We start from the raw sequence: 52487 nt of genomic DNA, 5'->3' as shown, positions 1-52487 counted from the left end.
CATCAGCTGTAAATTTAGCCATAGAAAAACTGCACCTCCAATTGTTAGACTGTGTCTAACAATTGGGGTGCAGTTCATAAATTCCTTACTCTTTTTTGCTTCTATAGTGTGAATCATTGACTGTCTTTCGTATTTAATTGTCGTTCTTTTTTAATTCTTATAGATCTTAGTAAGATCCCAATTCCAAGAAATATAATAGTAGCAACGACTCCGCTAATAGGGTTTAACCAAAGATCACTACTGTTAGTAAGTGCAATGATCCCTGTTATTGTAACTAAAACAGTAGGAACGGCATCTTCAATTGCATGCATGATAACGCATGGCCATACTGACTTTGTAAGTCTATATATTTCAACATACATAATAGACCAAGAAACCATAAGTATGCAACCGGATAAAAGCATATTTAACCTTGAAATAGATTCGAAATATTCATTTGGTAAAAAAACTAAATAATAAGTGGCATGCCAAAGAGCCCAAACTAAACCAGAAATAATATAAATAAACCAATCGTTTAACTTTAGTTCAATGAGCTTAGGAGTTAAATAACCGCGCCATGAAAACTCTTCAAAAATATTTTTAATAAAGTTACCAATAGTAGACATGAATATAAGTGACAATAACGAATATATTTCAAAACTAGTTATGTTTGCTACTCCAAAAATAAGTGCTAAACTTATCGTTATTACTGTAACGAACGGGTAAATTAGTATCGCAACGAAGTACCATTTAAAGTTTGCCTTCAAATTTAGTTTTATACCAAAATCATTCCAATCTCGGCTAATAACTCTAAGGAAAATACATGAGAGGAAAGGTAATATTAACCACAGCCCCATGCCTAAAGAGTTTCCTTCAGGCTGATCTGTTAGAAAAGAGTCTAGAATTACGCCAATCCAGCCACTTGCCAATACAATGAACACAAAAATAAGTAAATGTAACTTAAGGGGTTTTCTTTTGGTAGCAGTCATTTTGAATAGACTCCTTTACTTTTATTTTTGTTTTTGTGATTTTAGTTATTTTATAAATGAAATAATAGATATCTAGAAAAGAAGCTGGAGAGTATGTAAGGGGAACTTAGTTAGATAGTATAAAGTCCTTTTAATCAATAGAAAATAGCAGCTTTTGTATAAATCACTTTATTATATGTGTAGTTGTATGGTTTAGATGTTATATATTCTTATAATGTAAAAATATCATTTGAATTTCAATATTAGAAAGGTGAAAAGTAAGTTTTTTCAGAAAAAATAAATTAAGTCCTTGACTTTATAAATGGATTTTTAATACAATTATATTTCGACTGAAAATTTAGAACGGACAGGAGGGAATCATCATATGAACAACATTTTTGAAGAAGAGTTACAAAGAATGAAAGATACATTACGTACGATGGATGATCAATTAGAACAGCTCGAAAACATTCCGGTTTATTATGGCGATGATTTTAAAGAACAAATTCTTGAAAGTATGAGGGAGTCTAATAGACAAAATTTACGTATTGGTGTACAAGAGCCGTACTTTGGAAGATTAGATTTTCGAGAGGATGGTAAGGAAGATGTTATGCCGATTTACATCGGTAAAGTAGGTGTTTCAGATAAAGATACGATGAAACCAATTGTAATTGATTGGCGGGCACCTGTCGCAAGTATGTTTTATTCATTTACCGGCGGTGATGAATTAGCGTTTTATCAATCACCAGACGGATTAGTAGAAGGTGATGTTTATTTAAAGCGAAACATCTCTATTCGAAAAAGAGAATTAGAACGTGTTGTTGATACATATGTGAAAGGAAATGAAGATGTCTCGCATGCCGATGATTTTCTTCTATATCGATTAGGTGAGAATAAAGATAATAAACTAAAAGATATTGTTTCGACGATACAATCGGAGCAAAATGATATTATTCGTGCGGAAAGAAACTTACCACTACTTATTCAAGGGGTTGCAGGAAGCGGTAAAACAACGATCGCTTTACATCGTCTTGCTTTTTTAATTTATGAATATCGTGAGCAATTAGAAGCGGAGAGAATGATTGTTTTTGCTCCGAATAGTCTGTTTTTAGATTATATTTCGAGTGTACTTCCTGAATTAGGTGTCGGGAATATTAGTCAAACAACATTTCCAGACTGGGCATTACGTACGTTAGATGATTCGGTGAAACTGAAGCAGACGGAAGAAAAATTGAAAGAAGCATTTTCTATTAATCGTGATGAAAGAAAGATTATGCTTGGTAAATTGAAAGGTACGCTAGAATTTAAGTCCTTTATTGAAGAGCAAATGGTTCAATTTGAAAAAGAACTAGTGCCAACAAGTAATTTTGAGGCATGGGATAAAGCTGTTATTCCAGTGGAAGATATAAAAAAATGGATGCAAGTTGAGTATAAACATTATCCATTAAAGAAAAGAAGAGAACGTTTAGTTGGCCGAATGAAGCGCTGGATTGAAATTGAACTAAAAAAGTATGGGGAAACAAACGAGAAGAAATTATTAAAAAAAGAAGCGACAAAGAGATTGAACAACTATCTGAAGTTTTGGCCGAAAATGAGCTCGCTTTCAATATATAGTTCAATATTGAAAAGCAAAGAAATACTCGAAGTATTACCCGAGGAACTTGTGAAAGAAACGGAGAAGAGTTGTCGTAAAAAAGAAGTGTATGTAGAAGATTTACCCGCTTTAATTTACATACATCATCGCATAACAGGTATTGAAATCGGGCAGAAATTTCATCACGTCGTTATTGATGAAGCGCAAGATTTCTCACCATTTCAAGTTTATGTATTAAAAGAAATTACACTAGGTAACTCTTTCACTATATTAGGTGATTTATCTCAAGCAATTTATGATTATCAAGGGATTGAAGATTGGAGTGCTTTTAAGGAAGTATTCCAAGAAACAGGTTATTATGAACTGACGAGAAGTTATCGCTCTACAAAAGAAATTATAGAATTTGCGAACGGAATAATTAAAAATGCAGAGATTCCAGTAGGGCTTGCAATGCCAGTTTTCCGTAGTGGTGAAGAAGTGAAAATAATTCATACAGAAGAACAGTTTACTGAAATTGTAAAGACATTAAAACATCTACAAAGTGAAGATGTGAAAACAATTGCGGTAATAGGAAGAACAGACGGTGAGTGCCGCGATATATATGAGAAATTAACAAATGCAGGATTGGCTGTAAACTTCATTGAAGCAGATCAAAGTAAATATGAAGGTGGTATTTCAGTAGTACCTGTATACTTAGCGAAAGGGTTAGAATTTGATGCTGTTCTACTCATTGATGTCGATGCAGAACATTATAAAAATACGAAACATGATGCAAAGTTATTATATGTTGGATGTACAAGGTCGCTTCATGATTTATGGATTTTCCATAGCGGGGAAGCATCTCCGTTAATTAAGAAATAAAAATTCAAGAGGCTTTTCTAGTAATGAATAGGAAAGCCTCTTAGTTTATCACGCTTTAATGGGCAGTAAGACCCCCACCTCAAAATGCAGCGAAAGCAAAGAAGTTAGGTGGGGCGCGGGCTGCCCATTAAAGCCCGATTGGTGAGGGCTGATTAAAGTTTCACTTTATAAATATATAGGAGACATGATAATGATTACAAAAGTAATAACAAAGAGAAATTGGGAAATCGCAAAGATAAATGGAGAGATTAATGAAGTTTCACTAAAAGAAGAGGGATTTATTCATTGTTCATTTTTAGAACAAGCTTTAAACGTTGCGGAAAAATATTTCATTCATGAAGAAGATGTTTTATTACTGACAATTGATCCATCCTTAGTGAAAGCAGAAATAAAATATGAACTTGCTTCTAACGGCCAAGAATATCCGCATGTTTACGGAGCAATTAATATAGATGCAATTATAGATGTTGTTCCATTTCCTAAGGAAAAAGGGGAATTTATATTACCAGAGTAAGCATTTTGAAAGGAAGAAAATCATGATAAGGGACGCAACGGAAAAAGATGTAACATACATTTTAGATATTTATAATGATGCCATACTAAATACCACAGCTGTATATGCATATAAACCTGTAACCTTTAAAAATAGAATAGATTGGTATGAACAGAAAAAGGCTGATGGTTATCCGATTTTTGTATACGAACTAGATAATAAAGTAGTAGGATTTGCAACATTCGGTCCGTTTAGAGCTTGGCCCGCCTATAAATATTCAATTGAACATTCTATATACGTTAATAAGGAATATAGAAATAGAGGAATTGGGACATCTTTAATGAAAGAACTGATAGCCATTGCACGGGAAAGAGAGTATATGACTTTAATTGCTGGAATTGATGCGGAAAATGAGAGAAGTATTACTTTACATGAAAACTATGGATTTGTTCATGCAGGGACGATTAAAAAGGCTGGTTATAAGTTTAATAAATGGCTAGATTTAGCTTTTTATCAATTGGAGCTTAATGGTCCTAAAAATCCTTTAGAAGAATAGAGATTTTTCGTAAACATGTATCTTTTAGGTAGCAAGGAGCAATTCATGCTACCTTTTTCCTTTTGTAATATCCGATTTAATCTACTAAAAAGGGTTTATACATTCTATATTGAATTATTAAAGGTGATAAAACGATATGAAATGAGGAATAAAAATGGAAACTGTCATTCAAAAAATGAAAGAGATACAATCTGATCATGTTGGAATAGCTATTTATTCTACAAAAAGCAATCGTTAGGAATATTCAACGAATTCCCGTTTCTTTATGTTATTGGGGGAAAAGATTTACCTAATCGACGTGAAAATAAAGAGGTAGATGAAGCTTTTGCAGTAGCTTTGAAGTACATATACAAAGAATATAGTGAAAGTATGCTAGGAGTGAGTAATTGAAAAGAAACTTAAAGACATCAACAATCATTATTTTAATTGTAACGATTATTGCTCTTGAAGTGGGTATCGCACTATACGATCACAATTTGTCATTAGATACTATTTATTTTGCAGCGATCCTCATTTGTATTGTATTACTTTTTGGTACACGTGTTTCTGAGAAGAAAGAGAGACGAAGAAAAACAGCTCTTTTATTTTGGCCATCTATTTTACTATCTATCGCTTCTTTTGCAGTTATAAGTTATATAAGAGTAGGCTATGTTTCTGTGCCAGGGATAATTGGTTTTTCATGCTTTATTACTTATGGTGGATTCGTATGTATTAGTATTTTAAAAAGGAAAAGTAAAAATAAAAATAAAAATAAAAGGTAACTTACTAAGTTGAAAGGAAGAAATATATGAAACATATAGAGAATGGTACTCGCGCTGAAGGAGAATACATAAAAAATAAGGTCATTCAATATAACATGTCTATTTTAACAGATGAAGCAAAACAGCCGATGGAACAAGTAAGTTTTGTTCTGAAAGATGAGGCTGGGAAAATCTTTGGCGGGGTAACAGGAACGATGTATTTTTATCATCTCCATATAGATTTTTTATGGGTTGATGATTCAGTTCGTCATGATGGTTATGGTAGTCAACTATTACATAAAATTGAAGACATTGCGAAGGAAAAAGGTTGTAGATTAATATTATTAGATTCATTTAGTTTTCAAGCGCCAGAGTTTTATAAAAAGCATGGTTACCGAGAATATGGTGTTGTTGAAGATCATCCTAAAGGGCATAGTCAACACTTTTTAGAGAAGAGGTTATAGGCATCAGGATGAGTGGCAATCATATAATCGATAGTTTGGAATCCTAATCCTTTTAAATAATTTGCTACTACTTTACCTTTTCCGTTGTTACCACCATCAATAAGGATTGTTTCGCCACTTGGAGATTTAATAAAAGTAGCATCACCTTGTCCTACATCAATATAATGAACTTCTAACTCTCCTTTAGGCTTAGGAAGAGCAGGACGGAAATTCGGTTCTAATACACGAGCTAAAAATGCAGCGAATTGCTCACGAGTTACTTTTACCTCTGGACCAAATGTACCATCAGGCAATCCAGCGGTAATATTATTTTGTGCTAAAATTTTGACATAATTGTAACCCCAGTGATTAGATGGAACATCAGGGAAATTGATGTCTGCACCTGTAGGTTTCAAATTAAAAGTTTTAACTAAAACTACTGCCATTTCTTACAAGTAATTCAAAGTTTAATAGGTAAATATTTTATTAGTTGTTTTGTATTTCCATAAATTTGTTAATTTGAAATGATCTAACTTAATAGAGGAGATAGGAAAGGTATTAGAGAATTGTTTATATTGCAATTGTAAAATCCATATTATAAATTTATAAAATCATTTATAATAATTTATATTATGTTAAATGTGAGAAAGAAAATGTATACGTATAAATTACAAGATGAGAAACCAATCTGTTCAGAAAAATTAAAGAGGCTTTACGATTCTGTCGGTTGGTGGCCAGAAAGAAAAGAAATCGATATTCAAAAAATGTTAAAAAACAGTATAGTAATTGGGGTATGGAAAGAAAATGAGTTAATTGGTTTTGCTAGAGTTGTTTCAGACGGTGTTTTTCGAGCGTACTTAGAAGATGTTGTTGTGCATGAGAGTGTAAGAAATAAAGGTATTGGTGAGAAGATGCTTACAATGTTGCTTGAAGAGATATCTCATATCGATATTGTAAGCCTATTTTGTGGAGAGAAACTTATAAAGTTTTATGGTCAACAGCAACTTCAAGCGACGAACCAAATTGTGATGCATCGTAATCAAATAGTGAAAGAAATATGAGGTGCGAATTAGAATGAAGGTAACAAGAGCATATTGTTTATCGAAAAGAAAAGCGACAGAAGATTCTCCTGATGGTTGGAATGCAACATGTATGAGACTTAATAATAAAATCTTTGCGATATTGAACTATGAAGAAGGCGAAAAAGCGGCAATAACATTAAAATGTGATCCAGAACTTGCGCTAAGATTAAGAGAAGAGTATCCAGAAACAATTATTCCAGGGTACCATATGAATAAAAGACATTGGAATACAGTGTATATACATAAAGATGTGGAACAGGTGCAAATTAATAAGATGATTGATTGGTCGTATGATTTAGTTCTGCAGTCATTTTCAAAGAAAAAGCAGCAAGAGTTATTAGATTAATATGTATAAGGGGTGGGTGTGTTGAAAGACACGATTAAAGATACATATGATAAATTAGCGAGTACATATAAAGAAAATCTAGATGTCGCAAATCCATATAACAGCTATTATGAAAGACCAGCGATGATGGAGATGATTCCAAAGAGATTAGAAGGGAAGAGTGTGCTAGATGCTGGGTGTGCAGCTGGATGGTATACTTCTCAATTTGTAGAAAGTGGAGCAAATGTTACTGCAATTGACGTAAGTTCTGAAATGGTAAAAGCTGCAAAGGAAAGTATGGGTGATAAGGCAACGTTTCTTTGTCATGATTTGCAAGAAATATTACCGTTTGAAGATCATACTTTTGATGTAATTGTAAGTTCGTTAACCCTTCATTATTTAGAAAATTGGAATCAAGTATTTCAGGAGTTTCGTCGCGTACTGAAGCCAGGTGGAGAATTTATATACTCCGTTCATCATCCTTTTATGGATTTTACAAAGTTTACTTGTAAAAATTATTTCGAAAAACAATTATTATTAGATACTTGGGTTAAACCAAACATTACAATTGAAGTTGAATTTTTTAGAAGGTCACTTCAAGACATTATTAATGAAACAACAAATTATTTTGTGTTAGAAAAAATGGTTGAACCGAGGCCCGTTGAAAAGATGAAAGAAGTAAATGAAAAATCTTATCATTATTTAAATACAAATCCACATTTTCTTATTGTTAAAGCAGTTAATAAATAGCTAGTAAAATGATTATATTTTACTAGCTATTTTGCAGTTTTAAATGATGAAATAGGAGTTTTGAAATGAATACGAAACGAAATAGATTACTATACGCAATGTTTACTATTCTTGTTATTATTTTAGGGCTTAGTTCAAGAAAGTTTGCTTTTGCGCTGCCGGCTCTATTAAATGATTATTTAGGTGATGCTTTATGGGCGTTAATGATTTTCATTGGATTTGGATTTTTATTTCCTAAAATAGAAACGAAGAAATTGGCTTTTATTAGTTTAATGTTTTGCTACGGGATTGAAGTGAGCCAATTGTATCATGCTGAATGGATAGATAGTATTCGTGCAACGACTTTAGGTGGACTTGTGTTAGGTTACGGATTTTTGTGGAGTGATTTGGTGGCTTATACAATTGGTGTTGGGGTAGGATTTCTTTTTGAGTTTATATTAACGAAGAATAAGCGATTTTAAATGGGGGTATTTATTATGGGGGATATATTGGAAATTGTGAATTTTTGGTTTGAAGATAAAGATGTCACAGCCATTGAAATAAAAGCAAACGTAACAAAGATTCATTGTAATAATAAATCCTATATTTTAAAGGAAAAGGGATCGATAAAACAGCTATTAGTTGAAATACATGTATTAGAACAGCTTGAGGAAAAAGGGGTTAAAGTACAAAAATTAGTGAAAACGAGTAATAGTAAAAAGTATGTATTTTATAAAGAGAAGTATTATTGTTTGTACGAATATATTGCTGGAAGTGTACTTGAAATAAAAGATACAGAAAATCTGAAGGAGCTAGGAAGTACAATTGGAGAAGGAATAGCTAATTTACATCAAGCACTTAATTCGGTGAATAATAATGAGTTAGTAAAAAGAGATTTGTATACATTGGTATACGAATGGGCGTTATCTAATTTACAAAAGAATGAGCATGTTGATCAGGATGTAGTTCAAAAAATGAATCAAATACATTCAGATTTTAAGGAAAAGGTCCACCCATTACGAAAACAAATCATTCATCGCGATATGCACTTATCGAATGTGATTTTCAAAGATAATGAATTTCAAGGATTTATAGATTTTGAGCTTTTAGAAAGGAATGTTAGAGTATTTGATTTATGTTATTGCTGTACAAGTATTTTGAGTGAGTTACATAGTGATGAGGAATTAAGAGGGAAGTGGCAACATATCATTAGCAAAATCTTTGAAGGATATAATAAGCAAAGTATTTTAACGAGAGAAGAACTACAAGCCATTTGGTACGTTATGCTTTCAATTCAAGTTATCTTTATTACTTATTTTGTTCAGTTACCAGATTTACTAAAGTTAAATGAAGAGATGTTTTTCTGGATTTTTGCTAATAAAGAAACTATTGAAGAATTAATAGAAAGTAGTGTACAAATATGAAAAAAATAATATTAATAGGTTCTGGTGGTTCGGGGAAATCTACATTAGCAAGGCAGTTAGGAAATAAATTAAATATTAAAGTACATCATCTTGATGCGTTATTTTGGAAACCGAATTGGGAAGGGGTACCGAAAGAGGAGCAAAGAACGGTTCAAAATGAATTAGTTAAAGAAGATGAGTGGATTATTGATGGGAATTATGGTGGGACAATGGATATAAGAATGAACGCAGCTGATACAATTATTTTTCTTGATATTCATAGAACAATATGTGCTTATCGTGCTTTTAAAAGAGTTATACAATATCGGAATAAAACAAGACCGGATATGGGCGCGGGATGTAAGGAAAGATTTGATTTGCAATTTTTTAAATGGATATGGGAATATCCTAAGACGAAGCGACCTACAATTTTAAAGAAGTTAAATCAATTGAGTAAGGATAAAGATGTTATTATTTTAAAATCTACAAATGAAGTAAGACTATTTTTAGAGAAGTACAATGCTATAAATGGTTAGATTATAAAAAGAAATAACCTGGGGGTATAGAATTGGATAGATTTATTAGGCTAGTTGATTCTAATATGGTGAAAATTCCAGCAGGAAAAGTAGAATTAAGAGATGATCGAATAAAGAAAGAATGGAAAGTCCAAGTTAATTCGTTTCTTCTTGCAAAGTATGTTGTAACGATGGAATTGTATGATGCGATTACGAATCGTACATCAAATTTATCCAAAGATAAAAACAAACCAGTTGTAAATATCTCATGGAATGATGCCATTATGTTTTGTAATCTACTTTCAAAAAAAGCGGGGTTAAAAGAATATTATTCTATTAATGACGGTGGTCAAATTGTTAGTTGTAATTTAGATTCAAATGGGTACCGATTACCTTCAGAAGCAGAGTGGCAATATGCGTGTAAAGCAGGAACTAATGGATACATATACGGTGAACTGAAAAAGATTGCTTGGTATAATGAAAATTCAAACGGACAAATTCAAGACATCGGTAAAAAAGAACCAAATGCATGGGGACTGTATGATATGTTAGGGAACGTTTGGGAATGGTGCTATGATTTGTATGATGAAAAGGTGTATGGATCATATCGGATTTTTCGAGGTGGTAGTTGGGCTGAGGCAGCTAGAGGTTGCGGTGCGACTTGTCGTCGACGTAGCCATCCTACATTTTATATAGATGACCTTGGGTTTAGGCTCGCTAGGTCCATTTAGAAGAATAATAAGACCTGGGAGCATGGGAAATACCTGTAATCCTAATGACAAAATAGAAAAGATTTAAATTAAGGAGTGTTTAAAGTGGCACGTGTTTTATTCATTAATACTGGATCAGAAGGACATATAAATCCAACGTTGCAAGTTGTAGAAGAATTAGTTTCGCGCGGAGAAGAGGTAGTTTATTTTTCAATAGAAGCTTTCAGAGAACGTATTGAAAAAACAGGGGCTATTGTAAGAACAATTGACGACCAAAGGTTTATAAAAGCATTTCTTTCCGGTGGCCGAAATTATTTGCAGGAAAGAATAAATGGCCTTCTACATACAGCAGATGTTATTATACCAAGTGTTCTTGAACAAATTGAAGGAGAATATTTTGATTATATGATTCATGATTCGATGTTTGGCTGTGGCCGTATAATTGCTCAAATTTTAAAGCTTCCAGCAATAAATTCCTGTACATCTTTTGCACAAGATGAAAAATCATTTAAACAAATGTTAGATCACTTGTCTAAAAGTATCCCAGTGAAAGTTCAGGAGAGGATACATAATGATTTTGAAAGATTAACTAAGGAGGTTGCGGAAAAGTATAGTGTTGAAATAAACTCACCATATGAAGTTTTCTGTAATCCAGCGTCACTTACTATTGTATATACAATAAAAGAGTTCCAGCCTTTTGGAGATATGTTTAATGAAAAATTTAAATTTGTAGGTCCATCCGTCCCTGCACAAGTGAAAAATGAAGACTTTGATTTTACTTCAATTGAAGAAAAAAGCCCGATTTACATTTCGCTAGGCACTGTTTTTAATGAAGCGCTTGATTTTTATAAACTTTGTATGAAGGCGTTCGAGAATAGCGAGCATACTATTGTGATGTCTATTGGTAATAAAACGAACATAAGTGATTTAGGTGAAATTCCTAAAAACTTCATTGTGAAAAACTATGTACCACAAACGAAACTACTTGCATATACAAAGTTGTTTATTACACATGGTGGAATGAACAGTACACATGAAGGGCTATATAACGGGATTCCACTCATTGTAATTCCGCAAAGTGCAGATCAGCCAGTAATCGCAAAGCAAGTAGAGAATCTAGGAGTTGGGATTAAGTTATCTATGAAAGAATTAACTGTAGAACAACTACGTGAAAGTGTAGAACTTGTATTAAATAATCCATCATATAAAGAAGCTGCATTGCATTTGAAGGAGTCTTTCCGTAAATCTGGTGGCTATAAGGAAGCTACTAATGAGATTTTTACATTTATAGGTCAGTAATAAATGGAATATTATACATTAGAAGAGTGTCTATATGAAATGATATAGACACTTTTCTGTTATATGAAGCGGAGAATCAATTGTTTTGAAAGATTAAATATCTTGTTTTATAAATTCTAGCCATAGTTTTACATGTTAGTAATGCTTTCACAGTTTCTGCACAACTTCTGCACATACTTTGTTAATTTTTATGTCATGATATATTCGTTAAGTGAAATATTTCACATAAAAAGAAATATATTTTCACTGCGGTGTATGTATAAGTAACATATACATCGTTACAAGATTGTCTCTTGTTATTCTTTTACATCGAAGCCCACATTACACTACGAATTATAACAAGAAGGGGACAGGAACATGAAGAATCAATTTTTAAAACAACTACAAAACATGAAAATGAACAAAAAAAGTCTAGGAGCTGTTGCATTAACAGCTGGAATTATTGGCACGACACTTATTCCTCAAAACGCATACGCGCACGGTTTTGTTGAAAAGCCTGGCAGCCGATCTGCTTTATGTAGTCCAACCTATGATGCACTGAATGTAAATTGCGGAAGTGTTATGTATGAACCGCAAAGCTTAGAAGCACCAAAAGGATTCCCACAAGGTGGCCCAGTTGATGGACAAATCGCTTCTGCAGGTGGTAAGTTTGGTGGTATTTTAGATCAACAAACAGCCGATCGTTGGTTTAAAAATACAATTACAGGCGGGGAAAATACATTTACGTGGAAATATACAGCGCCTCACTTAACGAGCAAATGGCATTACTATATTACAAAAAAAGGATGGAATCCAAATAAAGCGCTCACAAGAGCAGATTTTGAACCAATTGGAACTGTACAACATGATGGGTCTGCAGCCTCAAATCATTTAACTCACAAAATCAATGTACCTACTGATCGTAGTGGATATCATGTGATTTTAGCAGTATGGGATGTAGCCGATACAGCAAATGCATTCTATAATGTTATTGATGTTAATCTCATCAATGACGTAAAACCAGATACAGAGGCTCCAAGTATTCCAAATGGAATTAAGGCCCAAAAAGTAACAGAGAATAGTATAGAACTAGCTTGGAACAATTCTACGGATAATGTAGGGGTAAAAGGATATCAAATCTTCCGTAACGGAGAGATGATTGACACAGTACCGGGCACTCATTATATTGATAAAAAATTACAACCAAGCACGGAATATTCTTATACTGTAAAAGCGATTGACGCGGCTGGAAATGCTTCGAAAGAAAGTGCAAAGCTTACAGTAAAAACGGCAGTTGAGGCTCCCGATACAGAAGCACCAACACAACCAAAAGGATTACATAGTATGGGAACAACATCGTCAAGTGTGGATCTAATGTGGAGTCCTTCTGACGATAACATTGGTGTGGACCATTACGATATTTATAGAGAAGAAGAAGGATCAATGAAAAAGATTGCAACATCTAATACAACTTCTTATATGGATAAAAATTTACTTCCTAATACTACTTATAAATATGTAGTGAAAGCTGTTGATGTAGCTGGAAATGAATCTGTACAGAGTGATATATTCGTAATCACCACAAAAACTGAAAGCGCTTCATATGAAGAGTGGGATGCAAAGAAAGCATATGAAAAGGGAGATAGAGTTCTACACGAGGGAAAAGTATATGAAGCAGTCCAGAGTTATAAAGGAAATGGGGATCCAAACTGGATTTATGCTTTATCATTATGGAAAACAGTGTAAGCTTTACTAAGGTATGAACTAAGAGATAATGGGCTTTGATGCAAAAGGACATCTTGAGAATTCATTTTTCTATTAATAAAAAAGGGTAGTATATGAATACATAATGTAGTTTCATATACTGCCCTTTTTATTATGATAACATTTTCGTCATAAGTATATGCGGAATGCCATCTTCCATAAATATATCAGAAGAAGTTTGATAGTCTAATTTTTTATAAAATCCTTCAGCTTGTGTTTGACCGTGTAGCTTCACTTTTGTAACTTGTTTGCTACGAGCAATTTCTTCTAACGCTTGAATAATTACTTTTCCTAATCCATATTTGCGATAGTCTTTTAAAATACAAATACGTTCTAGTTTACCAGTGCCATCAACAAATCGTATGCGACCTGTACCAACGGGAAGCTCATTATAATAAACTAAAATATGTTTACATGTCTCACCAATTTCATCGAATGTATCGAATTCGTCTTCAAGAGGGACATTTTGTTCTTTTACAAATACTTCTTTTCGAATGTAGAAGGCAGTTTCTAAATCTGTAAGTTCTGTTATGAGTTTGGAGTGCAATTTGTTCAGCCCTTTCTAGTGTAATGTACTTTTATTTTCATAGTATATCATAATGATACGTAGTAAAGAGAAATATAAAAAGCTGACTGTAAGAGTCAGCATCCATTATAATTCCTGTATCCCGTTGTTTGTTCCAATAATCGCCTTACTAGTCATATTAACAAACAATCCGGTTTCAACTACACCAGTAATCATTTTTAAATGATTGTGTAAATTGGCAGGATTCGTTATGTTATGAGGGAATACACAATCAATAATCATGTTATTATTATCGGTTATAAATGTTTCATTATTTTTTAAGCGTAACGTTGTTTGACAACCTAAAGATTGAATTTTACTTTCGGTTTGTTTCCATGAAAAAGGTATGATTTCAACAGGTAATGGAAAAGTACCTAAATGCGTTACAAGTTTTGATTCATCAGCAATAATAAGTAGTTCTTTAGAGGAGGAGGCAACGATTTTTTCACGAAGTAATGCGCCACCGCCTCCTTTTATAAGGTGTAAATTTGAATCAATTTCATCCGCTCCATCAATTGTAAGATTAAGACTTTGTATGTCGTTTAATGAAATTAGTGGGATATTTAGCTGCTGTGCCAATGCTTCCGTTTCCTTTGATGTCGGGACGGCTTGAAATGATAGTCCTTCTTTTACACGTTCACCTAATTTTTCTATCGTCCAGTATACGGTAGAACCTGTACCAAGCCCAATCTTCATTCCATCTTTTACGAAAGTTGCAGCATATTCACCAGCGAGTTGTTTTAAATTCATCGATTTACTCCGCCGGGCGTGGTCCAGCATCAAGACCTGAATTTTCAACTGTAAGTACCGGACGAACTACTATATCCTTATGTACACGCATTTGACAAGATAATCGTAAATGATCTTCAATCCCTTTTTCTGTAATCGCATTTTTTTCATTTGCATTCGCTTCACAAAAATCACCTGCTATAATTTCTACTCTACAAGTTGTGCAACGTGCTTTTCCGCCGCAACGATGGAGTATGTTTACACCGTTGTCTTCAATTGCTAATACTAATTTTGTGCCTTCTTGTACATCAAAAGTTCCCGTACCTTCAATTGTTAATTTTGGCAAATTTGTTCCTCCTCACGTAAAATGGTACATAACATATTTATGACCGCGAATTATTGAACATAAACATAATTTTTTTATATGCCCCGTAACTTTTTTATTTGTTGAATCGTTAATTAAGTAAGCGCTGAAAAGGAGTGGTTATTTTGTGCACAAAAGTTACTCATATTTTAAAGAATCATATCGATATGAATCATTCAAATATAAATTTTTTAATTGAGCAATATGGAGAGTTAAAAAGATACTGTACTTTTTTAACGAAAAACAAATGGGATGGGGAAGATCTCGCCCAAGAAACAGTGTGTAGAGTACTTCAAAAATATAGAAATAAAGATATTTGTATGGCACTCGTCTATAAAATAGCAAGAAATCGTTGGTTAGATCAGATGAAATCTAAGTCTGTTCATGAAAAAATAAGAGAACAAATCACTTTTGAAGAGCCACAAGAGAATATTGCAGATTTGCATGAAATGGTAGGGAAAGTATTATCTTCATTAAATGTACAGCAATCCACGATTTTATTATTAAAGGATGTTTTTCAATATAGTATCGCTGATATTGCTAAAGTATGTTCCGTATCGGAAGGGGCAGTAAAAGCTTCTTTGTTTCGGAGTAGAAATAGGTTGAAAACTGTAAGTGAAGAAGGGATTGAGATAGTTGAATTCACAGATGATATGGAAGTTGTAGTGACGTCTATTCGAGAGGAGAGACCGGAATTATTAACGAAACTGCTTCCGACAATAGATTTTACTAAGTTACCATCTAAACAGCCAGTCTTATTATTTAATGTGAAACAATCCTCTTCCTACAGTTGTATGCTTTGCGCGGCATAAAAATTATTGGAGGGATTTAAAATGAATGCAATTCCATATGTAGTAGAACAAACAAAATTAGGAGAACGTTCCTATGATATATATTCAAGGTTATTGAAAGACCGCATTATTATAATCGGTTCAGAGATTAATGATCAGGTTGCGAGCAGTGTAGTAGCGCAATTATTATTTTTAGAAGCGGAAGATGCGGAGAAAGATATATTTCTGTATATTAATAGTCCTGGTGGCTCAACGACAGCGGGATTTGCAATATTAGATACAATGAATCTTATTAAACCGGATGTGCAAACGCTTTGTATGGGCTTAGCTGCATCATTTGGTGCCCTTTTACTATTAGCTGGTGCAAAAGGAAAAAGATTCGCGCTTCCTAATAGTGAAATCATGATTCATCAGCCACTTGGCGGTGTAAAAGGGCAAGCAACAGAAATCGAAATTACAGCAAAAAGAATATTGAAATTAAAGCATGACATTAATAAGATTATTGCTGATAGAACAGGACAGCCAATCGAAAAAATAGCACATGATACGGAAAGAGATTATTTTATGACAGCAGAGGAAGCTAAAGAATATGGGATTGTTGATGGGGTCGTTGAGAAAAAATAACATAAACCAGGCTAGAGAATATGCTCATTCTCTAGCCTGGTTTTTTAATCTTTAATCCATTCATCAACTAACGTTTGGTTCTTTTTAATCCATTTTCGCGCCGCTTCTTCGGGATCTTTCGTTTTATTTAACTCGACCATTAATGTACCGAGCTGTTCATCGTTCATTTTCCATTTGTCAAAGTATTTTATGATATCTGGATGATCTTTTTCGAAACCTTTACGAACAGAGTAATAAATGTCATCTTTTTCACCATATACTTTCTTAGGGTCTTTTAAATATTTTAAATCAAATTCTGAAAAGCCCCAATGCGGATTCCAAAGCGTAACAGCGATTGGTTTCTTTTTCGTATATGCTTTCTTTAGTTCACTCATCATCGCCGCTTCAGAAGATTGGACAAGTTTTAGTTTAATATCATATTCCTTCATCGCCTTATTTGTTAAATTCATTAGGCTGCTGCCAGGTTCAATTCCGACAATTTTATTATCTAGTTCATCTTTATGTGCATTTAGATCTTCAATGCTGTTTATGTTTTTCACATAAGAAGGGACAACTAAACCTAGTCCGGTTCCTTCATACCATTTTGATTTTAAGACAATATCATCTTTATAACGATCATTTAGTGGTTTATCCGTAACGGGTAGCCATACTTCTAAATTAGCATCAACATCACCGCGAGCAACACCAGTCCAAATTGCCGCTTTTTCTAAATACATAAGCTCAACTTTGTAGCCTTTTTGTTCTAATAGAACTTTCCACATGTTTGCTGTTGCAATGTTTTCTTTCCAACTTGTTACACCTAGTTTAATTTTTCCTTTCGAATTTGCATTTGTTGCATTACATGAAGAGAAAATCATAGTAATAAATAATGCAAGGCATATGAGCCATATTTTCTTTCTCATTAAAAACCTCCTAAGAAACGTTTGCTTTTTAAATAAATGTATAAGTAAGCATTCTTATTATGAACGGAAAAGAGAATTTTAAAGAAATCTTATAAATGTTATTTTTATGTAATATTTCTTTGCAAAATCGCAACACTATGTGAATAGATGGGTAGAAAAGGAGTAGTGACATGGATAATACAAAGGTACGTGTTGAAAACGTAACAAAAGTATTTGGGAAACACCCGCAAAGAGCGCTTACCTTATTAAAAGAAGGAAAAAGTAAATCGGAAATTTTGAAAGAGACAGGAATGAACGTTGGCGTAAAAAAGGCGACGTTCGAAGTATATACGGGAGAAATTTTCGTTATTATGGGATTGTCTGGTAGCGGGAAATCGACGTTAGTTCGTATGTTAAACCAACTGATTAGACCAACAGCGGGGCATATATACATAGATGGAGAAGATATCGCAACGATGGGCAAAGAAGAGTTGCGAAGAGTGAGAAGAACGAAAATGAGTATGGTGTTTCAGAAATTCGCTCTATTCCCTCATCGTACCGTTTTGCAAAATGTTGCATATGGGTTGGAAATACAAGGAGTTCCAGTAGAGGAACGAGAGAGAAAAGCGTTAGAGTCCTTGAAGTTAGTTGGATTAGACCATCATAAAGATAATTATCCAAGTCAACTGAGTGGTGGTATGCAACAGCGTGTCGGCATTGCGAGAGCGCTTACGAATGATCCGGATGTTTTACTTATGGATGAGTCATTTAGTGCATTAGATCCACTGATTCGAAAAGAAATGCAAGATGAACTGTTAGAATTACAAGATAAAATGGAAAAAACAATTATTTTTATTACGCATGATTTAGATGAAGCCCTTCGAATTGGTGATCGAATTGCGTTAATGAAAGATGGAGAAGTTGTCCAAATTGGAACGCCAGAAGAAATTATGATGAGTCCTGCGAATGAATTTGTAGAGAAATTCGTGGCGGATGTGAATTTAGGAAAAGTAATAACGGCGGAATCTATATTAAAACGACCAGAGACGTTATTAATTGACCGTGGACCACGTGTAGCACTTCAAATTATGAGGAATGCCGGTGTTTCTACAGTGTATGTTGTTAACAAAAAATATGAATTTTTAGGTATATTAACGGCAGATGATGCGAGTAAAGCAGTACAAAAGCAATGGCCGATTGCTGATTTATTACTTACTGATATCCCGCACGTGTATTTAGATACTTTACTGGAAGAAACGTATGCGAAAATGGCGGAGATGAAATATCCGTTACCAGTAATTGATGAGAAGAAAAGATTAAGAGGAATTATTAAACGTGAAAGTGTCATTCAAGCTCTTGCAGGTAATATTGAGGAAGAGGTGAAAGACGATGAATAATATACCACGTATTCCTTTAGGGGAATGGGTCGATTCATTTGTTGCAAGTTTATATGAGCACTTTGAAGGCTTATTCCGAGGATTCTCTTATATTATCGGCGGATTCGTTGATTTACTCACTAATTTTTTAACAATAATACCGGCTATATTGATGATTATTATTTTGTGTTTCCTCATTTGGTACACAACGAGAAAAGTATCTTTAGTTATTTTTACACTGATCGGGTTATTATTTATTTTAAATATTAACTACTGGGCACAAACGATGCAAACATTAGCTCTTGTACTTACATCTGTTATTATTTCAATCATTGTAGGTATACCAATTGGTATTTTAGCTTCGCAAAATGAACGGTTTTCAAAATTTTTAAAACCGACATTAGATTTTATGCAAACAATGCCGGCTTTCGTATATCTTATTCCCGCGATTACATTTTTTGGAGTAGGTGTAGTACCTGGGATTATTGCATCAGTAATCTTTGCAATGCCACCGACAATTCGTTTTACTGACTTAGGAATTAGACAAGTTCCAGAAGATTTAATAGAAGCAGCGAATGCGTTTGGCTCTACCGCATCACAAAAATTATTTAAAGTACAATTACCACTCGCAACTGGAACGATCATGGCTGGTGTGAACCAAAGTATTATGCTCTCTTTATCAATGGTAGTAACAGCATCGCTTGTAGGAGCTCCAGGTCTTGGAGTTGATGTATACCGTTCTGTAACACAAGTTAATATCGGAATGGGATTTGAAGCCGGACTAGCTATTGTTGTCATTGCGATTATATTAGACCGCATTACACAAGGATTTCATCAAAAAAGAAGATAACAAGAAAACACACTTTATTATACAAAGTGTGTTTTTTTGTTTGAATAGATTATATTCGAACGATAACAGAACCGTCAGCTGACGCAAAAACTTGTTTTTTTATTTCATTGATTTAATTCTTCAATGAATAACGATATGTTTGTTTAATAGCGACTTTAAAATCTCTTCTTAAGTAGAGGATTATGTGGTGGAAAAGTATAAGTAATAAAGTACATTTTTTGGAAATTATTAAGTGAAATAGCGAATATATTAGTAGACAGTGAAGTCATGTAAATAGATATTATTTTGGAAGAAATTATGAGAGGAGATGCTATTTTGTCTAAAAAGAAAAAAAGCAATGATGCCTTGGCAATAGGCGTCGGTATAGGGGTTGTAATCGGTGTAGTCCAAGGTTATTTTACAAATAATTTAGTAATCGGAATTGTGATTGGGATTGTAATTGGAGTTGTGGTTTTGAAGAAAAAATGAGGTGTAAATTCAATTCAAAATTGTTGCGTTAAAAGAATGAATTTTCGGAATATAAATCCTGTTTTTCCTTTTTTTATGATATTATATATAAAAAGGATGGTGATGGATATGCCAACAAATAATCAAGAAGAACAAAATTGCTTCATTTGTGAAAAACATAAAGGAAATATTACAGTTCCAGGTGGAGCTATTTACGAAGATGAACTCGTTTACGTTGGACATGTCCACTGGGATAGCGAAGAAACGTATCTTGGTTATGTAATGATAGATATAAAAAGACATGTACCTGGCCTTGCTGAACTAACAGATGAAGAAGCAAAAAGGTTCGGACTTATATCAAGTAGAGTAAGTAAAGCACTAAAAGAAAGTGAAGGTGCAGAACATATTTACACTTTTGTTTCAGGGAATGGTGTACCACATATGCATATGCACATCATACCGCGTTATGCAAATACACCAAAAGAGTTTTGGTCACCGACTGAAGTAGCGAAATGGAACGGTGAGCCTTATGGTGATACAGAAAAAATCAAAAAACTATGCGAAAGAATACGAAAGTATATGGTGAGTGAATATGCATACAACAAATAATAGACAATATTCATGGGTTGGAAGTAGAGAAATGTGCTTAGACGAAATTTCGATAAAGCAATATGGTGAAATCGTAATTGGTAAATACGGCGGGAATATAAGTGCCGGAGCAAAAAAGAATGAAGATGGTGCGTTAGTTTGGTCAAATGGTGATTGGGAATTTGCAGCTATACTAGATGGACATAATAGTGCAGAAAGTGTTGATTTAGTAGTAAATACAATTCAAAAAGAATATGAAAATATAAAAGAAATGATGGCTGCATCGATTGATAAAGTATTTCGATCTATTGAAAATCATATTCTTACTATCTTTCAATCTTCTTCATTTAAGGAAAAGTGCCAAAGAATTAAAGGTGAAACAGCTTGCTTACTATGTGTAAGAAAAGAAAATTATATATGGTGGCTATCTATTGGAGACTGTTTAGTTTATGTATTTCATGAAGAGTTACATAAGTTAGGACAATATGCATTAAACCAACGTCATTTTTACGAATGGATTGGAAATGTAAACACATTTGATTTACCTATTCCTTGCTATTCATCAGGGATTCGTGAATTACGTAATGGAAAGAATCGAATTGTAATGGTGACAGATGGAGTATTAGAATGCGGGGAACGTCGGTATGAAACTCCTGTAAATCTGTATAGTGATATGAATAGAAATAATATAAAACTTGAAGAAAGTGTTCATCATGTATTAGAGCACGTTCATCATCAATTCGGACGCGATAGTGCGACAATTGTTAGTTGGGACATTGATAATAAAGGAAAGGCTACTTATCCGAGTGATCAGCCAGAGAAAATAAAAGTAAGAAAATAAAAGTAAGAAAATAAAAGTAAGAAAATAAAAGGAGAGAGTTTTCTGTCAATTACCAAAATAACTCTATTAATTTTATGGGTACTATGTATATTCGTTTTTGAAAAAATAGCAAGAAAAAGATTAAACATCCCGAAACAAAAGGGATGGGATAATCAATATGTGAATAAAACACATAAATGGGGGAATAGAATTATTATTTTCTCTTATATAGTTGTTATTGCGCTAAGTGCTTTTTTTCCAAACCGTATATTTATGGGGTATGTACCTCTTTTGTTTTTTATCACGTTATATGGATTTCAATCACATATGGAGTGGAAATATGATAAGGAATCGCGCGAGTTCTTGATTTCATTATTTGTAGTTACAGCGCTAATAATAACTGGATTAATTATATATTTCTTTCTTTAATAAATTTTCAATTAAATATTTAAAGGAGGAAAATAATGAATAGATCTGTATTACGTGTAGAAGTCATTATTTATAATGGAAATAACTCAAAAGTGCTCGTTCAATGCGATGAAAATGAATCATTTTATCGTTTTCCAGGAGGCTCTATTGAATTTGGTGAAACAGCAAAAGAAGCGATAATAAGAGAATTAATGGAAGAATACGATTTGAAGATTGATGTTCAAGAGCTAGCTGTTGTAAATGAGCATATTTTCGAGTGGAACAACGAAAAAGGACATCATTGTACATTGATACATTGGGGAGTTGTTAAAGAGAGGGTTACAAATGAAATAAGACATAAAGAATATGAAGATATTATTTTAATATGGAAGGGCATAGAGGAATTAAAGGAGAAACCAACATATCCTGAAGGAATTGTAAGTTATTTAGAAGAGAATAACCGTAATATAGTCCACTTTATTACTAAAGATAAATAAGGTAATAGGAGGGGGAGCAATGGGTATTTCTACAATTTTGCTTATTATTATTATTGGACTTGGTATAGGTGGTTACTTTATAGAACAGTTTTTAAGAAGAAAATTAAATATGGAGAAAAGAGGCTTTTTTGGATATAAGCATGTGAATAGTTTGCATGTGAAATTGGAAATAGGATTGTTCTTTATTTATTTCGTAAGTAGTATCATTTATGTTAATAGTAATGAAAATGCAAATGTAGGATATGCCCTTTTCATTTTTTTTGGAACATTATGGACGTTAAGGGCATGGATGGAGTGGAAATATGATAGGGAATCGAAGGAATATATTCTTTCGATAATCGGTTTATTGGCATTTATAGTTATGATTTTATTGCTCATTTACTTTGATCCGTTTTCAATTTAAAACAAAAAGAATAAAAAAGGGGGATGGAATAATTTGGGGCTAAATGAGGTAATTGAAAGAATTCAAGAAAAATGTACGGAACAATCAGTTATAATAATAGGTATTGATGGCTGTGGCGGTGCAGGTAAAAGTACGTTAGCTAATAAAATAAAAAGTGATTTTTCAACTGTAACGGTTGTACATATGGATGATTTTTATTTACCATCTGCAAAGATTGTAAATGTACATCCTACGAATAAATCGATTGGTGCAGATTTTGACTGGAAACGTCTTTTACAAGAAGTTCTAGATCCTATTAGTAATGGATTAGAAGGGCGTTATAAGCGTTATGATTGGGAAAAGGATTCTTTAGTTGGATCCCATATTGTTCCTGCCAGTGGTATTGTAATTATTGAAGGTGTATATGCAACACGTCAGGAGCTAGCGGGAATGTATAATTTGAAAATATGGGTGAATTGTCCTCGTGAAACACGTATAAAAAGAGGGATTGCTAGAGACGGGGAAGCTGCGCGCGATATGTGGGAAAACAATTGGATGGTTGCTGAAGATATGTATGTAGAAAGTCATAAGCCACATGAATTTGCAGATGTTATTATTGATGGCACAAATAATGAAATAACTAATAAATAAGAAACCATTTACTACTAAATGGTTTCTTATTTAATTTAAACATTTAATTTTGTTAATACAGATTTAATGAAATTTGTTTTATCCTCTGCATATTGATGTTTATCATTAGGATTAGCTTGTGAAAGTTGAATCTTTAACTGTTCATACTGTATACGAGCAGTTTTATTGTCTATTAAGTAATCTCGAAATTGTAATTGTTCTATTAAATATGTATTCCCTCGCTCATACATATGAATTTGATGAGTTCTTGGCTCACCTTTATTAAAATAATATCGTTCAGGCAATACATTTTCTCTATATTTATAGTTTAGTAGTTCTAACTTTTTAATACAATGTATACCGTCCGTATAATTTTCTAATTCGATTGCTATATCAATAATTGGCTTTGCACTTAAATGTGGAATAGAAGTACTACCAATATGGTGTATCGCTAAAATATGCTCGCCAATTTGTTCCTCAATGAATTGTTTCTCCTTTACAAATTCAATTGCCCATTCTTCAGTCCATGGAACTAAAAACACTTTACCGTAGGGTAAACCTAACATTTAATTAGCACCTCTTTCAAAATGGTTTTTAATAAAGGGAATTACATCTTCTTAAAACTTCTCAAAACAAGGTATTCCCACAATCTCCAAGGAAGAATTTTCTTTGCAAAGATCATAAACTTTACACCTTTTCCAATCGGATATCGTAAATTCGTACGCTTAGATTCAGCAATTTCTACAATTTTATTAGCAACATCTATCGGATTGCCAAATGTATCACTGCCGTTATTAATATGTTTTTGTATTTTATCCATATATTCTTTGTAAGGAGAAGTAGTATCAGATTGGTTTGTAGCTAGTTGTTTACCAACTTCCCATATATTCGTGTTATAAGAGCCAGGTTCCACTAAAGCAACATCTATTCCAAAAGGTTTTACTTCTAAACGAAGGGATTCACTCCATCCTTCTAATGCATGTTTTGAAGAAACGTAAGGAGATAGACCGGGGAATCCAACTTGTCCACTAATGCTACTTATATTAATTATTTTTCCACTTTGTTGTTCTCTCATATATGGTAAAACAAGCTGAGTGATCGATATAGCACCAAAAAGATTCGTTTCAAATTGTTTGCGATATTCCTCTACTGGAATTTCTTCTACAAAGCCACCATTAGCATATCCTGCATTATTAATAAGGAGGTCTACTCTGTTTATTTCTTTTAAAAATAATTGAAAGTTATGTATAGAGTTTTGATCGGTTACATCTAATTGTTGAATTTTAATGTTTTGCTGTAAGCTGAGTTGGGTAGCTATAGATAGTAAGTTCACTTGTTTTTCAAGGTTCCTCATTGTAGCGATAACGAAATAGTCTTTTTTCGCAAGTTCAATTGTTGTTAAAAGACCGAATCCACTTGAAGCCCCGGTTATAACTGCGATTTTTTTATTCATTTTTTGCTCTCTTTCTTTTTCTTTTATCATAACGAGTTATGATAAGAAAATCTATTATTCTTATATTCGTTTTGAGAGCATTACCCGTTAACTCTATATTCTATGTGATTTTTAAAAGAGGAAATTATACGGACTCAGCGTATATAGAGAAGTGAGTATGAATACGTTTATGAAATGAGGGAAGAGAGATGGCCCATGTGAAAGATGTATTAGCAGATCAGTTATTAGCGAATGCGAACGATCCTAGTTGGTATATTCCGTTTTCAGATGCAGTTAAGGGTTTATCTGAGAGGGAAGCTTTCTGGAAACCGAATGAAGAGAGTAACAGTATAGCTGAAATTGTACAACATTTATTGTATTGGAATTCTACGTGGCAAACTAGATATAAAGAATCGAATGTGAATGCTGTGCCTGCTATCGGAGATAATAACAAAAGTTTTATGCTTTCAAATAATCAAACTTTCGATGAATTACGAGAAAAACTACTAGAGAAACTGTTACTATGGCAAAATCTCATAAATGAAGAAAAGGTTGAAAGCGATGTAGTGGGATTTCCTGTTTCTGCAAAGTGGTGGGAAGTGCTAGCCAATGTAACTACTCATAATGCATATCATATCGGTCAAATTATTTACATCCGAAAATTACAGAAGAGTTTTGATGGTGAATAACATAATAATTTTCAAATTAGGTGAACAAAAGTGGACAAAACGAGACTAATGTCTCATTTTGTCCACTTTTTTATTTTCAACATAGAGAGAAAACCTATTAAATCAAGGATTGGAAATTGGCACGGTACTTGCTATATAAAAGATGAACAAGAAAATAGGAGGGCTGAACATGTTAAAAACAACTGAAAGTAAAGGGAATGGAATTACGAAAGAACAAGCTCGCTGGATGTACGAAAAAATGTTAGAGATTCGTAAGTTTGAAGATAAGGTGCATGAATTATTCGCGCAAGGCGTTCTGCCAGGTTTCGTTCATTTATACGCTGGGGAAGAAGCGGTAGCAGTTGGTGTATGTGCTCACTTAACGGATAGTGACAGTATTACAAGTACGCATAGAGGCCATGGGCATTGTATCGCAAAAGGTTGCGATTTAAACGGTATGATGGCTGAACTTTTTGGGAAAGCGACAGGGTTATGTAAAGGTAAAGGCGGCTCCATGCACATTGCTGATTTAGATAAAGGAATGCTTGGTGCAAATGGCATTGTAGGTGGTGGTTTCCCGCTTGCTTGCGGCTCAGCATTAACAGCTAAATATAAAGGAACGAAAGATGTAAGTGTTTGTTTCTTCGGTGACGGAGCAAATAATGAAGGAACATTTCACGAAGGGGTTAATTTAGCGGCGATTTGGAAATTACCAGTTATTTTTATCGCAGAAAATAACGGTTACGGTGAAGCGACAACATTTGAATATGCTTCAAGTTGTGATTCCATTGCAGATCGAGCGAAAGCTTACAATATTCCAGGTGTTCAAGTGGATGGAAAGGACTTGCTTGCGGTGTATAAAGCAGCGGAAGAAGCAGTAGAACGTGCTCGTAATGGCGGTGGTCCAACAATAATTGAATGTATGACATATCGTAATTACGGTCATTTCGAAGGTGAAGCACAAACGTATAAAACTTCAGAAGAAAAAGAAGAACATTTAAATGAAAAAGATGCGATTGTGAATTTCCGTAAGCATTTAATTCATGAAGCTTTATTAACTGAATCTGAGCTTGTAGATATGGAAAAGGCAGTAGATGAAGCGGTTCAAAAATCAATTGAATTTAGTGAAAATAGTCCATATCCAGAGGATGAAGAGTTATTAAAAGATGTATACGTTTCTTACAAATAAGAGGAGGGTGAAAAATAATGACTAGAACAGTAAGTATGTCAACTGCAATTAATGAAGCGATGAAAATCTCAATGCGTCGTGATGAAAACGTAATTTTAATAGGAGAAGACGTTGCAGGTGGTGCACAAGTTGATCACTTGCAAGATGATGAAGCATGGGGCGGTGTTCTTGGTGTTACGAAAGGCCTTGTACAAGAATTTGGCCGAAATCGTATTTTAGATACACCAATTTCAGAAGCGGGTTACATGGGAGCAGCAATGGCAGCTGCGGCAACAGGACTACGTCCGATTGCTGAATTAATGTTTAATGATTTTATCGGTAGTTGTCTTGATCAAGTATTAAACCAAGGTGCAAAGTTCCGCTATATGTTCGGTGGTAAAGCGAAAGTGCCAGTTACAGTACGTACGATGCATGGTGCAGGTTTTAGCGCAGCTGCACAACATTCACAAAGTTTGTATGCGTTATTTACGAGCATTCCAGGTATAAAAGTTGTCGTTCCTTCTACTCCATATGACGCAAAAGGCTTATTATTAGCGGCAATTGAAGATGATGACCCAGTAATCTTCTTTGAAGATAAAACACTTTACAATATGAAAGGTGAGGTGCCGGAAGGGTATTATACAATTCCATTAGGTAAAGCAGATATAAAACGTGAAGGTTCTGATGTAACAATCGTCGCCATTGGAAAACAAGTTCATACAGCACTTGCAGCTGCTGAGCAATTATCGAAAAAAGGACTTGAAGTAGAAGTAATTGATCCACGTTCTTTATCACCACTAGATGAAGATACGATTTTAGCATCAGTTGAAAAAACAAATCGCCTTATTGTTATTGATGAAGCAAATCCAAGATGTAGTATCGCAACGGATATTGCGGCAATTGTAGCGGATAAAGGATTCGATTTGTTAGATGCACCTATTAAACGAATTACAGCACCACATACACCAGTTCCGTTCTCGCCACCACTTGAAAAGTTATATTTACCAACGCCGGAAAAAGTAATTGAAACTGTATCAGAAATGATCGGAGACCAATCTTTATTACATGTGTAATAAAACGATGAGAAGGGAGAGAGAAGCATGGCTGTAGAAGTTGTAATGCCGAAGTTAGGTATGGCGATGAAAGAAGGTGTTATTACGAGCTGGAATATTAAAGCAGGCGATCATGTATCAAAAGGTGAACTAATTGCTAGTATTAATTCGGAAAAAATTGAAACTGAAATAGAAGCACCAGCGGATGGAACTGTTCTTGATATAGCTGTAAGTGAAGATGAGGGAGTTCCACCTGGCACTGTCATTTGCTATATCGGTAAGCTGAACGAAAAAGTAGAAATCAATGAAAGTATAAATGTTGTAGAAGAAAAAGCACCTAATCTAGAGCCTAAAAAGGTCCAACATCCAGAACCATATGCGAAAGAAGTGGCGAAGCAAAGAATCAAAATTTCACCTGTAGCGAAGAAAATTGCAAAGTCTGAAAATCTAGATATCAAAGCATTAGTTGGTACAGGACCTGGCGGAAGGATTACAAAAGTAGACGTATTAAAAGTGATTGAAGAAAGAGTAACAATTCCAGAAGTACTTGAACAAGAAGAAAGTAAAGCAATTCCTGTTACTGGTATGCGGAAAGCAATCGCAAACCGTATGCATGCAAGTTTACAAAATAGTGCGCAATTAACATTAACGATGAAAGTAGATGTTACAGATTTAGTTGCTTTACATAAAGAAATAGCGGCAGTTGTACAAAAACGATACGATAACAAACTAACTATTACGGATTTCGTTTCTCGTGCTGTTGTATTAGCCCTTGGAGAGCATAAAGAAATGAACAGCGCTTATATGGATGATACAATTCATCAATTTGAACATGTTCATTTAGGCATGGCAGTCGCATTAGAAAAAGGATTAGTCGTTCCAGCTATTCGCTTTGCTAATGATCTATCTTTAGTAGAGTTATCTAAACAAATTAAAAATGTTGCACAAAAAGCAAGAGAAAGTAGTTTAAGTAGTGATGATATGCAAGGGACAACCTTTACAATTAGTAATTTAGGTAGCTTCGGTATTGAATATTTTACGCCAGTATTAAATACACCTGAAACTGGTATTTTAGGTATAGGTGCAATTGAACATGTTCCAGTATATAAAGGGAAGAAAATAAAAAAAGGCAGTATGTTACCTTTAAGTTTAACATTCGATCATCGTGTATTAGATGGTGCACCAGCAGCTGCATTTTTACGCACAATTAAACGTTATTTAGAAGAACCTGTAACAATTCTTTTATAAAGAGAAGGTGAGAGAATGAGTAAACTAGTCGTTATTGGTGGCGGACCTGCTGGCTATGTAGCAGCAATTACCGCGGCTCAAAGTGGAAAAGAAGTCACTCTTATTGATGAAGCTGATCTTGGCGGGACTTGTTTAAATGTTGGGTGCATGCCTACAAAATCATTGTTAGAAAGTGCAGAAGTGCATGACATTGTGAGAAAAGCGAATCATTATGGAATTATGCTTAACGAAGGAAGTATTTCAGTTGATTGGAAGCAAATGCAGGCGAGGAAATCACAAGTTGTAACACAGCTCGTCCAAGGAATTCAATATTTAATGAAGAAAAATAAAATAAAAGTTATACAAGGTAAAGCAAGATTTGAAACGAATCATCGTGTGAGAGTTACACACGGTGATAAAGAAATTGTAGTAGATGGAGAACAGTTCATTATTGCAGCAGGTTCAGAACCGACTGAATTACCTTCTGCTACATTTGATGGGAAATGGATTTTAAATAGTAGCCATGCAATGTCCCTAGAAAATATACCGAAATCATTATTAATTGTTGGTGGTGGTGTAATAGGATGCGAGTTTGCAAGTATTTATAGTCGTCTTGGAACAAAAGTTACGATTGTTGAAATGGCACCGCAATTATTACCTGGTGAAGATGAAGATATCGCACACATTTTAAGAGGGAAACTAGAAAATGATGGCGTAGAAATATTTACAGGAGCAGCTTTAAAAGGATTAAATAATTATAAAAAGCAAGCTTCATTTGAATATGAAGGAAGTACCCAAGTAGTTAATCCAGAATTTGTTCTCGTTTCTGTCGGCCGAAAACCACGTGTACAACAATTAGATTTAGAAAAAGCAGGCATTCAATATTCAAATAAAGGAATTTCTGTGAATGAACATATGCAAACCAATGTATCACATATTTACGCAGCGGGTGATGTGATTGGTGGAATCCAGCTTGCTCACGTTGCTTTCCATGAAGGAACGACAGCAGCATTACATGCGAGTGGAGAAGATGTAAAAGTAAACTATCATGCTGTACCTCGCTGTATTTATACAGCTCCAGAAATTGCTAGTGTCGGTTTAAGTGAAAAATTAGCAAGAGAGCAATATGGTGATATTCTTATCGGAGAGTTTCCTTTTTCAGCAAATGGAAAAGCGCTTATTATTGGAGAACAAACGGGTAAAGTAAAAGTCATTGTGGAACCTAAATATCAAGAAATTGTAGGGATTTCTATTATTGGTCCACGTGCAACCGAACTGATTGGACAAGGAACTGTAATGATTCATACAGAAGTTACTGCTGATATTATGAGAGATTATATTGCAGCACACCCAACTTTATCTGAAGCGATTCATGAAGCGCTATTGCAAGCGATAGGACATGCTGTACACGCTTAAATGGAAGTGTAATAAACCACTATTCTCTAAATGTATGAGAGAATAGTGGTTTGAATTTTTACAGAAGAAATTGAATATCCTATTATTTTTTTACTTCAATCGCTGAAGTAATATCGTTCCAATCAGCAGCTAAATTAGCAGTTTTACCGTACCAATCAGCGTGTTTAAATATAACACCTTTTCCATATCCTTGTGTAGAAGTATGCTCCCAAAGTGTCGTTGAATAACTTGCTGAAGGTGATGCTGTACTTACAGAGGAAATTCTGTCGTTCCAGCTAGATGGCAAGTTTTTAAAGCCGCTGCTCCAGTAAATATATTGGCCACCTTTATCTTTATGTTCATAAAAATCAGTACTACCAGCACCGCTACCTAAAGGATTGATTTTATTTTTAAGTACTTTTTTATCCTTTTCAATATAAGCATCTAATGTTTCGCGGCTAGTAAAACCATAAGCTAGCCAATCTCCATTTTCATTTTGCTCTGGTAATACCATAGTAATTTGGATGTCTTTCTTATCTTGATCACTTAATTTTGTAAGAGAATTAACATTCTGTTCATCCACTTTTAAATAATCAAAAGACTTAATTGTGTTACCTTTTTCTTCAGCACTTGCTACTCCTAGTCCTCCAGTTAATGCAAATCCCACTACTAATGTACCTGCTACTAATTTCTTCAACATATAACCATACCTTTTTGTTTAGATTTTTGTACTAGTAAAATGTATTCTAATTATCAACTATCGTAAATATTCTGGAGTTTTAGAAGTGAAAGGTGGAATATTTACAGTTTTGCATTTTTTCTTTAGAAAAAATAGGTATTAGAATGATATAATAAATAGGTATATCGCTTTTGTTGGATGTTAAAATATTTTAGGAGGGAAGCTGAAGAAGTAACGATTTGTGCAAAAGATGTATTGCTGGAGATAGATTACTAGTAAACTTGATGACTTTACAAACAAAAAAACAGTCGTATTTGACTGTTTTTTATTTAGTTGCTAAATTATCAAGTTTCCAATATGTATCTGTTAACGGCGCGGCTTTGCTATCTATGTATAGATACATATTATTTAAATCTTTTGGTGAAGTTTTCAGTTCAAATACAACGTCAGTAGTTAAAGAGAATTCGTGTGGAACATTTTTATAGTGCTCGTCATATATCGGATGAGCTTCACCTTCATATTTCTGACCAGTTTTTTCATCTTGTATGAAATATTTTATTTCCGAAAGATCAATAGTTTGTCCATCATCTCGAACATTATTAATCATAACACGAGTAGTAATGCGCCATTCTTTGTCTATTTTTTCGAATTTAGCATTTTCAACAGTTGCTCTATAGTATTCATTTTTAACTATTTCCCCATAATGCATTGCATTCTTTTCAAGAGCGCTCTTTTCTTGTTTTGGTGCAGTATTCCCATTACATCCTGCCATTAGTCCTGTAAATAATAATGCTGTACAAGTTACTTTCATTATAGATTTCATAATAATTCCTTTCTGTGTTAAAAAGTGAGGCATAGGAATAATTTTACATTAATAAAAGGATGAATGGAAGTATAATTGTGAAACATGCAAATATGCATTTATTTAGTTGTTAATTTAATGGGATAGAAAAGGGGAGAAAACCTGTATAGAGCTGAATAAAGAAGTATTGAAAATATTGTAAAACAGAAAAAACATGCATATAATTAAAAGATGGATAAATTTTACGAATATTCAATGATAGTGGTGAGAACATGTTTACTGAAGAGCGTAGAGAGAAAATTTTGGAGTTACTTAAGAAAAATGGAAGGGTAATTGCTAAAGATCTTGCGGAAAGTTTTGATATGTCTATTGATTCAATAAGAAGAGATTTGTCTATTATGGAGAAGGATGGCTTATTAAAAAGAACGCACGGAGGTGCAATTGAACTTGCTCGAGTAAGGAATTTAGCTGCTGAGCGATTTGAACGTTATAGTAATGGTTCTGTATATGAAGACGCAATTGCAAAAATCGCAGCTTCTTATATACAAGAAGGAGATTCTGTTTTTATTGGTGGGACTTCTATTCATTATGTCATGTTAAAATATTTACCTGAAACATCATTTACAGTTGTTACAAATTCTATAGAAATTGCTAGTACGTTACGGGAATATAAGAACATTGATACGTACTTAATTGGTGGAAAGGTGAAACCATCAGGAAATATGACAGATACACTTGCCTCAGAATGGATAAGTAGATTCTCTATTGATCTGTATTTCTCTACAGGTGGTGGCATTTCATTGAATGGTATAAGTACTGCAACGCCTGAAGTTGCTTATTTTAGTAAAACAGTAAATAAGATTGCTAGACGAAATATTTGTTTAGTTCCTCACAATAAACTTGGAATAGACTACTTTATAAAAGGAGAATCACTGATTGAAATTGACCTTATAATAACAGATTCAGAGGCTAGTAAAGAAACGATTCAACAATTTGAGAAACAAGGTAAAGAAATTGTAATAGCATCAATAGACTACTTTTAAAAGGAGCTTGAAATGATTATAAAAGGACAAAAATTCCACATAAATGGATTAGTTTATACAATTCGTTCAGCAACTGAAACAGATGCGGAACAGTTATCGGAAATTAGAGTTCAAATCGATGGAGAAACTGAAAACATGGATAGAGAAGCTGGAGAGGGATTTATAGATAAGATAGGTTTTCAAAAAATAATAAAAGCAGATAGTGGCGAGACAAAGAATTTGTTTTTAGTTGCAGAAGTGCACAACCGAATCGTTGGGTTTTCAAGATGCGAAGGGTCAAATTTGAAGAGATTATCTCATAAAGTAGAATTTGGCGTTTGTATTTTAAAAGAGTTTTGGGGATATGGAATAGGTAAGAGTCTATTGCAACAATCTATTCATTGGGCTGATGAAAATGAGATTAAAAAGATATCATTACAAGTATTAGAGACAAACGAAAAAGCCATTCTACTTTATAGAAAATTAGGTTTTGAAGTAGAAGGAATTTTGAAAAATGATAAAAGACTGTCAGATGAAAAGTATTATAATACGGTTGTAATGGGAAGGTGTATTTGAGGTGTTTATAAAAGAGGTGGAAATGTATGTTTTATAGAAGAAAGTACTATATAGTAAAGAATGAATTTACAGAAATATTTAATGAGCATTTTAATAAAACAAACTTACCAAATCAGTTAAAGCATGGTTCCAGGCTAATAGGACGCTGGATGAAAGATAATAAGAATGGTACGACTGAAGTGTTTGCAATATGGGAATATGATAGTTATGAACAATATAAAGAAATAGAATCAAAGATTAGAAATGACGAGAAGCATATTAGAAGAATACATGAATGGTATGAAAAACATGGCGGGAAAAAATATGTTTTTCAGAAGTACATAGTAGAGATGAAAAATGAAGAGTTAGTGTGTACTGTAAAGTGATAGAGATGTGAGGGATAATGGGAATGAAAACAAAATTATATTTTAGTGTAGCATCCACAATTTTATTTGCAATAGCCGTGATTGTTTTCTTTATAAATGGAAATCCACAAAAGTGGTTTTGGTTATGTATTTTCTTTGCTTCCATTATACAAAATATAGTGCTACTAAAAAAGAATAAAGAAGTGCATTAAGATATTCAAATTATTAACATATTTGTGTCGTCTTTCTAGTTTTGTTGAAAACGCTTTTATTCAGTTTTATAATAAAAGTATGTTTTTACAAATCTCCAAAATAATGAATAGGGAGATGATATAATGCTAGCTTCACCGTTTTACTTACATACATGGAAAAAGTTTGTTGATGAAGGTGTCCTTGATTCGAACCGTATAAACGAAAGAATTTCAGAGTCATGGTATCGATGTAAACAAGCAAATGTGAATCCTCATATGAATAAAGGTCAGAAAATTTTGTCTTCTAATATTTTTCAAGACCAAAAGAAAAAGAGTGAAATCTTCCTAGATATAGCAATACCTCAAATACAAAATATGAGAAAAACCATTGATGAACTGCAAATGATGGCATTATTAATCGATCCAGACGGTTACGTTCTATCGTTAAGTGGAAATAAACAAACGTTGCAACGAGCGAAACATATTAATTTCGTTGAAGGTGTGAAATGGACGGAAGCGGCTGTTGGTACAAATGCGATAGGAACAGCGTTAGAAATTGAAGAGGCTATTATGATAAGTGGTACAGAGCATTATTCTGTCGCATCTCATAGCTGGAGCTGTGCGGCCGCTCCTATTCATAATGATGATGGGAAATTAATAGGCGTTCTAGATTTCTCTTGTCCGATTGAGTTTTCGCATCCATATATGCTCGGTATGGTAACTTCGATTGCACATGCGATTGAACGTGAATGTAGTATTCGAGTACATCAAAATGAACTGCAGTTAATCCATCGTTTTTTAGATGTAATTGACAGTGATGAACAAGTAGTAATTTGTAATCATCGCGATGTTATCGTTTCTGCGAGCAAGAGGGTTCGGGAACGAGTATGTAATTGGTCACGAATGAAACTTGAAGATTTAATGCACTATGGATTGAAAACTAAATTAGAAGTTCCAGTATACAGTAATAATAGAATGATTGGGAAATGTATTTATGTAAAGGAAAATAAACAAGGAAATTTATTTTCAACTGTCCCACTTATAAACGGAATTACTTTCCCTGGAGTGATTGGGACGAGCAGTGCATTTCAACATACTTTAGAAGAAATTAAGCTTGTATCTCCAACTGATGCTAGTGTATATGTGTGCGGGGAAACAGGTGTAGGGAAAGAATATGTAGCGAGAGCGATTCATGAAAATAGTCCAAGAAAAAATGGTCCATTTATAGCTGTTAACTGCGGTTCATTACCGAAAGAATTAATGGAAAGTGAATTGTTTGGTTATGCTGAAGGAGCGTTTACAGGTGCACGGCGCCAAGGATATAAAGGGAAATTCGAACAAGCAGATGGAGGAACAATATTTTTAGATGAAATTGGTGAAGTGCCTCCAGAGATGCAAGTCGCATTATTGCGTGTTTTACAAGAACGAACAGTAACCCCAATTGGCAGTTCAAAAGAGGTACCGGTAAATATTCGTATTATTACTGCGACACATAAAGATTTATTGCGATTAGTAGAAGAAGGAAAATTTCGTCAAGATTTATATTATCGGTTACATGTTTATCCGCTTTATGTTCCAACGTTAATAGAAAGAAAAGAGGATATTCCATACTTCATAAAACATTTTTGTGAACAAAAGAATTGGAATGTTGTATTTCCAAAAAGTATTTGTAATCAATTTTATCAGCATACATGGCCCGGAAATATTCGAGAATTATTAAATGTATTAGAACGCATTTACATTTTATCGCAAGGACAGGAAATATGCGAAAAACAAATCTCTTTTTTATTACAAACAATGATGGGAAATCAACATCAACTTGCATTGCAAGCAGAAAATAAAATAGAGAACACATTAAATTTCCGCGAAAGAATACAGCGTGACAGCATGATTGAAGCGCTAGAAAAGACGAACGGAAATGTTTCGTTAGCTGCAAAACTTTTAGATGTACCTCGAAGTACATTTTATAAACGAATGCAAAAATATAAGCTATAAAGTAGATTTTTGTAATCTACTTTTTCTTTGTGGGCTCATGTTCTGTCGGAATATGCGCTTACCGGGGAAATAATAAAATAGTTAGAAATAAATTTCCGAAAGGGGGACTTATGTGAAGTATATTGAAATTGGTATTGGAAATAGGTGGTTCGTTCGAACAGAAACCGAAAATAAAGATGGAACTGAATTTGAGGAAAGAGGAATTATAAAACCTATTTATTTTGAGTCACTGTACGTACGAATGTGGTTTCGGAAAACGTGTTTAATTTTTGATACGAAAGAAGGGTTTAAAAAGGTTAAGAAGAGGAGGATTGATTATAAATTTATAGTTGGAATTGTAAGTAGACTGAATAAAGAAAAGGTGTACTAACATACGTAGTTATATTGACCAGAAAATCCTTTTGACTTATATCAAATTCATGAAAAGCAATTTTTATAAATATAAATTGATAATAAAACCGCTAAGGAAACTTAGCGGTTTCTTTTTAAATGGGAGGGATTTTCGTATGAATAGGATCGTAACGGTTTTACTTGCAATTATTATAATGGGGTATTCCATTTATAGTTGGAATGATACTTCGGAAATGAGTATGCTAATTTTACAAACGCTTTTAGGTTTTATGTTAGTTAGCTTAGGGGTGCAAAATTTAAAAAATAACGAAAAAGAAAATAGAAGTATAGGGATCGCTTTATTACTCGTGGCTTTGTTTTTAATTGTTGTATCTTTAATAAAATATTTTGTATGAATAAGTTTTTAAATTAATAAAAAATTAAAATTCTACTTGTATTTCACTATATAAAATATGACATAATGATTTAGTTAAAATAGAAATGGATAGGGTATTTGAGAGGGGCAGTATAATGAGTTTTGCAATAGAAATAGTAATAAAAGCACCAATGGATGTTGTATGTGACTACATAATAGAAGATGAAAAAATAAAAGAATGGAATACGTTTATAATAGAAAATCGCTATCCTTCAAATATGGATAAAGAGAATCCACGTGTAGGAGATAAATATATTACTGTTCAAAAAGTCGGTAAGAAAATATTCGAGGCTGAAGTAGAAATCCTTGAATACGATGCACCTCATATTATTTCACTTGGCAGTGAAATGAAGCAAGGTTATTCAGCAATGACTTATATGTTAGAAGAAGATGAGGAGGGTACAGCACTTACATTAATTTCAGAATATGAACCTAGTAATTTTTACTATAAAATTATGTATAAGTTAACAGGCTGGATTTCACGAGGTTTAACTATGGAACAAATTGAGCGTCTAGCAGAATGTGTAGAAGCTGCTTATCATAAAGAAGATTAATATTAAAAATAAGGTAAAAGCGTTACTCAATTCCGTGAGTAACGCTTTTACTGCTTGAAGATTTTTCATTGAAAATCTCAATAGCTCTTTCATATATTTCTTTATCAACACAAAATCTTTCTGTTATCCAATAATTAAGTTCAGAAGATGTAAGGCTTTGTTCTCTTTTCTTATCTTGGAAATATTGTTTTAAAACATTATCATTAATAGAAGTTGGAATACCATCGATATAACCGAAAATCTGAATTTTCTTTAATACAGGAGATGTATGCCAATCGTTAGACTTTGTAATGAGTTCTTTCATACTTGATAAATCTATTGGCTCTGTATGTAAGATTTTTGCTGGACCTGGATTTCTAGTAATTTCAATCTTATTATTTGAGACTTCATAAGTAAAAGTTTCCCTTACATTACTTACTTGAAATGATTCATAAAGTGGATAAGCTTGGAATAAAGGTGCACAGTAACCAACATCAACATAGTAAGGCTGCTCTAAGTTAACGCGTAAGCATAAATGTCCGGGATTCATATACAAATAATGAACGTCAAAACCAAGGTTTGATAATAACCAATGAAATCTAATTGAGTGCGTCCAACAAGTACCCCCCAGACCTTTTGTAGTAATACGGTTTATGTATGTATCAATGGAAGGGAAATAATTACCTGTTTCATTACCTTTTTCCCAGTCAATTATTTTAGTAAGAGTTTCCCACTTTATTTTTTCTTGATGAGCTTTAATAAGCTCATTTAAAAACTTTAAGCTAGTAGGTTGATTTGTAGTACCTAAAAATGATAGAAATTTATTTACTAGTTTTTCTTGAGACATTTTCTGATCCTTTCTATATAGAAATCGTTTTTGGTATTATTATACAATAGATATCAGAAAATACAGGTATTTATTAATGGAGTGGGAGAGAATTATATGTCTATGTCGCTATATTATAAAAAAATCCGAGAGAAATTAGGCCATGAACTAATTTTTATGCCGAGTGTAGCTGCGGTTATAAAAAATGAGCAAGAAGATATTTTATTTCAATATCCTGGCGGGGAATACTGGAGTTTGCCAGCTGGAGCAATTGAGCCTGGAGAAACTCCAGAAGAAGCAGTAGTTCGTGAAGTGTGGGAAGAAACAGGATTGAAAGTGCAAGTAAAAAAACAAAAAGGTGTGTTTGGAGGAGAAGAGTATCGCCATACATATCCGAATGACGATCAAGTAGAATATATTGTTGTTGTGTTTGAATGTGAAATTACTAGTGGAAAACTGAAATCAATAGATGGTGAATCTTTAAAACTACAATATTTCTCATTATCTGAAAAGCCTCCTTTAGCACTACCATACCCAGATAAAATATTTTTATAGATGTAAAATAACACACCTTATTTATTGAAGGTGTGCTATTTATATAACCCCGTTGTATACATTTCCGTCAATGTATGTACTATCTCTTCTAACTCTAATTTTTTATCATTTTTCACAATCGTCCAAAGAAATATCTCATTCATTGCGAACCAAGCACGTGCTACAGTTTCTTTATTTAATTCAGGATGCGCTAACCCATTTTCTTGAGAGTATGTAATATCTTGCGTAATGCTGTTTATAAATCGTTCTCGAATCTCATCCCATTTTTGACGTATCTCTTTTGATAGCCCGATTGCTTCTTCTACAACTTGTAAAATAGCTCGTTCTTTCTCTGCTAGTTGGAGGAATGCCCTCACTTGGTTTTGAATCATATTACGTGCTTCTTCTTTTGTTTGAGGAGAAAAAGAGCGCTCAGCAATATCATAAAATTGATTCATAACATCTTCCATTAAAACGGTGAGGAGATCATCTTTGTTTTTGAAGTATACATATGCCGTTCCATAACCAGTTTCTGCATGTTTAATAATTTGAGTAATGGTTGTTTTCTGAAATCCGTTATTAATAAAAACAATGTATCCGGAATGTAAAAGTTTCTTTTTAGTTTCTAAGGAGCGGTGTTTTCTTGATGAAAGAGTAGTGTTTTTCAAAGAATCGCCTCTTTATACTGAAATATCTGAAAATATAATTGTATTGTAAAAGAAATTCATATATAAAGTCAACTGACATAATATCATTGACGTTATATCAACTAAGGTGATATATTTCAATTAGTTAGAATAAAAAGAAAATTAAGAGAAGGTGACACCATGTATACAGAACCATTTCAACCAACTTATGAGTATGCGCTTGAATGTGATAAACATGATGAACTGAAAGATTTTCAAACTGAATTTTATAAAAAAGAAGGAACAATATATTTAGATGGAAACTCATTAGGGCTACTTTCAAAAAGAGCAGAAAAATCATTACTTACTTTGCTAGATTCATGGAAAGAGTACGGTATTGACGGCTGGACCGAGGGTGAGCATCCGTGGTTTTTCCTTTCGGAGAAATTAGGTGAATTGACTGCGCCTCTTATTGGAGCTTTACCAGAAGAAACTATTGTAACCGGTTCCACGACAACGAATATTCATCAAGTAATTGCAACTTTCTATGAGCCGAAAGGAATTCGCACAAAAATTCTTGCGGATGAGTTGACATTCCCGTCCGATATATATGCACTTCAAAGTCAAATTCGTTTAAAAGGATTAGATCCAGATGAGAATTTAGTACGAGTGAAGAGCCGAGATGGTAGAACACTTTCTGAAGATGATATTATTCATGCAATGACAGATGATATCGCGTTAATTTTATTACCTTCTGTACTATATAGAAGTGGCCAAGTTCTTGATATGAAACGTTTAACAGCGGAAGCGCATAAGCGTGGTATTCATATCGGATTTGATTTATGTCATTCGATTGGTTCTATTCCGCATCATTTCAAAGAATGGGATGTTGATTTCGCTATTTGGTGTAATTATAAATACTTAAATGCAGGACCTGGTGGTGTTGCTGGTCTTTATGTAAATAAAAAGCATTGTAATAGACTTCCAGGATTGTCTGGATGGTTCAGCTCTAGAAAAGATAAGCAGTTTGATATGGAACATACATTAACAGCTGCTGATCATGCAGGTGCATATCAAATTGGTACCCCTCACGTATTAAGTACAGCGCCGTTAATCGGTTCTCTTGAAATTTTTAAAGAGGCTGGTATAGAACGTTTACGTGAAAAATCTTTACATATTACAAGTTACATGCTTAATTTAATTGCTCATGAATTAAGTGATTTTGAATTTACAATTGGAAATCCATTAGAGGATGAAAAACGAGGCGGGCATATTTATTTAGAGCATGCAGAAGCAGCACGCATATGTAAAGCGTTAAAAGCAAATGGAGTTATCCCTGATTTCCGTGCACCTAATGGAGTAAGACTTGCGCCAGTCGCTTTATATAACACATACGAAGAAGTGTGGAAATCTGTACAAATATTAAAGAAAATCATGAAAGATGAAGAATATAAACAGTTTGAAAATAAGAGAGAGGTTGTGGCGTAGGTATGAAAACATCAGAGTGGATTGATATTTCACAACCGCTAAATAATGATATTGCTACTTGGCCAGGGGACACACCGTTCTCGTATGAAGTATCATGGCCGAAAGAAGAGAGTGGCTCAGTAAATATTGGAAAATTAACGATGAGTATTCATACAGGTACTCATATTGATGCGCCGTTTCATTTTGATAATGAAGGAAAGAAAGTAATAGATTTAGATATTCAAGTTTATGTCGGCCCAGTACGAATCATTGACGTTTCTAATCTTGAAAGCATCGGGAAAAAAGAATTAGAAAACTTTCATTTAGAAGGAGTAGAACGGTTGTTATTACGCACATCTTCACATGGTAAAGTGAATGAATTCCCAAATGTAATCCCGCATTTACATGCAGATATAGCACCGTTTCTTTCAGAGAAAGGTATACGTTTAATCGGGGTGGATGTACCGTCAGTTGATCCATTAGATGATAAAGAATTAGAAGCGCATCATCAATTGTTTAAACATGGCATACACATTTTAGAAAATGTCGTACTAGATCACGTAGCAGACGGCGATTATGAATTGATTGCATTACCACTTGCCTTAACAGATGCAGATGGAAGTCCAGTTCGAGCAGTTATTAGACCAATATAAGTAGAAATATATAAAAGGGGCGTTTGGCTAATATGAAAGAAAACGAAAAGATAATTATGGAAAAAGGGATTCATACGGATTTTAAAGAGAATATGACGTATGGGGAATATTTACAATTAGATAGTTTACTATCTTCTCAAAAGAGATTATCAGATCACCATGATGAAATGTTGTTCATCGTTATTCACCAAGCAAGTGAGCTTTGGATGAAGCTTATTTTACATGAATTACATGCAGCAATTGAATCTATTAAACAAGATAAATTACAACCAGCTTTTAAAATGTTAGCGCGTGTATCAAAAATTCAGTCGCAAATTATTCAATCTTGGGATATTCTTGCGACATTAACACCATCCGAGTACATTGAGTTTCGTGACTCGCTCGGTCAAGCTTCAGGTTTTCAATCGTATCAATATCGTATGATTGAGTATGCGCTTGGTTATAAAACGCCGCATGCATTAAAAATTTATGAAAAAGATCCAGAATTACACGCTCGACTTCATACGGCGCTACATGCACCAAGTTTGTATGATGTCGCAATTCAAGCACTTGTAAAAGAAGGATTCCCTATTCATAAAGATGTGTTAAATCGCGATATTACGCTGCCTTATGAAGAAGATGCCACGGTAGAAGCGGCATGGCTTGAAGTGTATGCCGATGTGAAAAAGTATTGGAACTTATATCAGCTTGCTGAAAAATTGATTGATATTGAAGACTGGCTACAACAATGGCGTTTCCGTCATATGAAAACGGTAGAACGAATTATCGGACATAAAATGGGAACAGGTGGATCTTCAGGTGTATCTTATTTAAAACGAGTACTTGATCAACGATTCTTCCCAGAGCTTTGGAATGTTCGTACGAAATTATAGAAACAAACCTGTCAGCTAAACTGACAGGTTTGTTTTTTTATTTGAACTCAATTATGTTTTAATAGAAGCTACAAGATATAATAAATGAAGTGATTTTTTAAACGGAGGTAAAGTTTTGAATTTCAAGCAGCTAGAAAATAAATTTGAAAAGAAAAAAGTGAATACATTTCTTGTTTATCAAAAAGGAAAATTAACAACCGAGTATTATAAAACACCCGAATGTACAAATAACTTATATAAAATAAATTCGATTACAAAAAGTATCGTATCTTTATTAATTGGTATTGCAATTGATAAAGGCTATATAAATGATATACATACACCTATTACAGAGTGGATTGAAAATGTACCTGAGGGAAAACATGATTTGACGCTTTATCACTTATTAACAATGACTACTGGTGAGGAGTGGAAAGAGTTTGGAAATGGAGTAGTATTCCCGAATGACTTTGTAGAATCAGCGAACTGGGTGCAATATATATTAGAAAAACCAATAATTGAAGAACCGGCTACAAAAATGAATTATAACTCAGGTTCTTCGCATTTACTTAGTTACATTATCCAAAAAGCTACTGGAATGCCGACAGAACAGTTTGCGAAAAGGTACTTATTTAATCCGTTAGAGATTACAGAATATGAGTGGCAACAAGATTCCCAGGGAATATATGTTGGTGGTTTCGGTATGAAAATGAAATCTAAAGATTTATTAAAACTCGGAATATTATGTTTGCAGAATGGAATTTGGCAGGGGAATGAAATTGTATCATCGAAATGGTTAGAAGAATCAAGTACACCTCTATTTGAAACGTATGAACATGTCGGGGCATATGGATATCACTGGTGGGTATTGAATAACGAAAGATTTCACATACCGTATTGTATGTACTTTGCTATGGGATACGGCGGGCAATACATCGTTGTCATTCCGCAGTTAGAGGTGGTTGCTGTAATTAGTAGTCATATGCCTAAACGTGGGCTCGTTCCATTAAAGTTATTTATTGAGCATGTACAGGAGAATTATAAGTTTGTATAAGAAGAGGAGGGACTGTATGGGGGATGTAAAAACATTATCTTTATTTAGACTATGTTTAAGCCTTCTAGCATTTAGTGCAATCATTACGCAATTTATAATACGGGCACAAGTGAAACCGTTCAATCCAGTTAATTTTTTCAGTTTCTTCACTATCGAAAGTAACATTTTAGTTGCATGTATTCTCCTTTTAAGTAGTATCGGAACAGCTACATTTGGTCGATCAGAACAGTTTGGTGTACTTCGTGGTGCAGCGGCTGTATACATACTTACGACTGGACTCATTTATTTTTTATTATTAAGAGGGTTAGAAGAATCACTTCAAACCGCAATACCATGGGTAAATACGGTGTTACATTATATCATGCCAAATGCCATGCTTTTAGATTGGATATTAAATCCACCAAATAAGAAAATCACTTGGAAACAAGCCGCAAGTTGGCTCTTATTCCCGTTTTTTTACGTTCTATATAGCTTAATACGTGGTCCAATCGTGAATTGGTATCCTTATCCGTTTTTAGATCCGAGAATAAGTGGATATGGTAGAGTACTTTTATACAGTATAGGAATAGCAGTTGTAATTGGCGCTATTTGTATATTGGTAAGATTTTTAGGGAATCGAAACTTTAGGAATGAATTTTAGAAATGAAAGAACCCGACTGTTTAAAATATAAACAGTCGGGTTCTTTCATTTTATCCCGCATTAACGGGCAGTAAGACCCCCTCCTCAAAATTCAGCGAAAGCAAAGAAGTTAGGTGGGGATCTCAACTGCCCGTAAAAGCCCGATTGGTTCAACTAATAATCAGTGGGGGATGAACAAAACCCCCACTGATTAAAGTTTCACTTTATCTACTCGTCTTCTGAAACGACATTTTTATAAACTTATCCGTCTTCGTTTCAAACTCTACATCAACAAAAACACCATATTCCTTTCCGTCTTCACGTAGCCACAATTTGAATTTTTCAACTGTTATTTGAACGGTTTTTGGTTTTCTACCTATATGAAGATAATCAATAATCTCCGCTTTTGGGTACTGTTCTTTCGTTTTTTCTACAGCAAGCTTACCCCATTTCGCATACGGCGGCTGCGCATGAACAATTGATGAGCTTGTATATACATTTGAACATATTGTTAGGAACAGAATAACGAGTGCGACACGCTTTAACAATTTTTTCATAATGAACTCCTTTTACCTTTTTGTATATTGTTTACATACTTTTTCAACGATATTAGTTTGGATTTTTTTGTCTTCTTTACATAAAAGCGAGGCTTTTACAAAACATAACCAAGAAATCATTTCCGTAATTAAGGAGGGAAAATTATGCGCCAAAAAGCTGTTTTTAAAATAGCTGTTTTGCTTGCGTTCATAGGACTGTCTTTCATGGTCAGTAGTATACAACTAAAAAATGTAGAAGCCTTTTCTAATCAAGTCATTCAAAGGGGAGCATCTGGCGAAGATGTCATTGAACTGCAATCTCGTTTGAAATATAACGGATTTTATACAGGAAAAGTGGATGGTGTTTTCGGCTGGGGTACATACTGGGCACTTCGAAATTTTCAAGAGAAATTCGGTTTACCTGTTGATGGTTTAGCCGGAGCTAAAACGAAGCAAATGCTCGTGAAGGCAACGAAGTATGATAAGTCAACTGCTAATAAAGGAACGACAACGAATAAAGGAAATAGTGGTGGTACAGCACAAGAAAATAAACCACCTCAAAATAAAGGGACAAATGTTCCAAATGGTTATTCCCAAAACGACATTCAGCTTATGGCAAACGCAGTATATGGAGAATCTCGTGGTGAGCCGTACTTAGGACAAGTTGCAGTCGCTGCAGTTATTTTAAATCGTGTTACAAGTGCATCATTTCCAAATACTGTTTCGGGTGTGATTTTTGAGCCAAGAGCATTTACAGCGGTAGCAGACGGACAAATATATTTAACGCCAAATGAAACAGCGAAAAAAGCTGTATTAGATGCAATTAATGGATGGGATCCAACAGGAAACGCATTGTATTATTTCAATCCAGATACTGCAACAAGTAAATGGATTTGGACTCGTCCACAAATTAAAAAGATCGGGAAACATATTTTCTGTAAATAGAGCGGAGGTGGAACTATGTTACGAGGTATTATAATCGTATTATTAACAGTTGGTGTAGTTGGAACTGGATACTGGGGCTATAAAGAGCACCAAGAAAAGAATGCAGTATTAATTCGAGCAGAAAATAGCTATCAACGTGCGTTTCATGATTTAGCGTATGAGGTTGATTTATTGCACGACAAAATTGGAACAACGCTTGCGATGAATTCACGCGCATCTTTATCGCCTGCTTTAGCAGATGTATGGAGATTAACATCGGAAGCTCGTTCGGATGTAGGACAACTTCCTTTAACATTAATGCCTTTTAATAAAACGGAAGAATTTTTAGCGAATATCGGTGATTTTAGTTACCGTGCAGCCATTCGTGATTTAGAAAAAGAGCCGTTAAATGATCAAGAATACAAAACGTTGCAAACTTTATATTCCAATGCAGGGAATATACAAGATGAACTAAGAAAAGTGCAACATCTTGTTTTGAAAAACAATTTACGCTGGATGGATGTTGAGATGGCACTCGCATCAAATCGTGATCCTGCAGACAATACAATTATTGACGGATTAAAGACAGTAGAAAAAAATGTAACATCGTATTCATCTACAAACTTCGGACCGACCTTTACAAGTGCACAAAAAAATAAAAAAGGTGGATTTGCAGCAGAAGGAAAAGCAATTTCAAAAGATGAAGCGGCGAAAATTGCAAAATCGTTTTTAAATTTAAAAGGAAATGAAAAGGTAGAAGTCGAGAAAAGCGGAAAAGGTGCGAAAGAATCTTTCTATAGTGTGAAAATTAAAGATGAGGCAACGAATAATGAGTTTTATATGGATATTACCGGGAAAGGCGGATATCCAATTTGGGTTATGAATAATCGAGAAATTAAAGAACAGAAAATTAGTTTAAACGATGCGGGAAGTAAAGGTTTGAAATTTTTAAAGGACCATAAGTTTCATAATATGGAGCTTTATGATAGCTCACAATATGATAATGTTGGAGTATTTACGTATGTAGTAAATGAGAATGGCGTACGAATTTATCCAGAAGCAATTCAAATGAAAATTGCTTTAGATGACGGTTCTATCGTCGGATTTTCGGCGAAAGAATATTTAGCATCACACCAAAAACGAACAATCCCTTCGGCAAAGCTAACTGCAGCAGAAGCAAGAAAGAAAATAAACCCTGATGTAAAGGTAATGGAAGAGCGAAAAGCAATGGTAGTAAACGATTTGCATAACGACGTACTTTGCTATGAATTTGTAGGTACTTTAGGGAAAGATACGTACCAAATTTTCATTAATGCAAATAGCGGAGCAGAAGAAAAAGTGAAGAAAATGCAAGCTGTTGAAAAAATTTATGATTAAACTTGAATGGTAAAGTGGTGAGAATAATGAAGATTTTAATATATCTATTGATGGTTTGTTTATTAATAACTGGATGCAGTATTGGAAAAAAGGATAATCCAAACGAAAAGCCCGAGCAAAAAAATGTTTCAATGAAAAATGTTAATTATACAAATAAGTCAAATAAGCCAAATGAAAAAGCAGCGGACCATTTAGCATCTTTAGCGGCAAGTGTGCCAGGTGTAAATGATGCGACAGCGGTAGTAGTTGGGAAATATGCTATTGTAGGAATTGATGTAAAAGCGAAACTAGATCGAACACGTGTTGAGTCCATAAAATACTCTGTTGCAGAAAGCTTAAAAAACGATCCTGATGGTGCTAATGCAGTCGTTGTAGCAGATGTTGATACGTATGAAAGACTGAAACAAATTGGAAAGCAAATTAAAAAAGGAAAAACAGGTGAAGGTATACTGGATGAGTTAGCAGCAATTGTTGGCCGAGTAATGCCACAAGTTCCAAATGACATGATTGAAAATCGAGAAACGAATCCAATAAAAGATAATGATAAACAATTACCAAAAGATGAAGAACAAGAACTGAGAAAAGAACAGAATGACCAATCAAATAATCACTTAAATAAATAAATTTAACCGTAACCCTGTACTAAATTGTACAGGGTTTCTCAATATAATATTAAATATTCAGTTTATTTTTAAGGGAATATATGGTTTAATTATTATGGGAGGGACAACTGTTATGATGAAAAAAAGCACATTAATATTATGTAGTTTATGCTTAGGTTTCAGTATGACAGCGTGTGAACAGAAGAAAGAAGTAAAAAAGCAAACAGCGACTTCTTCTACTGTGATGGAAAATCAAAAGAAAGAATCTATCAATATAAATCATTTCTCCAATATAAATGAAGGAATGACTTATAAAGAAGTGAAAGATTTAATTGGTTTTGAGGGGGATTTACTCATAGAAGAAGGGGTGGAACATTCTACACAAATTAAGCAAATCTTTGCTTGGAAGGGAAGCAATCCAACTGCATTAGTTGAAATTACATTTTTAGATGGCAAAGTACATTCTAAAGTGCAGCAAGGTTTAAGTTAATAAGTAAAAAATGGGAGAGTTTATCATGAACATACATACAGGGGAAATTCAATTAGTTCCGTATAAAGAGGAATTTAAGGAAGTTATACAAACATTTACTTTACCAAGTGAACAAGTTCAATTTACATCGGACCCAGTTGAATTATTGAAAAAAGCAAAAAATGATCGTACAAAAAATGTGATTGTTATTTTAGATTACAATAGGGTACCTGTTGGTCTTTTTGCATTGCAAACAGGAGATAGAGTGCAGGAGTTCACAGAAAATGAGAACGCTTTACTTTTAACTTCATTTTCTATAAATCACAATAGACAAAGGAAGGGATACGCTAAAAAATCACTGGCACTATTACAAGAGTTTGTACAATGTTATTTTCCGATGAAAAATGAAGTTGTACTTGCTGTGAATGAAAAAAATATTCCTGCACAAAATTTATATGAAAAAGTTGGCTTCCAAGACAAAGGTTTTAGAAGAATGGGACCAATTGGTCAACAAATCATAATGCATTTACCTATCATAAAATAACGAGAAAAAACTTACTCTTGTACAAAAGTAGTAAGTTTTTTATTTAGAAAGATATGTAATATATAAATAAATGAAATAGAAATGAAGGAAATACAAAATGAATCAAGTTAGAAAATGGAATATTATCGGTGGAAGGGTGATAAAAACAGGAATTGCGGTTTTTCTTACAGTTCTAGTTTGTGAATTTTTCAATATTCCAACTATATTTGCTGTTATCACCGCAATTGTAACGATTGAGCCAACTGCAACGGATTCTATAAAAAAAGGACTGGTTCGTTTTCCAGCTTCAACAATTGGATCAGCATATGCAATGACTTTCACATTTTTCCTAGGTCATCAGGCGCTTTCTTATGCGTTAGCAGCGATGTTTACAATCGTTACATGTCAAAAACTAAAGTTACATGCGGGAACGTTAGTTGCAACATTAACTGCTGTTGCAATGATCTCAATTACGGCAGATCACTATTTTACTGCATTTTTAATTCGATTAGCTACTACATCTACTGGTATTATAGTGTCTACTTTAGTGAATTTTTTCATCTTACCACCACATTATGTTAAAACAATTTCGGGATGTACAGAGGAACTATTTGTTAAAACGGCAAATATTATGGAGGAATGGCTTAATGCATTAATTGAAGGGAAAGTGATAACCAAAGAGACAACTCATAATCTATCTAAAGTGAATTTATTATTACATAAAGCGGTACAATTTGTTCAATATGAGCAAAAAGATTGGAAATATCATCGACATACAAAAAAAGAAATGAGAAGTTTTTTACTTGTACAAAAGCAACTGCATTTATTACAGCAAATTATTTATCATATAGATAATTTAGCTCGAACACCAATTGAAACATGTGACTGGTCGCAAAATGAAAAAGAGATTTTACGACGAACAATTCATTCTATAATTTCTATATTAAGAAATAATTGTAATAAAATGGATGAGGAGCATTTTAAACTGATTGATGAATTAGACAAGCAATTTTGGAATTATAAAAATGATTTAGCACATTGTAAACCGAATCAATATCATCATCATTTTTCCAGTGAATCTATCATTTTATTTGAGGTATTATCTATACATGATATGTTAGAGGAATTAAAACAAATATTTGAGAAATATGAGGGGGAAAATCAATTCAATTGTTCAGTTCATTAAAATGTGGAGGATTGCTATGACAATTTATATTGCACTACTAAGAGGAATCAATGTAGGCGGTCATAAGATAATTAAAATGGCTGATTTAAAACAAATGTTTGAATCAATAGGACTAAAACAAGTAAAAACATATATTCAAAGTGGTAATATCGTGTTCGAATCTGAAAAAGATATTGATTTTTTAAACAAACGAATACAATCTGAAATTAAAAACGTTTTTGGTTTTGGTGTTCCGGTTATGTTAAGAACACATGAGGAATTTATAAACATTACCAAAAGATGCCCCTATGAAGTCAATTCATTGCGAGAAGGCGAAAGTATACATGTTGCCTTCTTAGCAAATGAACTTTCTGAATTAGAAAAAGATCAGCTACTTATGCAAAAAAATGAGACTGAAGATTGTTATATACATGAAAAAGTTGTGTATTTATTTTTCAAAAATAGCATTCGAAATTCAAAATTAATGAATCAGTTCCAGAAGTTACATACACCAGCTACGATAAGGAATTGGCGGACTGTGAATAAATTAAAAGCGATAGTAGAAGGGATGTAAATATAAAAAGATGAGATTTTCTGTATATAGAAAATCTCATCTTTTTATTTATATTGTTTTGCGACTATAAGTTCGACAATAGGATAAATAAAGAATGAAGAACAAAGCGCGATGAACAGAGGAAGGTTTTTTATTTCATCAAGTAATAGGAATGCAAATCCTTCTGATACTATTAAAATTAAAAACATAAGGCATATAAGTACAAAATAAGCAACTTTAAAACTTTTATATTTGATTTGCTGTCCCATTTCATCTTGGCTTTCTTTCGATACTCCGTTCGGATCTCCCCAAGTAATTTGATTAATTAAATTACCGATAATTAACGAAAAAGCGAATATTGTTCCTCCTAAAATCGAACCTTCCGTTACATATTTATATGCTCCATGTATGAGAACGACAATTAATGATAAAACGATAATTATGAAAATAAATTTTTTATGGTTCAATTTAGAAATAGCACCTCCATTGTTGTAAAAAACTCTTTACAACTATAGTATAAAATTGGGAAACTTTAATGTCAAATACTTTTTACACATGAGGCCGCGAAAATGATATTTTGTATTTACGGTTAATAAAAAATTACATTACATTTGAATGTAAAAGAATGGGCTCGCATATATTTGGAAGGGATGTCAGATTAATTTAGGGGGTAGTTATGTCTATTCTTTTAAAAGCTGGTGCTGATGCAGGTAATAACGGTTTGAAGTTAATGGTGAAAGGGCAAGATCCTATTTTTATTCCGAGTATATATGCTTTATATATAGGAGAGCCTACAGGATTGTTAGATGAGGGAGATGTTTCATTATCTGAATTAGAAAATCACATTGACGTGACCATTAGTTCTCCATCGTTAATGTTAAATAATGTGCGGTATATCGTTGGAGAAAAAGTCATTCAAGATCAATTAAAAGGTACTGAAGTTGAGAAGAAATCGAATAAGTCAACTGATGAGTTAATGGTTATTACGATTCTATCTGGTTTAGCGGTAAGTGCTATGCGTCAAAGTCCAACTTCTAGTCATATTAACATTCGTTATGATTTATCTGTTGCTCTCCCTATGCAGCTTATTACACAAGAAATAGCTGCGGAAAATGCGAAACGTTATATGGGGAATCATAAGGTTGTGTTCCATTATCCAAACGGACGTGATGTTACAATTAATATTTCCATCGAATATTGTAAATGCCTACCTGAAGGTGCTTCTGGGACGTGGGGCATTGTATATGATGAAGAAGGAAATGTTGTAAAACATAAAATAGAATGTGAACAAAATAAAGTGTCAGAAATTGATTTTGTTGATAAAACATTATTATCTTTTGATATTGGTGCAGGGACAACAGAAGAAGTCGTTTCACTAGGTGTAAACTTTAGACCACAACTAAGTAAGGGTTTATCGTACGGTGTGAAAGAAACGTTACTACAAATTATTACGAGATGGAACCGGAAGTATCCAACAAAGACAATTGATAGTATTACAGAATTCAATCAAATTTATTTAAATGATAAACACCCTAGAAATGCATTATTAGTTGAGGAATCACAACCAGCACTATTAGGTTTAGCAGCGCGTGTTGCAACGGATATTATTAACAAAATTGATGATATGAAAGACGATCCATATGTATTTATTTATGGCGGGGGCGCAGTTATCATAAAAAATAGCCTGAAAATGATTTTAAAACAAAAAGGGCGTTTAACAAATGTAATCTTTGTAGATAATCCATTATTTACAAATGCACGTGGATTATTAGTCTACACTTGTTCGCCAAAATATAGAGAGCATAAGCAAAAAGAGTTAGGATTTACAAACTTAACAATAAGTTAGTTGGTGGAAGTATGCGATCTAGGCGATATAAACGTGGTGACCGAGTAAAAATTAATATTCATAAGTCAGTATCACCTGAAATGCTTGCATGGCTGAATAAACAATCAAATCCAACCAACTTCTTTTTCTTTGCAGCGCAGCAACTTTTTAAACAAGTAGGAGATATTGATGTGTCAAAAGCTATACCAAGTAGCCATGTTTTCTCGTTATACGTGGAGCCATCATCTTTATTAAAAGTAGAAGTTAATCCTTTTAAAAGCGTACCACTAGAAGCAAATAAATCCACCGATAATAAAAAAAAAAAATCATGGGAAGCTGTTGACCAATTAGATTGTCCGTTTTTTTAAACATAGAAAAATATAAGTATTGCCCATCACTATACATACGGATACAGTGATGGGCTTTTTTACATGTAAAGATAGGGGGATACAAATTGCGGCGTGCCCCTCCTATTCATTATTTTTCTATTATTTTAGCTGTATGTTCAGTAACAGCATGAATGATGTCTTCCCAGTCATCAGGATGAATCTCATGTCCGGCGCCTTCAAGAGTTAATAGAACTGAGTTAGGAATCTCGTCGATAAGTGCGAGACCATGTTCAAAAGGGAGTGCGGTATCGT

At 33.7% G+C, this 52487-nt stretch carries 67 protein-coding genes and 2 pseudogenes (1 of these 69 running past the window's edge); 54 read left to right on the top strand and 15 right to left on the bottom strand.

The genetic code is table 11. The features are described from left to right. Positions 1-113: 113 nt before the first annotated feature. Positions 114-968, bottom strand: a complete 855-nt coding sequence (locus PDK19_RS14250) for a CPBP family glutamic-type intramembrane protease (RefSeq protein ID WP_270707394.1) — start codon at positions 966-968, stop codon at positions 114-116. Between the two features lie 364 nt (positions 969-1332). On the opposite strand from PDK19_RS14250, the gene PDK19_RS14245 reads away from it, so the two are divergent. The 6 genes and pseudogenes from PDK19_RS14245 to PDK19_RS14225 all read left to right on the top strand — a co-directional run bounded on the left by PDK19_RS14245 (position 1333) and on the right by PDK19_RS14225 (position 5655). Then, complete coding sequence (locus tag PDK19_RS14245; RefSeq protein WP_270707391.1) at positions 1333-3402, top strand: HelD family protein; 2070 nt, start codon at positions 1333-1335, stop codon at positions 3400-3402. A 190-nt stretch (positions 3403-3592) separates the two neighbouring features. Further along, a complete protein-coding gene (locus PDK19_RS14240) occupies positions 3593-3916 on the top strand; it encodes a DUF952 domain-containing protein (RefSeq protein WP_016717693.1) in 324 nt (107 codons plus the stop codon). Positions 3917-3938: 22 nt separating this feature from the next. Further along, positions 3939-4451, top strand: a complete 513-nt coding sequence (locus tag PDK19_RS14235; protein ID WP_270707390.1) for a GNAT family N-acetyltransferase — start codon at positions 3939-3941, stop codon at positions 4449-4451. Positions 4452-4685: 234 nt separating this feature from the next. After that, positions 4686-4841: pseudogene (locus PDK19_RS27425) on the top strand (serine hydrolase); the annotation flags it as partial. Next, positions 4838-5212 (top strand): hypothetical protein, encoded by a 375-nt coding sequence (locus tag PDK19_RS14230; protein WP_270707388.1) that lies wholly within the window; start codon positions 4838-4840, stop codon positions 5210-5212. The pseudogene PDK19_RS27425 and the gene PDK19_RS14230, both read left to right, overlap by 4 nt. A gap of 26 nt (positions 5213-5238) precedes the next feature. Further along, positions 5239-5655, top strand: a complete 417-nt coding sequence (locus tag PDK19_RS14225) for a GNAT family N-acetyltransferase (protein ID WP_000680402.1) — start codon at positions 5239-5241, stop codon at positions 5653-5655. Here the strand turns inward: PDK19_RS14225 and PDK19_RS14220 are convergent. Further along, positions 5655-6083: pseudogene (locus tag PDK19_RS14220) on the bottom strand (S-layer homology domain-containing protein); the annotation flags it as partial. The gene PDK19_RS14225 and the pseudogene PDK19_RS14220 overlap by 1 nt on opposite strands. A gap of 204 nt (positions 6084-6287) precedes the next feature. Between PDK19_RS14220 and PDK19_RS14215 the strand changes: the two are divergent. The 9 genes from PDK19_RS14215 to PDK19_RS14175 all read left to right on the top strand — a co-directional run bounded on the left by PDK19_RS14215 (position 6288) and on the right by PDK19_RS14175 (position 13422). Beyond that, positions 6288-6695 (top strand): GNAT family N-acetyltransferase, encoded by a 408-nt coding sequence (locus PDK19_RS14215; RefSeq protein WP_270707387.1) that lies wholly within the window; start codon positions 6288-6290, stop codon positions 6693-6695. A 13-nt stretch (positions 6696-6708) separates the two neighbouring features. Next, positions 6709-7062: an MmcQ/YjbR family DNA-binding protein gene (locus PDK19_RS14210; RefSeq protein ID WP_270707386.1), complete on the top strand. Its 354-nt coding sequence runs from the start codon at positions 6709-6711 to the stop codon at positions 7060-7062. 21 nt (positions 7063-7083) lie between these two features. Beyond that, on the top strand, positions 7084-7791 hold the full coding sequence (locus PDK19_RS14205) for a class I SAM-dependent methyltransferase (RefSeq protein ID WP_270707384.1): 708 nt from the start codon (positions 7084-7086) through the stop codon (positions 7789-7791). A 65-nt stretch (positions 7792-7856) separates the two neighbouring features. Further along, on the top strand, positions 7857-8252 hold the full coding sequence (locus tag PDK19_RS14200; protein WP_001093434.1) for a ribosomal maturation YjgA family protein: 396 nt from the start codon (positions 7857-7859) through the stop codon (positions 8250-8252). 15 nt (positions 8253-8267) lie between these two features. Next, the gene (locus tag PDK19_RS14195) at positions 8268-9194 is read left to right on the top strand and encodes a phosphotransferase enzyme family protein (RefSeq protein WP_049111470.1); all 927 of its coding nucleotides are present in this window, start codon (positions 8268-8270) and stop codon (positions 9192-9194) included. Further along, positions 9191-9709 carry a DNA topology modulation protein gene (locus PDK19_RS14190; RefSeq protein ID WP_000720549.1) on the top strand — a complete coding sequence of 173 codons (519 nt, stop codon included), beginning with the start codon at positions 9191-9193 and terminating at the stop codon, positions 9707-9709. The genes PDK19_RS14195 and PDK19_RS14190 overlap by 4 nt, the downstream gene beginning before the upstream one ends. A gap of 65 nt (positions 9710-9774) precedes the next feature. Beyond that, complete coding sequence (locus PDK19_RS14185; protein ID WP_049111478.1) at positions 9775-10419, top strand: formylglycine-generating enzyme family protein; 645 nt, start codon at positions 9775-9777, stop codon at positions 10417-10419. Between the two features lie 84 nt (positions 10420-10503). Further along, complete coding sequence (locus PDK19_RS14180; RefSeq protein WP_049111468.1) at positions 10504-11697, top strand: macrolide family glycosyltransferase; 1194 nt, start codon at positions 10504-10506, stop codon at positions 11695-11697. A gap of 357 nt (positions 11698-12054) precedes the next feature. Beyond that, positions 12055-13422 (top strand): lytic polysaccharide monooxygenase, encoded by a 1368-nt coding sequence (locus PDK19_RS14175; protein WP_049111466.1) that lies wholly within the window; start codon positions 12055-12057, stop codon positions 13420-13422. 130 nt (positions 13423-13552) lie between these two features. Here the strand turns inward: PDK19_RS14175 and PDK19_RS14170 are convergent, their stop codons facing one another. The 3 genes from PDK19_RS14170 to PDK19_RS14160 form a co-directional block, all read right to left on the bottom strand. Further along, the gene (locus PDK19_RS14170) at positions 13553-13987 is read right to left on the bottom strand and encodes a GNAT family N-acetyltransferase (RefSeq protein ID WP_014893650.1); all 435 of its coding nucleotides are present in this window, start codon (positions 13985-13987) and stop codon (positions 13553-13555) included. 105 nt (positions 13988-14092) lie between these two features. Then, a complete protein-coding gene (gene rpiA, locus PDK19_RS14165; protein ID WP_049111464.1) occupies positions 14093-14755 on the bottom strand; it encodes a ribose-5-phosphate isomerase RpiA in 663 nt (220 codons plus the stop codon). A gap of 4 nt (positions 14756-14759) precedes the next feature. Further along, positions 14760-15080, bottom strand: a complete 321-nt coding sequence (locus tag PDK19_RS14160) for a 2Fe-2S iron-sulfur cluster-binding protein (RefSeq protein ID WP_049111462.1) — start codon at positions 15078-15080, stop codon at positions 14760-14762. A 143-nt stretch (positions 15081-15223) separates the two neighbouring features. On the opposite strand from PDK19_RS14160, the gene PDK19_RS14155 reads away from it, so the two are divergent. Then, a complete protein-coding gene (locus tag PDK19_RS14155; protein WP_049111461.1) occupies positions 15224-15910 on the top strand; it encodes an RNA polymerase subunit sigma-70 in 687 nt (228 codons plus the stop codon). A 21-nt stretch (positions 15911-15931) separates the two neighbouring features. Then, on the top strand, positions 15932-16513 hold the full coding sequence (clpP, locus tag PDK19_RS14150; protein ID WP_001992188.1) for an ATP-dependent Clp endopeptidase proteolytic subunit ClpP: 582 nt from the start codon (positions 15932-15934) through the stop codon (positions 16511-16513). 44 nt (positions 16514-16557) lie between these two features. On the opposite strand, the gene PDK19_RS14145 is transcribed toward clpP, so the two are convergent. Next, positions 16558-17415: a glycine betaine ABC transporter substrate-binding protein gene (locus tag PDK19_RS14145; RefSeq protein WP_001227648.1), complete on the bottom strand. Its 858-nt coding sequence runs from the start codon at positions 17413-17415 to the stop codon at positions 16558-16560. Positions 17416-17585: 170 nt separating this feature from the next. On the opposite strand from PDK19_RS14145, the gene PDK19_RS14140 reads away from it, so the two are divergent. The 9 genes from PDK19_RS14140 to PDK19_RS14100 all read left to right on the top strand — a co-directional run bounded on the left by PDK19_RS14140 (position 17586) and on the right by PDK19_RS14100 (position 23413). Continuing rightward, positions 17586-18791 (top strand): quaternary amine ABC transporter ATP-binding protein, encoded by a 1206-nt coding sequence (locus PDK19_RS14140; RefSeq protein ID WP_000370623.1) that lies wholly within the window; start codon positions 17586-17588, stop codon positions 18789-18791. Then, positions 18784-19620 carry an ABC transporter permease gene (locus tag PDK19_RS14135; protein ID WP_001059833.1) on the top strand — a complete coding sequence of 279 codons (837 nt, stop codon included), beginning with the start codon at positions 18784-18786 and terminating at the stop codon, positions 19618-19620. Before PDK19_RS14140 ends, PDK19_RS14135 begins: the two co-directional genes overlap by 8 nt. 297 nt (positions 19621-19917) lie before the next feature. Next, a complete protein-coding gene (locus PDK19_RS14130) occupies positions 19918-20088 on the top strand; it encodes a hypothetical protein (RefSeq protein ID WP_001992228.1) in 171 nt (56 codons plus the stop codon). A 102-nt stretch (positions 20089-20190) separates the two neighbouring features. Beyond that, positions 20191-20676, top strand: a complete 486-nt coding sequence (locus PDK19_RS14125) for an HIT family protein (protein WP_041184521.1) — start codon at positions 20191-20193, stop codon at positions 20674-20676. After that, positions 20660-21496, top strand: coding sequence for a PP2C family serine/threonine-protein phosphatase (locus tag PDK19_RS14120; RefSeq protein ID WP_080494714.1), 837 nt, complete (start codon positions 20660-20662; stop codon positions 21494-21496). The genes PDK19_RS14125 and PDK19_RS14120 overlap by 17 nt, the downstream gene beginning before the upstream one ends. Before the next feature lie 69 nt (positions 21497-21565). Beyond that, positions 21566-21904 (top strand): DUF4181 domain-containing protein, encoded by a 339-nt coding sequence (locus PDK19_RS14115; RefSeq protein WP_162837645.1) that lies wholly within the window; start codon positions 21566-21568, stop codon positions 21902-21904. A 35-nt stretch (positions 21905-21939) separates the two neighbouring features. Next, a complete protein-coding gene (locus PDK19_RS14110) occupies positions 21940-22380 on the top strand; it encodes an NUDIX domain-containing protein (RefSeq protein ID WP_001082146.1) in 441 nt (146 codons plus the stop codon). A gap of 19 nt (positions 22381-22399) precedes the next feature. Next, the gene (locus PDK19_RS14105) at positions 22400-22783 is read left to right on the top strand and encodes a DUF4181 domain-containing protein (RefSeq protein WP_000513005.1); all 384 of its coding nucleotides are present in this window, start codon (positions 22400-22402) and stop codon (positions 22781-22783) included. A gap of 33 nt (positions 22784-22816) precedes the next feature. After that, the gene (locus tag PDK19_RS14100; protein ID WP_049111457.1) at positions 22817-23413 is read left to right on the top strand and encodes a uridine kinase family protein; all 597 of its coding nucleotides are present in this window, start codon (positions 22817-22819) and stop codon (positions 23411-23413) included. Positions 23414-23448: 35 nt separating this feature from the next. Here PDK19_RS14100 and PDK19_RS14095 read toward each other — a convergent pair whose 3' ends face one another. Continuing rightward, on the bottom strand, positions 23449-23958 hold the full coding sequence (locus PDK19_RS14095; RefSeq protein ID WP_049111455.1) for a GrpB family protein: 510 nt from the start codon (positions 23956-23958) through the stop codon (positions 23449-23451). Positions 23959-23999: 41 nt separating this feature from the next. Beyond that, the gene (locus tag PDK19_RS14090; protein ID WP_001034816.1) at positions 24000-24845 is read right to left on the bottom strand and encodes an oxidoreductase; all 846 of its coding nucleotides are present in this window, start codon (positions 24843-24845) and stop codon (positions 24000-24002) included. A 188-nt stretch (positions 24846-25033) separates the two neighbouring features. Here PDK19_RS14090 and PDK19_RS14085 point away from each other — a divergent pair, with 188 nt between their 5' ends. The 5 genes from PDK19_RS14085 (at position 25034) to lpdA (ending at position 30355) form a co-directional block, all read left to right on the top strand. Next, entirely contained in the window at positions 25034-25513 is a 480-nt protein-coding gene (locus tag PDK19_RS14085) for a DinB family protein (protein WP_000951609.1), read from the top strand. A gap of 169 nt (positions 25514-25682) precedes the next feature. After that, positions 25683-26681: an acetoin:2,6-dichlorophenolindophenol oxidoreductase subunit alpha gene (gene acoA, locus PDK19_RS14080; RefSeq protein WP_000921306.1), complete on the top strand. Its 999-nt coding sequence runs from the start codon at positions 25683-25685 to the stop codon at positions 26679-26681. A 17-nt stretch (positions 26682-26698) separates the two neighbouring features. Further along, the gene (acoB, locus tag PDK19_RS14075; protein WP_000198893.1) at positions 26699-27733 is read left to right on the top strand and encodes an acetoin:2,6-dichlorophenolindophenol oxidoreductase subunit beta; all 1035 of its coding nucleotides are present in this window, start codon (positions 26699-26701) and stop codon (positions 27731-27733) included. 27 nt (positions 27734-27760) lie between these two features. After that, entirely contained in the window at positions 27761-28960 is a 1200-nt protein-coding gene (locus PDK19_RS14070; RefSeq protein WP_088106749.1) for a dihydrolipoamide acetyltransferase family protein, read from the top strand. Between the two features lie 15 nt (positions 28961-28975). Next, positions 28976-30355, top strand: a complete 1380-nt coding sequence (gene lpdA, locus PDK19_RS14065) for a dihydrolipoyl dehydrogenase (protein ID WP_000041225.1) — start codon at positions 28976-28978, stop codon at positions 30353-30355. Positions 30356-30437: 82 nt separating this feature from the next. Here lpdA and PDK19_RS14060 read toward each other — a convergent pair whose 3' ends face one another. Further along, positions 30438-31034: a hypothetical protein gene (locus PDK19_RS14060; RefSeq protein WP_014893655.1), complete on the bottom strand. Its 597-nt coding sequence runs from the start codon at positions 31032-31034 to the stop codon at positions 30438-30440. 304 nt (positions 31035-31338) lie between these two features. Then, complete coding sequence (locus tag PDK19_RS14055; RefSeq protein ID WP_000836196.1) at positions 31339-31836, bottom strand: hypothetical protein; 498 nt, start codon at positions 31834-31836, stop codon at positions 31339-31341. 251 nt (positions 31837-32087) lie between these two features. Here PDK19_RS14055 and PDK19_RS14050 point away from each other — a divergent pair, with 251 nt between their 5' ends. The 8 genes from PDK19_RS14050 to PDK19_RS14015 all read left to right on the top strand — a co-directional run bounded on the left by PDK19_RS14050 (position 32088) and on the right by PDK19_RS14015 (position 37263). After that, complete coding sequence (locus tag PDK19_RS14050) at positions 32088-32858, top strand: DeoR/GlpR family DNA-binding transcription regulator (protein ID WP_000493617.1); 771 nt, start codon at positions 32088-32090, stop codon at positions 32856-32858. A 12-nt stretch (positions 32859-32870) separates the two neighbouring features. Continuing rightward, positions 32871-33413, top strand: coding sequence for a GNAT family N-acetyltransferase (locus PDK19_RS14045; protein ID WP_049111449.1), 543 nt, complete (start codon positions 32871-32873; stop codon positions 33411-33413). Positions 33414-33439: 26 nt separating this feature from the next. Beyond that, on the top strand, positions 33440-33778 hold the full coding sequence (locus PDK19_RS14040; protein ID WP_270707371.1) for an NIPSNAP family protein: 339 nt from the start codon (positions 33440-33442) through the stop codon (positions 33776-33778). A 23-nt stretch (positions 33779-33801) separates the two neighbouring features. Further along, positions 33802-33969 (top strand): hypothetical protein, encoded by a 168-nt coding sequence (locus PDK19_RS14035; protein ID WP_162495409.1) that lies wholly within the window; start codon positions 33802-33804, stop codon positions 33967-33969. Between the two features lie 123 nt (positions 33970-34092). Beyond that, positions 34093-35943 carry a sigma-54-dependent Fis family transcriptional regulator gene (locus tag PDK19_RS14030; protein WP_000881417.1) on the top strand — a complete coding sequence of 617 codons (1851 nt, stop codon included), beginning with the start codon at positions 34093-34095 and terminating at the stop codon, positions 35941-35943. 112 nt (positions 35944-36055) lie between these two features. After that, positions 36056-36313, top strand: coding sequence for a DUF3977 family protein (locus tag PDK19_RS14025; protein WP_000873848.1), 258 nt, complete (start codon positions 36056-36058; stop codon positions 36311-36313). A gap of 136 nt (positions 36314-36449) precedes the next feature. Beyond that, positions 36450-36689, top strand: coding sequence for a DUF3953 domain-containing protein (locus PDK19_RS14020; protein WP_001080079.1), 240 nt, complete (start codon positions 36450-36452; stop codon positions 36687-36689). A 115-nt stretch (positions 36690-36804) separates the two neighbouring features. Next, on the top strand, positions 36805-37263 hold the full coding sequence (locus tag PDK19_RS14015) for an SRPBCC family protein (protein ID WP_046647307.1): 459 nt from the start codon (positions 36805-36807) through the stop codon (positions 37261-37263). A gap of 22 nt (positions 37264-37285) precedes the next feature. Here PDK19_RS14015 and PDK19_RS14010 read toward each other — a convergent pair whose 3' ends face one another. Further along, positions 37286-38089 (bottom strand): arylamine N-acetyltransferase, encoded by an 804-nt coding sequence (locus PDK19_RS14010; RefSeq protein WP_270707369.1) that lies wholly within the window; start codon positions 38087-38089, stop codon positions 37286-37288. Between the two features lie 96 nt (positions 38090-38185). On the opposite strand from PDK19_RS14010, the gene PDK19_RS14005 reads away from it, so the two are divergent. Further along, positions 38186-38623, top strand: coding sequence for an NUDIX hydrolase (locus PDK19_RS14005; protein ID WP_270707367.1), 438 nt, complete (start codon positions 38186-38188; stop codon positions 38621-38623). A gap of 35 nt (positions 38624-38658) precedes the next feature. On the opposite strand, the gene PDK19_RS14000 is transcribed toward PDK19_RS14005, so the two are convergent. Next, entirely contained in the window at positions 38659-39270 is a 612-nt protein-coding gene (locus PDK19_RS14000; protein ID WP_000799595.1) for a TetR/AcrR family transcriptional regulator, read from the bottom strand. Positions 39271-39429: 159 nt separating this feature from the next. On the opposite strand from PDK19_RS14000, the gene kynU reads away from it, so the two are divergent. The 5 genes from kynU (at position 39430) to PDK19_RS13975 (ending at position 43893) form a co-directional block, all read left to right on the top strand. Next, positions 39430-40716, top strand: coding sequence for a kynureninase (kynU, locus tag PDK19_RS13995; RefSeq protein ID WP_000287847.1), 1287 nt, complete (start codon positions 39430-39432; stop codon positions 40714-40716). A 2-nt stretch (positions 40717-40718) separates the two neighbouring features. Continuing rightward, a complete protein-coding gene (gene kynB / locus PDK19_RS13990) occupies positions 40719-41348 on the top strand; it encodes an arylformamidase (RefSeq protein WP_000858050.1) in 630 nt (209 codons plus the stop codon). Between the two features lie 32 nt (positions 41349-41380). After that, entirely contained in the window at positions 41381-42220 is an 840-nt protein-coding gene (gene kynA, locus PDK19_RS13985) for a tryptophan 2,3-dioxygenase (RefSeq protein WP_000661934.1), read from the top strand. Positions 42221-42335: 115 nt separating this feature from the next. Next, the gene (locus tag PDK19_RS13980; RefSeq protein WP_049112132.1) at positions 42336-43253 is read left to right on the top strand and encodes a serine hydrolase domain-containing protein; all 918 of its coding nucleotides are present in this window, start codon (positions 42336-42338) and stop codon (positions 43251-43253) included. A gap of 16 nt (positions 43254-43269) precedes the next feature. Beyond that, on the top strand, positions 43270-43893 hold the full coding sequence (locus PDK19_RS13975) for a Pr6Pr family membrane protein (RefSeq protein ID WP_049112129.1): 624 nt from the start codon (positions 43270-43272) through the stop codon (positions 43891-43893). A gap of 203 nt (positions 43894-44096) precedes the next feature. Here the strand turns inward: PDK19_RS13975 and PDK19_RS13970 are convergent, their stop codons facing one another. Beyond that, the gene (locus PDK19_RS13970) at positions 44097-44429 is read right to left on the bottom strand and encodes a DUF3889 domain-containing protein (protein ID WP_049113436.1); all 333 of its coding nucleotides are present in this window, start codon (positions 44427-44429) and stop codon (positions 44097-44099) included. A gap of 144 nt (positions 44430-44573) precedes the next feature. Between PDK19_RS13970 and sleB the strand changes: the two genes are divergently transcribed. The 7 genes from sleB to PDK19_RS13935 all read left to right on the top strand — a co-directional run bounded on the left by sleB (position 44574) and on the right by PDK19_RS13935 (position 50042). Then, positions 44574-45353, top strand: coding sequence for a spore cortex-lytic enzyme (gene sleB, locus PDK19_RS13965; RefSeq protein ID WP_001249066.1), 780 nt, complete (start codon positions 44574-44576; stop codon positions 45351-45353). A gap of 15 nt (positions 45354-45368) precedes the next feature. Beyond that, complete coding sequence (gene ypeB / locus PDK19_RS13960) at positions 45369-46709, top strand: germination protein YpeB (RefSeq protein WP_049111612.1); 1341 nt, start codon at positions 45369-45371, stop codon at positions 46707-46709. 26 nt (positions 46710-46735) lie between these two features. Continuing rightward, positions 46736-47332, top strand: a complete 597-nt coding sequence (locus tag PDK19_RS13955) for a YhcN/YlaJ family sporulation lipoprotein (RefSeq protein ID WP_000697993.1) — start codon at positions 46736-46738, stop codon at positions 47330-47332. Positions 47333-47444: 112 nt separating this feature from the next. Then, positions 47445-47801, top strand: coding sequence for a lipoprotein (locus tag PDK19_RS13950; RefSeq protein WP_000976539.1), 357 nt, complete (start codon positions 47445-47447; stop codon positions 47799-47801). Between the two features lie 25 nt (positions 47802-47826). Beyond that, on the top strand, positions 47827-48324 hold the full coding sequence (locus PDK19_RS13945; protein ID WP_001020860.1) for a GNAT family N-acetyltransferase: 498 nt from the start codon (positions 47827-47829) through the stop codon (positions 48322-48324). 97 nt (positions 48325-48421) lie between these two features. Continuing rightward, positions 48422-49489, top strand: coding sequence for an aromatic acid exporter family protein (locus PDK19_RS13940; RefSeq protein ID WP_049111611.1), 1068 nt, complete (start codon positions 48422-48424; stop codon positions 49487-49489). Between the two features lie 16 nt (positions 49490-49505). Beyond that, positions 49506-50042 (top strand): DUF1697 domain-containing protein, encoded by a 537-nt coding sequence (locus PDK19_RS13935; protein WP_049111615.1) that lies wholly within the window; start codon positions 49506-49508, stop codon positions 50040-50042. Between the two features lie 44 nt (positions 50043-50086). On the opposite strand, the gene PDK19_RS13930 is transcribed toward PDK19_RS13935, so the two are convergent. Beyond that, positions 50087-50488, bottom strand: a complete 402-nt coding sequence (locus PDK19_RS13930) for a hypothetical protein (protein WP_014893659.1) — start codon at positions 50486-50488, stop codon at positions 50087-50089. A 209-nt stretch (positions 50489-50697) separates the two neighbouring features. Here PDK19_RS13930 and PDK19_RS13925 point away from each other — a divergent pair, with 209 nt between their 5' ends. Next, a complete protein-coding gene (locus PDK19_RS13925; RefSeq protein WP_000025611.1) occupies positions 50698-51867 on the top strand; it encodes a ParM/StbA family protein in 1170 nt (389 codons plus the stop codon). An 11-nt stretch (positions 51868-51878) separates the two neighbouring features. Beyond that, entirely contained in the window at positions 51879-52214 is a 336-nt protein-coding gene (locus tag PDK19_RS13920) for a hypothetical protein (protein ID WP_001257756.1), read from the top strand. A gap of 109 nt (positions 52215-52323) precedes the next feature. Here the strand turns inward: PDK19_RS13920 and PDK19_RS13915 are convergent, their stop codons facing one another. Beyond that, on the bottom strand, positions 52324-52487 hold the 3' end of the coding sequence (locus PDK19_RS13915) for an alpha/beta fold hydrolase (RefSeq protein WP_049111610.1). Its footprint extends 700 nt past the window's final position; only the last 164 of its 864 coding nucleotides appear in the window; its start codon lies off the right edge, out of view; the stop codon is at positions 52324-52326.

The sequence above is a fragment of the Bacillus cereus group sp. BcHK124 genome, from assembly GCF_027712065.1.
GTDB classification, from domain to species: Bacteria; Bacillota; Bacilli; order Bacillales; family Bacillaceae_G; genus Bacillus_A; species Bacillus_A pacificus.
The sequence above is the reverse complement of the archived record's forward strand: the minus strand, read 5'-3'. Positions and strand labels throughout refer to the sequence as shown.

Coding starts and splice junctions, on each gene's coding strand:
- PDK19_RS14245 (WP_270707391.1), top strand. CDS start 1,333: ATGAACAACATTTTTGAAGAAGAGTTACAAAGAATGAAAGATACATTA.
- kynA (WP_000661934.1), top strand. CDS start 41,381: ATGAAAGAAAACGAAAAGATAATTATGGAAAAAGGGATTCATACGGAT.
- PDK19_RS14125 (WP_041184521.1), top strand. CDS start 20,191: ATGGATATGCCAACAAATAATCAAGAAGAACAAAATTGCTTCATTTGT.
- PDK19_RS14010 (WP_270707369.1), bottom strand. CDS start 38,089: ATGTCTCAAGAAAAACTAGTAAATAAATTTCTATCATTTTTAGGTACT.
- PDK19_RS13970 (WP_049113436.1), bottom strand. CDS start 44,429: ATGAAAAAATTGTTAAAGCGTGTCGCACTCGTTATTCTGTTCCTAACA.
- lpdA (WP_000041225.1), top strand. CDS start 28,976: ATGAGTAAACTAGTCGTTATTGGTGGCGGACCTGCTGGCTATGTAGCA.
- PDK19_RS14015 (WP_046647307.1), top strand. CDS start 36,805: ATGAGTTTTGCAATAGAAATAGTAATAAAAGCACCAATGGATGTTGTA.
- PDK19_RS14215 (WP_270707387.1), top strand. CDS start 6,288: ATGTATACGTATAAATTACAAGATGAGAAACCAATCTGTTCAGAAAAA.
- PDK19_RS13925 (WP_000025611.1), top strand. CDS start 50,698: ATGTCTATTCTTTTAAAAGCTGGTGCTGATGCAGGTAATAACGGTTTG.
- PDK19_RS14110 (WP_001082146.1), top strand. CDS start 21,940: ATGAATAGATCTGTATTACGTGTAGAAGTCATTATTTATAATGGAAAT.
- PDK19_RS14250 (WP_270707394.1), bottom strand. CDS start 968: ATGACTGCTACCAAAAGAAAACCCCTTAAGTTACATTTACTTATTTTT.
- PDK19_RS14240 (WP_016717693.1), top strand. CDS start 3,593: ATGATTACAAAAGTAATAACAAAGAGAAATTGGGAAATCGCAAAGATA.
- PDK19_RS14200 (WP_001093434.1), top strand. CDS start 7,857: ATGAATACGAAACGAAATAGATTACTATACGCAATGTTTACTATTCTT.
- PDK19_RS14185 (WP_049111478.1), top strand. CDS start 9,775: ATGGTGAAAATTCCAGCAGGAAAAGTAGAATTAAGAGATGATCGAATA.
- PDK19_RS13935 (WP_049111615.1), top strand. CDS start 49,506: ATGACAATTTATATTGCACTACTAAGAGGAATCAATGTAGGCGGTCAT.
- PDK19_RS14175 (WP_049111466.1), top strand. CDS start 12,055: ATGAAGAATCAATTTTTAAAACAACTACAAAACATGAAAATGAACAAA.
- PDK19_RS14130 (WP_001992228.1), top strand. CDS start 19,918: ATGAGAGGAGATGCTATTTTGTCTAAAAAGAAAAAAAGCAATGATGCC.
- PDK19_RS14095 (WP_049111455.1), bottom strand. CDS start 23,958: ATGTTAGGTTTACCCTACGGTAAAGTGTTTTTAGTTCCATGGACTGAA.
- PDK19_RS14045 (WP_049111449.1), top strand. CDS start 32,871: ATGATTATAAAAGGACAAAAATTCCACATAAATGGATTAGTTTATACA.
- acoB (WP_000198893.1), top strand. CDS start 26,699: ATGACTAGAACAGTAAGTATGTCAACTGCAATTAATGAAGCGATGAAA.
- PDK19_RS13975 (WP_049112129.1), top strand. CDS start 43,270: ATGGGGGATGTAAAAACATTATCTTTATTTAGACTATGTTTAAGCCTT.
- PDK19_RS14140 (WP_000370623.1), top strand. CDS start 17,586: ATGGATAATACAAAGGTACGTGTTGAAAACGTAACAAAAGTATTTGGG.
- PDK19_RS13920 (WP_001257756.1), top strand. CDS start 51,879: ATGCGATCTAGGCGATATAAACGTGGTGACCGAGTAAAAATTAATATT.
- PDK19_RS13955 (WP_000697993.1), top strand. CDS start 46,736: ATGAAGATTTTAATATATCTATTGATGGTTTGTTTATTAATAACTGGA.
- PDK19_RS14030 (WP_000881417.1), top strand. CDS start 34,093: ATGCTAGCTTCACCGTTTTACTTACATACATGGAAAAAGTTTGTTGAT.
- PDK19_RS14055 (WP_000836196.1), bottom strand. CDS start 31,836: ATGAAATCTATAATGAAAGTAACTTGTACAGCATTATTATTTACAGGA.
- PDK19_RS14005 (WP_270707367.1), top strand. CDS start 38,186: ATGTCTATGTCGCTATATTATAAAAAAATCCGAGAGAAATTAGGCCAT.
- clpP (WP_001992188.1), top strand. CDS start 15,932: ATGAATGCAATTCCATATGTAGTAGAACAAACAAAATTAGGAGAACGT.
- PDK19_RS14060 (WP_014893655.1), bottom strand. CDS start 31,034: ATGTTGAAGAAATTAGTAGCAGGTACATTAGTAGTGGGATTTGCATTA.
- PDK19_RS14225 (WP_000680402.1), top strand. CDS start 5,239: ATGAAACATATAGAGAATGGTACTCGCGCTGAAGGAGAATACATAAAA.
- PDK19_RS14105 (WP_000513005.1), top strand. CDS start 22,400: ATGGGTATTTCTACAATTTTGCTTATTATTATTATTGGACTTGGTATA.
- ypeB (WP_049111612.1), top strand. CDS start 45,369: ATGTTACGAGGTATTATAATCGTATTATTAACAGTTGGTGTAGTTGGA.
- PDK19_RS14085 (WP_000951609.1), top strand. CDS start 25,034: ATGGCCCATGTGAAAGATGTATTAGCAGATCAGTTATTAGCGAATGCG.
- kynU (WP_000287847.1), top strand. CDS start 39,430: ATGTATACAGAACCATTTCAACCAACTTATGAGTATGCGCTTGAATGT.
- PDK19_RS14070 (WP_088106749.1), top strand. CDS start 27,761: ATGGCTGTAGAAGTTGTAATGCCGAAGTTAGGTATGGCGATGAAAGAA.
- PDK19_RS13940 (WP_049111611.1), top strand. CDS start 48,422: ATGAATCAAGTTAGAAAATGGAATATTATCGGTGGAAGGGTGATAAAA.
- acoA (WP_000921306.1), top strand. CDS start 25,683: ATGTTAAAAACAACTGAAAGTAAAGGGAATGGAATTACGAAAGAACAA.
- PDK19_RS14040 (WP_270707371.1), top strand. CDS start 33,440: ATGTTTTATAGAAGAAAGTACTATATAGTAAAGAATGAATTTACAGAA.
- kynB (WP_000858050.1), top strand. CDS start 40,719: ATGAAAACATCAGAGTGGATTGATATTTCACAACCGCTAAATAATGAT.
- sleB (WP_001249066.1), top strand. CDS start 44,574: ATGCGCCAAAAAGCTGTTTTTAAAATAGCTGTTTTGCTTGCGTTCATA.
- PDK19_RS14235 (WP_270707390.1), top strand. CDS start 3,939: ATGATAAGGGACGCAACGGAAAAAGATGTAACATACATTTTAGATATT.
- PDK19_RS13950 (WP_000976539.1), top strand. CDS start 47,445: ATGATGAAAAAAAGCACATTAATATTATGTAGTTTATGCTTAGGTTTC.
- PDK19_RS14135 (WP_001059833.1), top strand. CDS start 18,784: ATGAATAATATACCACGTATTCCTTTAGGGGAATGGGTCGATTCATTT.
- PDK19_RS14035 (WP_162495409.1), top strand. CDS start 33,802: ATGAAAACAAAATTATATTTTAGTGTAGCATCCACAATTTTATTTGCA.
- PDK19_RS14190 (WP_000720549.1), top strand. CDS start 9,191: ATGAAAAAAATAATATTAATAGGTTCTGGTGGTTCGGGGAAATCTACA.
- PDK19_RS14020 (WP_001080079.1), top strand. CDS start 36,450: ATGAATAGGATCGTAACGGTTTTACTTGCAATTATTATAATGGGGTAT.
- PDK19_RS14210 (WP_270707386.1), top strand. CDS start 6,709: ATGAAGGTAACAAGAGCATATTGTTTATCGAAAAGAAAAGCGACAGAA.
- PDK19_RS14050 (WP_000493617.1), top strand. CDS start 32,088: ATGTTTACTGAAGAGCGTAGAGAGAAAATTTTGGAGTTACTTAAGAAA.
- PDK19_RS14120 (WP_080494714.1), top strand. CDS start 20,660: ATGCATACAACAAATAATAGACAATATTCATGGGTTGGAAGTAGAGAA.
- PDK19_RS14195 (WP_049111470.1), top strand. CDS start 8,268: ATGGGGGATATATTGGAAATTGTGAATTTTTGGTTTGAAGATAAAGAT.
- PDK19_RS13945 (WP_001020860.1), top strand. CDS start 47,827: ATGAACATACATACAGGGGAAATTCAATTAGTTCCGTATAAAGAGGAA.
- rpiA (WP_049111464.1), bottom strand. CDS start 14,755: ATGAATTTAAAACAACTCGCTGGTGAATATGCTGCAACTTTCGTAAAA.
- PDK19_RS14090 (WP_001034816.1), bottom strand. CDS start 24,845: ATGAATAAAAAAATCGCAGTTATAACCGGGGCTTCAAGTGGATTCGGT.
- PDK19_RS14145 (WP_001227648.1), bottom strand. CDS start 17,415: ATGAGAAAGAAAATATGGCTCATATGCCTTGCATTATTTATTACTATG.